The organism is Bellilinea sp., from assembly GCF_053501535.1.
Map to the genome: position 1 here is coordinate 1 of NZ_JBRCOK010000069.1, position 57,671 is coordinate 57,671.

General features: G+C 54.9%; 43 protein-coding genes and 1 riboswitch (1 of these 44 running past the window's edge). Of the genes, 22 read left to right on the forward strand and 21 right to left on the reverse strand.

Annotation, left to right across the window (positions count from 1 at the left end):
* From ACWIZX_RS07430 to ACWIZX_RS07445, 4 genes are all read left to right on the forward strand, one after another.
* Positions 1 to 1,014: hypothetical protein (locus ACWIZX_RS07430; protein WP_448335318.1), on the forward strand; the 1,014-nt coding region annotated here is incomplete at its 5' end.
* Between the two features lie 159 nt (positions 1,015 to 1,173).
* A complete protein-coding gene (locus ACWIZX_RS07435; RefSeq protein ID WP_448335319.1) occupies positions 1,174 to 1,926 on the forward strand; it encodes a PHP domain-containing protein in 753 nt (250 codons plus the stop codon).
* Between the two features lie 220 nt (positions 1,927 to 2,146).
* Positions 2,147 to 3,637 carry a diguanylate cyclase gene (locus ACWIZX_RS07440; RefSeq protein WP_448335320.1) on the forward strand — a complete coding sequence of 497 codons (1,491 nt, stop codon included), beginning with the start codon at positions 2,147 to 2,149 and terminating at the stop codon, positions 3,635 to 3,637.
* 60 nt (positions 3,638 to 3,697) lie between these two features.
* Positions 3,698 to 4,207: a phosphoribosyltransferase gene (locus ACWIZX_RS07445; RefSeq protein ID WP_061913974.1), complete on the forward strand. Its 510-nt coding sequence runs from the start codon at positions 3,698 to 3,700 to the stop codon at positions 4,205 to 4,207.
* On the opposite strand, the gene ACWIZX_RS07450 is transcribed toward ACWIZX_RS07445, so the two are convergent.
* Genes ACWIZX_RS07450 through wecC form a run of 3 tightly spaced genes read right to left on the reverse strand, consistent with a single transcriptional unit; the run spans position 4,202 to position 7,643 of the window.
* On the reverse strand, positions 4,202 to 5,224 hold the full coding sequence (locus ACWIZX_RS07450) for a glycosyltransferase family 4 protein (RefSeq protein ID WP_448335321.1): 1,023 nt from the start codon (positions 5,222 to 5,224) through the stop codon (positions 4,202 to 4,204). The genes ACWIZX_RS07445 and ACWIZX_RS07450 overlap by 6 nt on opposite strands.
* Positions 5,221 to 6,354 carry a non-hydrolyzing UDP-N-acetylglucosamine 2-epimerase gene (gene wecB, locus ACWIZX_RS07455; protein WP_448335351.1) on the reverse strand — a complete coding sequence of 378 codons (1,134 nt, stop codon included), beginning with the start codon at positions 6,352 to 6,354 and terminating at the stop codon, positions 5,221 to 5,223. Before wecB ends, ACWIZX_RS07450 begins: the two co-directional genes overlap by 4 nt.
* An 8-nt stretch (positions 6,355 to 6,362) precedes the next feature.
* Positions 6,363 to 7,643, reverse strand: coding sequence for a UDP-N-acetyl-D-mannosamine dehydrogenase (gene wecC, locus ACWIZX_RS07460; RefSeq protein ID WP_448335322.1), 1,281 nt, complete (start codon positions 7,641 to 7,643; stop codon positions 6,363 to 6,365).
* A gap of 104 nt (positions 7,644 to 7,747) precedes the next feature.
* On the opposite strand from wecC, the gene murJ reads away from it, so the two are divergent.
* Both murJ and ACWIZX_RS07470 read left to right on the forward strand, forming a co-directional pair.
* Entirely contained in the window at positions 7,748 to 9,364 is a 1,617-nt protein-coding gene (murJ, locus tag ACWIZX_RS07465; RefSeq protein ID WP_448335323.1) for a murein biosynthesis integral membrane protein MurJ, read from the forward strand.
* Positions 9,365 to 9,402: 38 nt separating this feature from the next.
* A complete protein-coding gene (locus tag ACWIZX_RS07470; RefSeq protein ID WP_322791674.1) occupies positions 9,403 to 10,146 on the forward strand; it encodes a SagB/ThcOx family dehydrogenase in 744 nt (247 codons plus the stop codon).
* A gap of 7 nt (positions 10,147 to 10,153) precedes the next feature.
* Here the strand turns inward: ACWIZX_RS07470 and ACWIZX_RS07475 are convergent, their stop codons facing one another.
* The 3 genes from ACWIZX_RS07475 to ACWIZX_RS07485 all read right to left on the reverse strand — a co-directional run bounded on the left by ACWIZX_RS07475 (position 10,154) and on the right by ACWIZX_RS07485 (position 16,926).
* Positions 10,154 to 12,484: a tetratricopeptide repeat protein gene (locus tag ACWIZX_RS07475; RefSeq protein WP_448335324.1), complete on the reverse strand. Its 2,331-nt coding sequence runs from the start codon at positions 12,482 to 12,484 to the stop codon at positions 10,154 to 10,156.
* A 116-nt stretch (positions 12,485 to 12,600) separates the two neighbouring features.
* Complete coding sequence (polA, locus tag ACWIZX_RS07480; protein ID WP_448335325.1) at positions 12,601 to 15,381, reverse strand: DNA polymerase I; 2,781 nt, start codon at positions 15,379 to 15,381, stop codon at positions 12,601 to 12,603.
* A 42-nt stretch (positions 15,382 to 15,423) separates the two neighbouring features.
* Positions 15,424 to 16,926, reverse strand: coding sequence for a transposase (locus ACWIZX_RS07485; RefSeq protein ID WP_448335326.1), 1,503 nt, complete (start codon positions 16,924 to 16,926; stop codon positions 15,424 to 15,426).
* A 162-nt stretch (positions 16,927 to 17,088) separates the two neighbouring features.
* Between ACWIZX_RS07485 and ACWIZX_RS07490 the strand changes: the two genes are divergently transcribed.
* Genes ACWIZX_RS07490 through ACWIZX_RS07510 form a run of 5 tightly spaced genes read left to right on the forward strand, consistent with a single transcriptional unit; the run spans position 17,089 to position 21,218 of the window.
* Entirely contained in the window at positions 17,089 to 17,790 is a 702-nt protein-coding gene (locus tag ACWIZX_RS07490; RefSeq protein WP_322791678.1) for a rhomboid family intramembrane serine protease, read from the forward strand.
* Positions 17,791 to 17,820: 30 nt separating this feature from the next.
* Positions 17,821 to 18,669, forward strand: a complete 849-nt coding sequence (locus ACWIZX_RS07495; RefSeq protein WP_322791679.1) for an SDH family Clp fold serine proteinase — start codon at positions 17,821 to 17,823, stop codon at positions 18,667 to 18,669.
* Positions 18,670 to 18,711: 42 nt separating this feature from the next.
* Positions 18,712 to 19,617: a helix-hairpin-helix domain-containing protein gene (locus ACWIZX_RS07500; RefSeq protein ID WP_448335327.1), complete on the forward strand. Its 906-nt coding sequence runs from the start codon at positions 18,712 to 18,714 to the stop codon at positions 19,615 to 19,617.
* Between the two features lie 13 nt (positions 19,618 to 19,630).
* Positions 19,631 to 20,527, forward strand: coding sequence for a hypothetical protein (locus ACWIZX_RS07505; protein WP_448335328.1), 897 nt, complete (start codon positions 19,631 to 19,633; stop codon positions 20,525 to 20,527).
* 19 nt (positions 20,528 to 20,546) lie between these two features.
* Positions 20,547 to 21,218, forward strand: a complete 672-nt coding sequence (locus ACWIZX_RS07510; protein WP_448335329.1) for a hypothetical protein — start codon at positions 20,547 to 20,549, stop codon at positions 21,216 to 21,218.
* 169 nt (positions 21,219 to 21,387) lie between these two features.
* Here ACWIZX_RS07510 and ACWIZX_RS07515 read toward each other — a convergent pair whose 3' ends face one another.
* The 3 genes from ACWIZX_RS07515 to ACWIZX_RS07525 form a co-directional block, all read right to left on the reverse strand.
* Positions 21,388 to 22,488 (reverse strand): baeRF10 domain-containing protein, encoded by a 1,101-nt coding sequence (locus tag ACWIZX_RS07515; protein ID WP_322791683.1) that lies wholly within the window; start codon positions 22,486 to 22,488, stop codon positions 21,388 to 21,390.
* Positions 22,489 to 22,546: 58 nt separating this feature from the next.
* Positions 22,547 to 23,755, reverse strand: coding sequence for a S1C family serine protease (locus ACWIZX_RS07520; protein WP_322791684.1), 1,209 nt, complete (start codon positions 23,753 to 23,755; stop codon positions 22,547 to 22,549).
* Positions 23,756 to 23,859: 104 nt separating this feature from the next.
* Entirely contained in the window at positions 23,860 to 24,813 is a 954-nt protein-coding gene (locus ACWIZX_RS07525; RefSeq protein ID WP_448335330.1) for a DnaJ C-terminal domain-containing protein, read from the reverse strand.
* A gap of 230 nt (positions 24,814 to 25,043) precedes the next feature.
* On the opposite strand from ACWIZX_RS07525, the gene ACWIZX_RS07530 reads away from it, so the two are divergent.
* On the forward strand, positions 25,044 to 27,449 hold the full coding sequence (locus ACWIZX_RS07530) for a DNA translocase FtsK 4TM domain-containing protein (RefSeq protein ID WP_448335331.1): 2,406 nt from the start codon (positions 25,044 to 25,046) through the stop codon (positions 27,447 to 27,449).
* 51 nt (positions 27,450 to 27,500) lie between these two features.
* Here ACWIZX_RS07530 and metK read toward each other — a convergent pair whose 3' ends face one another.
* From metK to ACWIZX_RS07545, 3 genes are all read right to left on the reverse strand, one after another.
* Entirely contained in the window at positions 27,501 to 28,733 is a 1,233-nt protein-coding gene (gene metK / locus ACWIZX_RS07535; protein ID WP_448335332.1) for a methionine adenosyltransferase, read from the reverse strand.
* A 78-nt stretch (positions 28,734 to 28,811) separates the two neighbouring features.
* Positions 28,812 to 28,931, reverse strand: a riboswitch (SAM riboswitch).
* A gap of 97 nt (positions 28,932 to 29,028) precedes the next feature.
* Positions 29,029 to 30,840 carry a threonine--tRNA ligase gene (gene thrS, locus ACWIZX_RS07540; protein ID WP_448335333.1) on the reverse strand — a complete coding sequence of 604 codons (1,812 nt, stop codon included), beginning with the start codon at positions 30,838 to 30,840 and terminating at the stop codon, positions 29,029 to 29,031.
* Positions 30,841 to 30,993: 153 nt separating this feature from the next.
* Complete coding sequence (locus ACWIZX_RS07545; RefSeq protein ID WP_322791500.1) at positions 30,994 to 31,701, reverse strand: cysteine hydrolase family protein; 708 nt, start codon at positions 31,699 to 31,701, stop codon at positions 30,994 to 30,996.
* Positions 31,702 to 31,895: 194 nt separating this feature from the next.
* Between ACWIZX_RS07545 and ACWIZX_RS07550 the strand changes: the two genes are divergently transcribed.
* From ACWIZX_RS07550 to ACWIZX_RS07565, 4 genes are all read left to right on the forward strand, one after another.
* Positions 31,896 to 33,857, forward strand: coding sequence for a histidine kinase N-terminal 7TM domain-containing diguanylate cyclase (locus ACWIZX_RS07550; protein WP_448335334.1), 1,962 nt, complete (start codon positions 31,896 to 31,898; stop codon positions 33,855 to 33,857).
* 186 nt (positions 33,858 to 34,043) lie between these two features.
* Positions 34,044 to 36,176, forward strand: coding sequence for a polyphosphate kinase 1 (gene ppk1 / locus ACWIZX_RS07555; RefSeq protein ID WP_322791498.1), 2,133 nt, complete (start codon positions 34,044 to 34,046; stop codon positions 36,174 to 36,176).
* A 12-nt stretch (positions 36,177 to 36,188) separates the two neighbouring features.
* Positions 36,189 to 36,608 carry a secondary thiamine-phosphate synthase enzyme YjbQ gene (locus ACWIZX_RS07560; protein WP_448335335.1) on the forward strand — a complete coding sequence of 140 codons (420 nt, stop codon included), beginning with the start codon at positions 36,189 to 36,191 and terminating at the stop codon, positions 36,606 to 36,608.
* Between the two features lie 30 nt (positions 36,609 to 36,638).
* Entirely contained in the window at positions 36,639 to 37,364 is a 726-nt protein-coding gene (locus ACWIZX_RS07565; protein ID WP_322791496.1) for a TPR end-of-group domain-containing protein, read from the forward strand.
* Here ACWIZX_RS07565 and ACWIZX_RS07570 read toward each other — a convergent pair.
* A complete protein-coding gene (locus tag ACWIZX_RS07570; RefSeq protein ID WP_448335336.1) occupies positions 37,361 to 38,446 on the reverse strand; it encodes a hypothetical protein in 1,086 nt (361 codons plus the stop codon). The two genes, ACWIZX_RS07565 and ACWIZX_RS07570, sit on opposite strands and share 4 nt — an antisense overlap.
* Before the next feature lie 157 nt (positions 38,447 to 38,603).
* Between ACWIZX_RS07570 and ACWIZX_RS07575 the strand changes: the two genes are divergently transcribed.
* Complete coding sequence (locus ACWIZX_RS07575; RefSeq protein WP_448335337.1) at positions 38,604 to 40,046, forward strand: NADP-dependent isocitrate dehydrogenase; 1,443 nt, start codon at positions 38,604 to 38,606, stop codon at positions 40,044 to 40,046.
* Positions 40,047 to 40,059: 13 nt separating this feature from the next.
* The gene (locus tag ACWIZX_RS07580) at positions 40,060 to 41,586 is read left to right on the forward strand and encodes a hypothetical protein (RefSeq protein ID WP_448335338.1); all 1,527 of its coding nucleotides are present in this window, start codon (positions 40,060 to 40,062) and stop codon (positions 41,584 to 41,586) included.
* Here ACWIZX_RS07580 and ACWIZX_RS07585 read toward each other — a convergent pair.
* On the reverse strand, positions 41,567 to 42,148 hold the full coding sequence (locus tag ACWIZX_RS07585) for a hypothetical protein (protein ID WP_322791492.1): 582 nt from the start codon (positions 42,146 to 42,148) through the stop codon (positions 41,567 to 41,569). The genes ACWIZX_RS07580 and ACWIZX_RS07585 overlap by 20 nt on opposite strands.
* 30 nt (positions 42,149 to 42,178) lie before the next feature.
* Between ACWIZX_RS07585 and ACWIZX_RS07590 the strand changes: the two genes are divergently transcribed.
* From ACWIZX_RS07590 to ACWIZX_RS07605, 4 genes are all read left to right on the forward strand, one after another.
* Complete coding sequence (locus ACWIZX_RS07590; RefSeq protein ID WP_322791491.1) at positions 42,179 to 42,631, forward strand: RpiB/LacA/LacB family sugar-phosphate isomerase; 453 nt, start codon at positions 42,179 to 42,181, stop codon at positions 42,629 to 42,631.
* A 146-nt stretch (positions 42,632 to 42,777) separates the two neighbouring features.
* On the forward strand, positions 42,778 to 43,719 hold the full coding sequence (locus tag ACWIZX_RS07595) for a hydroxyacid dehydrogenase (protein ID WP_448335339.1): 942 nt from the start codon (positions 42,778 to 42,780) through the stop codon (positions 43,717 to 43,719).
* A gap of 67 nt (positions 43,720 to 43,786) precedes the next feature.
* Positions 43,787 to 45,289 carry a carboxypeptidase M32 gene (locus ACWIZX_RS07600; RefSeq protein ID WP_448335340.1) on the forward strand — a complete coding sequence of 501 codons (1,503 nt, stop codon included), beginning with the start codon at positions 43,787 to 43,789 and terminating at the stop codon, positions 45,287 to 45,289.
* Between the two features lie 3 nt (positions 45,290 to 45,292).
* Complete coding sequence (locus ACWIZX_RS07605; protein WP_322794279.1) at positions 45,293 to 46,168, forward strand: TIGR03619 family F420-dependent LLM class oxidoreductase; 876 nt, start codon at positions 45,293 to 45,295, stop codon at positions 46,166 to 46,168.
* Between the two features lie 82 nt (positions 46,169 to 46,250).
* Here ACWIZX_RS07605 and ACWIZX_RS07610 read toward each other — a convergent pair whose 3' ends face one another.
* From ACWIZX_RS07610 to ACWIZX_RS07640, 7 genes are all read right to left on the reverse strand, one after another.
* Positions 46,251 to 47,036 (reverse strand): alpha/beta fold hydrolase, encoded by a 786-nt coding sequence (locus ACWIZX_RS07610; RefSeq protein ID WP_322794280.1) that lies wholly within the window; start codon positions 47,034 to 47,036, stop codon positions 46,251 to 46,253.
* Positions 47,037 to 47,038: 2 nt separating this feature from the next.
* Positions 47,039 to 47,419: a response regulator transcription factor gene (locus ACWIZX_RS07615; RefSeq protein ID WP_322794281.1), complete on the reverse strand. Its 381-nt coding sequence runs from the start codon at positions 47,417 to 47,419 to the stop codon at positions 47,039 to 47,041.
* 6 nt (positions 47,420 to 47,425) lie between these two features.
* Complete coding sequence (locus ACWIZX_RS07620; RefSeq protein ID WP_448335341.1) at positions 47,426 to 54,364, reverse strand: GAF domain-containing protein; 6,939 nt, start codon at positions 54,362 to 54,364, stop codon at positions 47,426 to 47,428.
* 20 nt (positions 54,365 to 54,384) lie between these two features.
* On the reverse strand, positions 54,385 to 55,275 hold the full coding sequence (locus ACWIZX_RS07625; protein ID WP_448335342.1) for a GGDEF domain-containing response regulator: 891 nt from the start codon (positions 55,273 to 55,275) through the stop codon (positions 54,385 to 54,387).
* A gap of 194 nt (positions 55,276 to 55,469) precedes the next feature.
* Positions 55,470 to 56,747: a multidrug transporter gene (locus ACWIZX_RS07630; protein WP_448335343.1), complete on the reverse strand. Its 1,278-nt coding sequence runs from the start codon at positions 56,745 to 56,747 to the stop codon at positions 55,470 to 55,472.
* 9 nt (positions 56,748 to 56,756) lie between these two features.
* Entirely contained in the window at positions 56,757 to 57,329 is a 573-nt protein-coding gene (locus ACWIZX_RS07635) for a hypothetical protein (RefSeq protein ID WP_448335344.1), read from the reverse strand.
* Positions 57,326 to 57,671: the end of an alpha/beta fold hydrolase gene (locus ACWIZX_RS07640; RefSeq protein ID WP_448335345.1), read on the reverse strand. 458 nt of this gene lie beyond the right edge of the window; 346 of the gene's 804 nt are visible here — the last part of the coding sequence; the start codon falls outside the window, past its right edge; its stop codon occupies positions 57,326 to 57,328. Before ACWIZX_RS07640 ends, ACWIZX_RS07635 begins: the two co-directional genes overlap by 4 nt.

The window sequence follows — 57,671 nt, forward strand, 5'->3', positions numbered from 1 at the left end:
AAAATTGGAAGAAATGTATATTACGGCGGTTACAGTCTGGAAAGCATGGCCGGTTCCAGCGTGAACACCGACACCTTTGTGGGTGTGTATCAGGCAATCTTAAACGGAGAAATAAAGCGCAATCTAAGGGCTTCGGCTGCAGCACTGGAAATTAATGGCAGCATCGGTGGGGATGCAGTGGTGGATGTTTCTTCACCCGAAAGTGGTGATACCGCCATGTGGTTTATGCCCATGCAGCCAGGTTTACCACCTGCGATTCGGCCAGGTTTGCGCATCTCTTCTCAGGCTGTCATCGGGGGAGACTTGAAGTACACCAGCCCCACCGATCAATCTTCAGCCATTCAGGGCCGGCCGGCGGGCCAGATTATCTACCAGACCCCTGTTCCGGCACAAACCGATCAAAAGCCCTCCCCTTCCCAACCACCGCGCGGCATTTTTGCCCTGCCAGTTGTTAAAGCGATTGTCAATCTCTTGCGTAATCTGATTACATTGTTAATTCTCGGTGGTCTGGTGTTGTGGTTGCTGCCCAATTTCTTCCAGCGCACGGTGGACGAAGCCAACCGTCAACCACTGGCTTCCACTGGGGTAGGTTTGCTGGGCTTATTGGGCGGCTACGCCGGGGCTCTCCTTGCCGGCGCAGTGATTTTCGGCGTGGGTATCCTGCTCAGCCTGATTACCCTGGGAGGGTTGAGTAACGCCATATTCGGGATTGGCTTTTCAAGCCTGGCAGTTTTTACAGCCGCCTTCACCCTGCTGGTAGCCTATGGCAGTAAACTGGTCGCATCATTTTGGGTCGGTCAGTTACTGGTACGCCAGATTGCACCGCAGGCACAAAATCCCCGCTTGTGGGCATTGCTGGCCGGTGTGCTGATCTATGTTATGCTGCGTGCCATCCCAATTTTGGGCTGGGTTATTGGCTTGCTCGCCACCCTGCTTGGTTTGGGAGCGCTGTGGTATGCATTCCAATCTTATCGAAAGCCGCTACCTGCTTTAGCAGAGCAAACACCTGCCTGAAAACACACCCTGTTTCATGGAATGGTGGGCGGATTGACCGGTATGTGAGTCAATCCGCTTTTTTACAGGATAACAACCAGTTCTTAAACCGCTTTTGAACCGTTCTTAATCTTCCTGTCTGATAATACGCTTGGGAATCAATCCAATCAGCGAGGATTTATGGGACAGGCAGATTTGCACATTCACACCATTTACAGTTATGACGGCACTGCTACTCTTGAAGCAGTGCTGAAACATGCCCACCGTGCCGGATTGGATGTCATCGCCATCACCGATCATGATGAGATACGCGGTGCACTGCGTGCAGAAGAACTCGGCTATCAATATGAGTTGGGGGTCATCCCTGGCATTGAGGTATCCACTGCCGAAGGGCATTTGCTGACCCTGTTTGTGCGCACCCTCATCCCCGCCGGCCAATCCTTAATCGAAACACTACAACGCGTTTATGAAGCAGGCGGATTGGCGATTGCCGCTCATCCGCTGGCGTTAGGCGCGCACAGCTTGAACGAAACCGCCATCCGCCGTGCCCTGGAAACACCCATCGGTCAGCAGACCCTGCTGGGAGTTGAAACCCTGAACGCAAGTTTGTTTTACCGGGGCAGCAATTTGCGGGCAGCACGATTAGCTCAGCGGGTAGGGCTTGCCACAGTTGGATGCAGTGATTCACATGTTGGTTGGAACATTGGCCATGCCCGCACACTCTTTCGGGGAAACACACCCCAGGATCTGCGCTATGCACTGCTGCAGAAACAAACCCGGGCAGTCTACGCCCACCCACGCCGCACTCCCCTGTTTTTTGCAGATCACCTGCTGCGTTCTGCGCTGCGCCGCATGGGTTGGGTCAGCACCTGGTCAGACACCGCCCGCTCACCGGCGTTGAGACGCATGGAACGCGTCCATGCTGAGATCTAACGAAAATTTTAATATTCAAACAGATGTATTGCTGGCTGGATTTGGGTATAATGAATATAGTTAATTCATTATCACCCTTTCTTCGCTGCGCGTCGGTATTGCATAGGGGAGGTAATCATCGAAACCGATGGCAGATTCCAGCACAACGAACGATTCACCCGCTCAAAACCCGAAACAAGCGAGAAAACCGCGTCTTAATCAACCGTCCTCTCGGTGGGGAATGGTTTACCAGAATTCACGACAAAGCCGACGCTCCCGATATCTGCTGCGCCTTAACCGGCAGTTACGCCGGCAACTGTCCCTGCTGCGTAATGGGAACGGTAATGCCACCGAAACAGATCTGATTTTCCGGCAAAACTTTCTTTCACTGCCCGATCCAATTCTCATCTGGCGCAAAGACGAGCAGGGGGTTGTCCGCCTGATGATGTTCAATCAGGCTGCCATGGAAATGTCCCTGGGGCGGATTAAGGACTTCACCGGCATATCGGTTGATGATTTCTTTTCTCATGAGCCACATGTAGCCGAAATCATTCATCAGGTTTTCCGCACCGGCAAGCCCAAGCGAATTGAAACGCCCAGCCGGCTGCGCACCACCGGTGAAGAGAAATGGATTCAGGCGGATTATGTCCCTGTTTCCCGGCGCTATTTGTTGAACATTATTCGCGATATCACCCATCAAAAATTAAAACAGCAAGCCGAGGAAGAACAACGCTCCAAAATTGAATTGCTGCGTCAGGCAATGACCGCCTTCACCTCGGTGCTGAACCTGCGTCAGGTCCTCTCTCAGGTGATGGAGTACCTGAAAATGCTCATCCCTTACGACCGTGCCTTTTTGTACCTGCTGGATAAGGACGAACTGGAAATTGCTGCTGCAGCCGGTTTCAGCAATAACGATGATTATCTCGGCAGGCGCATCCCTGCCCGCAACCCGCAATTTGAGGCGATTAACCGCAATCGTTATCCGCTCTATTTAGATGACGCCGAAACCTACCGCCCCTTTCAGGAATTGGAGGATTTGAACTGCGGCAAGGCCTGGCTTGGAATTCCAATGCTCGGTCATGGACAGGTAATCGGCTATTTGAGCATTTACAATTCCAACAGCGGTATCTATGGGGGTAACGAAGCCGAACTGGGGCAAACCTTTGCCAGTCAGGCCGCCATTGCCATTGAAAATGCGCGGCTCTTTCAGCAGGTTCAGCAATACGCCATCACCGACGGGCTGACCGGCTTTTACAACCGCCGCTATTTCTATGAACTGGCCGAGATCGAAATGCGCCGATCCCAGCGTTATGGCAGCGACCTGTCATTAATCCTGATTGATATTGACCTCTTCAAAAATGTCAACGATCGGCTAGGACACACGGCCGGCGATCAGGTCTTGATTCATCTCAGTCAATGTTTGCGATCCCAAATCCGCGCCAGTGACAGTATCGGTCGTTACGGCGGTGAAGAATTTGTGATTCTGCTGCCGGAAACCAATGCAAAAAATGCAGTGGAAGTTGCTGAACGACTGCGCAGGTCCGCCGAGGAGTGCGTCACTGATATTGGTCATACCAAAGTACACATTACCATCAGCCTGGGGGTGGCGCAGATGGACGAGGACTGCCAGAGCGTTGATGAGCTTTTCCATCGCGCCGACCGCGCCCTGTATTTGGCCAAGCAAAACGGACGCAATCGAGTTTGTATCTGGCAGGCCTATTTGCGGGAATAACCTGCTATAATATATTTTTAATCATAGAATATTGCCAACCTGCCAAAGGAATCTCTTTTCATGCGCCGTGAAGTGTTGACCTGGAACGACGTTGACAAACTGATTGACCATCTTATCCCCCAGTTTGAAGTGGAATTTGACGCCATGGTGATGATCACCCATGGCGGAATTATTCCCGGTGGAATGCTGGCGGAAGCGCTCAAGTTGAGCATCATCCTGACTGCTTCGGTGGACTTTCCGGCCGAAATGGAACAGGAACACGATAAAGAAAAAACGCGCTGGCTGGCCTGGCCGAAATTTTTACAGTTCCCGGAAAACAATTTGCTGCGCGGCAGACGTATCCTGGTCGTAGATGATGTTTGGGGTTCCGGGCGAACGATTACCGCGGTTAAAAACCGCATTACCGCTGCAGCTGGCGTCCCCTACACCTGTGTTTTGCACTTCAACCCGTACCGCAATCTTTTCGGCACTGCCCGTCCCGATTATTACGCCGCCATCACCGATGCCTACATTGTCTATCCGTGGGAAATTGCGCGCGGCACGCAGAATCTCTTACTGCGTGATTTATAGCAGCACCTGCCGATAAGCGGTACACATTTGATCAAGATCGAAATATTCTTCTGCTATCCGCCGGGCAATCGAACGAAACCGCATGGGTTCCCGGAGGATTTCTAAAACGGCATCCGCCAACGGCTCAAAACGCGGTAATTCAGCACGCCATGGGTTGTTTCCATATTCCACCACCCGGCCGCTATCCCCCACCACCAGTTCGGGAAGCGCGCCGGTTGCAAAGGCTGCCACGGGAGTGCCGCAGGCCAGCGCTTCAATCACCGAATTGGGACAGGCGGCATGAAGATCGGTGGAAAGAAAAAGATGCGCCTGCCGGTTCAAGCCCGGAATTTGTGCGGGTGGAACAACCCCCGTTAAGCGGATTCTTAAATTCGGGTAGGTTTGCACCAACCGGCTGGCATGGGTCTGGTTCACCTCCCCGGTAATGACCACCTCCACCGGTAAATTGACCTTTTGTTGAAGGGCAGCCCCAAAACCTGCCGCAATTTCCAATCCGATTTCGAATCCGCCTTTCAGATGGCCTTCCACCACCTGCACTCTGACCCGATCGATCGGTGGACTTTCCTCCCCGTGGGGAGAAAATTCCGCCAAATCCACCCCGTTCCAGATGACCGTATTTTTAACCGGCGTCTTTCCAAATGTCTGCTCCCACCAGCGGTGAGCAAAGTGGCTCTGATACACTACAAAATCCGCCAGAAAGCGGCGGGTAAAAGCCAGCAGCAAATTGCCGGCTTCCGCCCGTAAATAATGCCGCCAGCCGGTTTTCCGGTAGCGGTGTATCCAGTTGATGCCATTCAAGCGCTGCACGACCCGAACGCCGCGGCGGCGCGCCTGCAAAATGGGTAGAATGTGACGGGTGCCCGCAATGATCAAAATTGCCCGTGTATCGCTGCGCTGCGGGTCATGGTGAACCTCAACCCCCAGGCGAGCCATGCCGGCTTTGAAGCGGGCGGAAAAAGAAGCCGGGCCGGCCAGTGCCTGAATCTGGGGGAGCAGACAGATGCTGCCGCTGCTCATCTGCCTCCCGGCTCTTTAAAATTCTGCACGGCTGCCACAATTCGCTCGGCAGCATGTCCATCGCCGAAGGGGTTTTCGGCGCTGACCATCGCCCGGTAGGCGTTTTCATCCTCTAACAGCTGGCTGGCCTCACGGACAATTTTTTCCGGATTCCAGCCGACCAGTTTCAACACCCCCGCCTCCACTCCTTCGGGGCGTTCGGTTGTATTCCGCAGCACCAGCGTGGGTTTTCCTAAACCGGTGGCTTCTTCCTGAATGCCTCCGGAATCGGTCAGCACCAGACGGGCAGCCTGCAGCAGATGCACCATCGTCAGGTATTCCAGCGGCGGCAGCAGGGCAATGTTCGGAACACCGCTGAGCAGGCGGTAGACCGGTTCCTGCACATTTGGGTTCAAGTGAACGGGGTAAATGATCTGGATTTCCTTGCTGTAGCGCATTGCCAGTTGTTTGAGGGCGTGGCAAATTGCCTCCAACGGCTCGCCAAAGTTCTCACGCCGGTGAGCGGTCACCAGCAGCAATTGTTTCCCGTCCTCACCAATTTGATATTGTTCCAGCAGCTGGCGTGCCTTCGCCGGCATTGGACGCCGCACAATCTGGTTAAGGGCATCAATCACCGGATTCCCGGTAACCACAATCCGCCAATCCTCAACGCCCTCTCTGAGCAGGTTTTCACGGCTGTGGCGGGTTGGGGCAAGGTGCAGATCCGCAACCACGCTGGCAACCCGGCGATTGACTTCTTCGGGGAAGGGCTGCCAGCGGTCGCCGGAACGCAAACCGGCTTCGACATGCCCAACCTTAATCCGTTGATAATAACCCAGCAGCGCCGCAGCCATCACAGTGGTGGTATCACCCTGTACCAGCATCCAGTCCGGCTGGAGATCGCGTAACACCGGGTCCAGGTGCGTGAAAATGGCGGCGGTCAACTGGGCCAGCGTTTGATTTGGCTGCATCAGGTTCAGATCGTAATCGGGTTGAATATTGAACAATTCCAGCACCTGATCCAGCATCTGGCGGTGCTGAGCGGTGACAATCACCCGTGATTCAATTTCAGGCGCGTTTGCCAGCGCCTGAACCACCGGCGCCATTTTAACCGCCTCCGGACGGGTGCCAAAAATGGAAACAACCCGCAATTTTCGACTCATTGGGTCTTCCCCACCCCCAAGCGGAAGACCCGAAAACCGGCTTGCTGCCACTCCTGCGCCTTCCAGCCATTGACGGTATCCAGAACCATCTTTGCCGCGGTCATCCTCGCCACTTCCTGCGGATTCAGGTTTTTGAACTGGTCGTGAGCGACCAGCAAAATCAGCAATTCAGCTTCTTCTATGGCGGTCTGTAAAGAGTTCGTGCTGGCCACACCGTTGAAAGCATAATTGGTTTTGTACGGCTCAAAAGCCCGAACCTGTGCCCCGGCTGACTGCAGCAAATGCACCACCTCAACCGCCGGACTCTCGCGCAAATCGTCCACATTGGGCTTATAAGCCAGTCCCAGCGCAGCAATCCGCCGTCCGCTCAGGTCGCCCAGAATTTGCCGCGCCAGTTGCACCACAAAACGCGGCTGGTCGTCGTTGACTTTGCGGGCGGTTCGAATCAGCGGAGTTAAATCCGGGGCAGCCTCCACCAAAAACCATGGGTCCACACTGATGCAATGTCCGCCAACGCCAGGGCCGGGCGAAAGAATGTTGACGCGCGGATGGCGGTTGGCCAGCCGAATGGCATCCCATACGTCCACACCAAAGCGATCCGCCAGGCGGGAAAACTCATTGGCTATGGCGATGTTGACATCGCGGTAGGTATTCTCCATCAGTTTGACCATTTCGGCAGTGGTGGCATCGGTGAGAATAATTTCCCCGCGCACAAAGATGGAATACAAATCCCGCCCAGCCTGCGCAGATTCGGGGTTAACGCCGCCGATGATGCGCGCGTTTTCGATTAATTCGCGTAAGATTTGGCCGGGCAGCACACGTTCCGGGGAATAAGCAAGATAAAAATCCTCCCCGGCTTTCAATCCGCTTTTTTCCAGAATCGGCGCTACCAGATTAACCGTAGTCAAAGGCGGCGAGGTTGACTCAAGGATGACCAGATTGCCCTTGCGCAGGTGCGGGACAATTGCCTCACTGGCAGACTGGACAGCGCGCATGTCTGCCCGCTTGTCTTCATAAAATGGTGTCGGCACGGCGATAATAAACGCATCCGCCGGTTGTGGCTGCTGGGCAACGATCAAATTACCGGAACGCAGCGCCGCCTGCACCAGCGTTCGCAGGCCGGGTTCGTAAAGATGCAGATGACCGTTTTGCAGTCCGTTGACAATCTGGGGATTGACATCCACCCCCACCACTTTCAATCCATGCGTTGCGAATGTACTGGCTGTCGGCAAGCCGATATAGCCCAAACCTAAAACGCAGATCGTTTGAAATTTCACGCGGGCTCCTTGAGGATTGCAGATGTTGTTCGAAATTATATCCCAAACCCTCCCAAACCGGCTTAAATCCTTCCGAAACCCGGCTTGAAAGTATAATTGGAGAGATGTCCACCGTCCCCGATCCTGCACCGCCCCGTTCAGCTGTTCGACAAATTGCCCGGGCTGCCGGCACCGTCATGGCAGCCTTTGTATTGACCCAATTGCTGGGGCTGGCGCGCACCATTCTGGTTTACCGCGCCTTTGGCATCAGCGCTGACCTGGATTCATTTAACGCTGCCAACCGGGTGACTGAAATGTTGTTTAACCTGATGGCAAGCGGAGCTTTGGGTTCGGCTTTTATCCCCACTTTTACCGGCCTGCTGGCCCGCGATCAACGCCAAACCGCCTGGAAACTGGCTTCAGCAGTAGCCAACCTGCTGTTCATCTTATTGACACTGATTGCAGTACTGGTTTTCTTCTTTGCCCCGCAGGTGGTACGACAGGGTCTGTTCATCCTCGCGCCGGATCTGTCCATCGGGCAGGAACAAACCACCATTGTTTTACTGCGCTGGCTGCTGCCCACCGTCATCCTCTTCGGCTTGAGCGGGCTGGTGATGGGCATCCTCAATGCTCATCAAAAATTCTGGCTGCCTGCCATTGCCCCGGCCATGTACTCACTGGGTCAAATCGGAGGGGTGTTGCTTCTGCCTCAGGAATGGGGCATTTACCGGCTGGCTGTTGGCGCTTTGGTCGGCTCAGCCCTCCATCTGGGTGTGCAACTTCCTCAATTGTTGCGGTTGAACGGCCGCTACATCCCCACCCTCGGCATCCGCATGGCTGAAGTGCGGGAAGTGGCCCGCCTGATGGGGCCGCGGGTGTTAGGGGTTGCCGTGGTGCAAATCAATTTCATCGTCAACACCATCATCGGGCTCAGCCTGCCGGAGGGCAGCGTTTCATCCCTGACCCTGGCTTTCACACTCATGCTCATGCCCCAAGCTGCCATTGCCCAGTCGGTTGCAATTGCCGCCATGCCAACTTTTTCTGCGCAGGCTGCGCTGGGAAAACTGGATGAAATGCGCACCTCACTTTCTGAAAGCCTGCGGGGAGTGTTGTTGCTTGCCGTGCCAGCCGCATTGGGTTTAATTACCGTGCGCATCCCGTTGGTGCGCTGGTTGTATGAAGGGGGTGAATTTACCCCGCGTTCAACTGAAATGGTCGCCTGGGCGCTGCTTTGGTACGCATTGGGACTGGTATTCCATTCACTTCTGGAAATCATCGTGCGCGCTTTTTACGCCCTGCATGATACCCGCACCCCGGTCAGTGTAACTGCCGGGGCAATGACGCTCAATATCGTGTTCAGCCTGACCTTTCCAGCATGGTTTGAGCGCTTTGGATGGATGCCGCATGGTGGGCTGGCGTTGGCCAATTCACTGGCTACCTTTTTGGAATGTAGTTTGTTGTTGTTTTTGCTGCAACGCCGCCTTGGAGGGTTACAGGGCAGCAAATTGCTGGCTGGGACAAAGATTGCTGTGTTGGGCGGCCTGGCAATGATGCTGCTGGTAACACTCTGGTTAAAATTTCACCCGCCGCTGGGAGACAGCCTGATCGTCCTCAGCTCGGTTGGAATTGGCGGCGTGGTTTATGCTGCCATGCTGTGGATTCAGCGCACCCCCGAGTTGTTTTTTATGTGGGGCAGCTTAATCCGACGCGCCCGTCAGATTTTTGAAACCAGAACCGGTTAGAAATGACCCCCAAACCCCATTTGACAAGGAGGAAACCCATGACTGAATCGATCGGTAAAACTTTCTGGCAGAACACCAAACCGGCCTTTGTGCCTCAATCCCCACAAAGTCGGGGCGAACCGCAGCCGCCACTCGAACTGCCCTACGACCCCACTGCCAGGTTGATTCCATTGATAAACCCAGACCGGCTTTCTCTCCCTTCCGCTTCGCTTTGGGATGTAATGGCCAAAAGAACAACCCTGCGTCGTTACAGCAGCCAATCTCTGACACTGAACGAGCTTTCAGCTCTGTTGTGGTTCACCCAGGGTGTCAAAGAAGTCACCAACCGGCCGGTGACCTTGCGAACCGTGCCGTCTGCCGGCGCACGTCATGCTTTTGAAACCTACCTGCTGGTCAACCGCGTGGAAGATCTGCAGCCGGGAATTTACCGATACATCGCGCTGGAACACGCCCTGCTGGGCTTGAACTTTGAAGGGGATGTCAACGAACAGCTGACTCAGGCCTGCTTCAACCAGCGTCAGGTAGCAACCAGCGCGGTGACCTTCTTCTGGGCAGCGGTCGTGGAACGCATGCAGTGGCGCTATCCGGAACGCGGATACCGTTACCTGCTGCTGGACGCCGGTCACATCTGCCAGAATCTGTATCTGGCAGCCGAAGGTTTGGGCTGCGGCGTGTGTGCAATTGCGGCTTATGATGATGATGCGGTCAATGCGGCGCTGGGGCTGGATGGCGAAGCCATCTTTGTGGCTTATGCCGCCTCGCTCGGTAAACGGATGAGCTAGCCCGCCGTTATCCTCCTGCCCTGCGCAATCTTTCCAGCACAGCCTCATAAGCCTGCCGGTTTGGCGGATTCAGGTGGATGATTTCCTGAACGGTAAGAATGGAAGCTTCGTAATTGCCTGATTCAGCATAATGTTCCGCCAGCGTATCCAGTTCAGAAATGGCCTCAGCAATTTGCTGAGAGCGTTTGTATAAATCCGCCAGCCGGCGGTGTAATTCAAACTTCTCCGGCTGTTCAAACAAAATTCCTTTGACGAATTGAATGGCCGCTTCGTGCTGGTGCAGCCCTTCAAGAATACTGATGAAATTATCCACTTCGAGGTAAGCCGCCTTGTCCTGACCAACCTGAAAATTCAAAACCACAATACGGGTTCTCAGGGTTGGGTCATTGGGCTGGAGGGAACGCATTTGTTCATAAAAACGGAGTGCCTGACGCCATTCCAGACGCTGCATGTCAATCTCCGCCAGATAGCCAAGCAGCTGGTAAGCCCACTGCCGGCTGCGGCGGGATTGCTGTGCCAGCTTCAATGCATCCAGATAAGTCTGACGGGCGGTATCCAGATCAGCCAGCTGATTGTAAAAATCAGCGATCTCTAAATACTGCTTGAGCGCATCATCTATCCGTCCCTGTTCGGTGAGCATGCGCAGCAGCTTTTTTCGGGTGTTAATATCCGCCGGAGAAAGTTGAATGATTCTCTCCAAAATCTGAATGGCCTGACCGGCCTCCCCGCGCACGTTGTAGAGATCGGCTACCAGTTGATACTTGGCAATGGCTTCCTGAATCTGACCGCTGGCCACCAGCAATTCAGCAATCTGAACGTGCAGCGGCAGGTAGGTAGGCGCAAAATCTATGGCGTAATGCGCTTCTTCCAGGGCGGTACGATACTTGCCCTGCTGCATAAAATCCCGAATTCTTCCGATGGCTTCGATTACCTCTGAACTGCGCGATTCCAACAGCAGACTTGCCAGCGGAGAAGGGGGTGACTGAGGTGAAGGCGGAGGTAGCTGCTCGCGCACCTTTGCCAGAAATTCGCGCCAGTCGGCGCGCAAAAGTTGATCGGCAATCGTATCGCACAGGGTTTTTAAGCTCTGGATATCACTCATCTGAGCCTGTGCCTCAATGATCGGCTCGTAAATCTGGCGCAGTTCTTCCCGCTGCTCCAGCGCAACCGTTTCAGCATCCGCCAGACGCAACGCCTGAAGATACGCCGTGGCAGCCTCTTTGTAATTATCGGTACGGTAGTAAATTTTGGCTAACAGCAGGTAAGAAGCCAGCGAAAATTCGGGATGTTTGACCGCCTTGAGCAAAATGGGCAAGGCTTTTTGAGGCTGTTTTTCTGCCAGCAGCATCCCCAAATCAAAATACAGGGCTGGATGAGAAAAGCCCAAGTCATAGGCGCGTTCCAGTTCTTCGGCTGCCTGTTTTTCCTGTCCCATCGTTTGCGATTCAATTGCCTGTCCGATGTGCAGCAAAACACGGGTGCGGGTGGACGGATCCAGCACCAATTCCCCCGTTCCACGCATCAAGGCGTTGATTCCACGCCGTGAAGAGGAAGTCTCCGCGCCGGAAAACTCCTCCGGGGTATCAAACAGCAATTCTGCCAGTTGAATTAACGCCCGCTGGCGGGTTTCGGCAATTGGATCCATCGAAGGGGGTTGATTGGTTTGTTGAGGGGCTTCCAGTTGTTTGACCTCTGCCATCCGCATCGGTCCTGTCCCGCCGCGGGGGCGCAGCGGTTTGGGCATTGGCTGACCGGTTTTCAACATCTGGAATGCCTGTGTTGCTTCGGCACTGCCGGGTATCAATTTCAGGGCATACAACACAATTTGTTGGGCTTTTTGAATATCCCCCGCATGCTGCATCAGACTTGCACAGGCTATCAGTTCTGAAACAGCCTCAGCTTTCTTGCCTAAGCGCTCGTAAATCAACGCCAGCCGCGAATGGGCCGTAAAAATTTCGGGGTTGAGGCTGAGCACCCTTTGCCAGCCTTCTATGGATTTTTCCACATCCCTGGCTTTGAGGTGAAGTTCAGCAGCCTGCATGCCGGCACGGATAGCCTCATTCAATCTCCCCTGCCGTTCGAAAATCCGCGCCATCTTTTCAGCCGGAATTGGATCTTCGGGGTTAATCAGCGCAACCCGTTTATAGACTTGAAGGGCTTCGTCAAAATCCTGCAATTCAAACAACGCCAACCCTAAATTGCTCAGCGCGGCAGGATGATCCGGATACTCCTCCAGAGCCGCTCGATAATAGCGGGCTGCCTGCTCCCATTCCTGATCCCAGGCCGCCGAATGCCCCTTGTTCATGGCTTCATCAAATCGTTTCTGGTCGCCAGCCATGTTCCTCCGATTTATTCCCTCAATGGTTTATTTCTCAATTACTTTAACCGATTGACAGCCAAAACGCAAAGAAATTCGGATAACAATTCCGCAAGGTGACTTGCCGGGCGTCAACCTCACGGCAACACCTCCAGTGAACCCCAGTTATGCCCCCAGCGGGCTTCGGTCACCAGCGGGATGGAGAGAGGGTAGGCATTTTCCATTACTCCGCGTACCACCTGCACGGTCTCATCCCTTTCGTTTTCCGGCACTTCCAGCACCAGTTCATCGTGTACCTGCAGTAACATGCGCGCTCCCAGACCCGCTTCTTTCAAGGCCGGCGGCAGGCGTACCATTGCCAGCTTCATGATGTCGGCAGCCGTTCCCTGAACCGGCGCGTTGATCGCCTCCCGCTCCTCCCGCGCCCGCAGGGCCGGATTGGCATTGCTCTTCAGATTGGGAAAATAACGCCGCCTTCCCAACAGAGTTTCCACATATCCCTGACGAGCTGCCTGACGGCGCAGACCGTCCAAAAAGGCTTTTACGCCGGGGAATTGCTGAAAGTAAGCTTTGACAAAGTTTTCCGCTTCTGCCAGAGTGAGGCCGGTGGAACGATGCAGCCCAAAAGCACTCATGCCATAAATCAAACCAAAGTTAATTGCCTTGGCGTGACGGCGCTGCTCTTTGGTGACCTGTTCAAGTTCAACCCCATAAATAGCCGCCGCCGTAGCCGCGTGAATATCCAACCCGGCGCGAAAAGCCGCCAGCATGGCTTCATCCTGTGCCATGTGGGCCACAATTCTCAATTCAATCTGCGAATAGTCCACAGACAGCAAGCGGTAGCCCGGCGCTGCGATGAAAGCATTGCGTACCAGCCGCCCGGTTTCGGTACGGGTGGGAATATTTTGCAAATTCGGGTCAGAAGAGGCCAATCGCCCGGTAACCGAGCCGGTTTGATTGTAAGAAGTGTGCACCCGCCCGGTTCGGGGATTAATTTGCTGCGGCAGGGCATCCACATAAGTGGATTTAAGCTTGGACAGCTCGCGGTATTCCAGAATTTTTTCCACTACCGGATGCTGATCGCGCAGTTCTTCCAGCACACCGGCAGAAGTCGAAAAATGTCCGGAGGTGGTCTTCTTGCGCCGATCCGGCGGTTCCAGTTTGAGGGTTTCAAACAACACTTTGGATAGCTGCTGGGTGGAATTGAGGTTGAATGAATACCCCACCACCTGGAAAATATCCTTCTCAATTTGAAACAAACGGCTGGTCAACTCATGCGACATTTGTTGCAGGAATGGCACATCCAGCATGACCCCATTGCGCTCCATCATCCCCAGCACCGGCACAAGCGGCATTTCAATTTCCTCGAATAAACGGACGGCATTGACCTGTTCGAGCCGTTCGCGCAGTAAAGGCATCAACCGCAGGCAGATTTCCGCATCAGCGGCAGCGTAGGCTGCAACCGATGAAACCGGTACACGATCCATCGTCAACTGATTTTTTCCCTTGCCGATCAGTTCTTCGATGTGGGTCATTTGCACACCAAGATAGGTTTCAGCCAGTTCTTTCAGCCCCAAATTGTAACTATCCGGTTGCACCAGCCAGGCAGCAATCATCGTGTCAAAAGTCAGCGGCGCAACCGAAACCCCCTGATTCTCCAGCACCAGTGCATCGTATTTCAGGTTGTGACCGATTTTGGCAACCTGCGAAGAGGTCAACACCGGATGTAACGCCTTCAAAACCTCTTCGGCGGGCAGCTGCTCCTCGCCGGTACGATGCCCCACCGGCAGGTAGTAACCCTGTCCGGCTTCAAAGGCCAGTGAAAGGCCAACCAGTTCTGCCCGCATCGGGTCGGTGGAGGTAGTTTCGGTATCCAGCGAAAGGACAGGCACGTTTTCAAGTTTTCGGCAAAGTTCTGCCAGCGCTTCGCGGGTTTGAACGGTAATCCACGCACCATCCTGCGGCGGAGGTTCTCCAATCCTGACCAGCGGTTCACCAAACAGCAATAACTGCTGCCCGGCTGAGGGGGCAGGAACAACCCGGCTTTCCAGTTTTTTAAGGCGCGGCAGCAGAGAACGAAACTCCAACTGCTGGAAGAACCCTTCCACCCCAGCCACATTGATCTGGCCTGTGCGCGCCTTTTCCAGGGAGAGCATTACCGGCAGGTCGGTACGAATGGTTGCCAGTTGCCGGCTCAGGTAAGCTTTATCACGGTCTTTTTCCAGTAACGTTCGCACCCGGGTGGGAATCTGATCCAGATGGGCGTAAATGTCATCGAGATTGGCGTACTGCTGCAACAGGGTGATCGCGGTTTTTTCTCCAATTCCGCCAACCCCGGGGATGTTATCCGACTTATCCCCCACCAGCGCTTTGTAATCCACCACCTGTTCCGGGCGTATGCCCAGCGTTTCGATGACTTCTTTCACACCGAAATCGCGGGCCTCAGAAAGTTTGCTGCCGGCCAGATTGACGATGACCCGATCATTGACCAGTTGCAGCAAATCCCGATCACCGGTGATAATTTTGACCCCCAGACCGTTTTCCGCCGCCTGACGGGCAATACTGCCCAAAACATCATCCGCCTCATAACCCTCAGCCTCGAGGCGGGGAAAGCCAAACACATCCACCATTTCGCGAATCCGCTCAATTTGCGGGCGCAAATCGTCCGGCATTTTTGCGCGGGTGGCTTTGTATTCGGCATAGAGGTCGTTTCGGAAGGTGGCTCCGGTATCGAAGGCAACCGCCAGATATTCGGGATTTTCCTGTTCCAGCAAACGCAGCAAAACACTGGCAAAACCATAAATTCCGGCCGTCGGTTCGCCGCTGCTGGTGGTCAATTGTTGACCTGAAAGGGTAATTGCAAAGTAGGTGCGGTAGGCTAAAGCATGTCCATCAATCAAATAAAGAATGGGCGGCATCGGGTTTCACCTGAAAGATGATTTAAGCAAACAAGCAACCATTCATGCGGAGAGAAATCCCTGTCGGCGGCGGGTGCGGATGATAAAGTCCTCAATCAGCCAGGTTTCCGGGGCATTTCGGCTGCGCAGGATCAGATGAGCAGAAGCCCAAAAATTGCCTTTGCCCGCCAGATCGGGAATGCACTTTGCCAGATGAATGGCGCTTTGATCTCTCACAATTCGCACCACATGCCCGGGAGATACCGCCGGCGGCAGGTTAACCGTCCACATCCAATAACGCGGCTCAACATCCAGCGATTCCAGCGTGTACCCCAGTGTAGCACAAAAATCCGGCATCCAACGGCGCAGTTCCTCGCCGATTTCCCCTTCCAGAGTTGCCTGCGGAGAACGGGGCAGTAAAATGCAAGTGTAGGACTGGCGTACCTCGCCGGTAAATTCTTCTCCACGGGGAGGTAGTTGCGTCTTTCGACTGGGGCGGGTCTCTTCCAGGGCTGTCGGGCTTTCGGCAAACGACGGCTCTGCTTTTACGGACGCCTGAGGTGACAGCGCGTTCGCTTCTGCTTCAAACGAAGATAAGAAATCACTCTCCGGCTGCCAGTCTTGCGAAGAGGGCACTTTTTCATCTTCCAGCGGGTCAGGCGGAGGGAGAATACCCAACAAATCATCCAGTCGGACCTGCTCAAATTCGGTAAGAGGTTCACCCTCCTCAAGTGAACCATCCTCCGCTGCTTGAGCCAGTTCTTCCTCATCTAGAGCTGGTAAAACCAGTTCTCCAGAGGACGCCCGGTTATTCTTCAAGAATTCTGGCGGCAGGTCATTCCAGCGGTCAACAAACCACTGACTCACACGGCGCGCTTCCCGCAGGGAGGTGTGCGCATCAAACAGCAGCCCCAGGGGCGCACCTTCCGAAAGCAGGGTTGCGTAAAGCAGCACATCCCGATTGGCAATGTGCGGACGGAAGTAGCGTACCAGGTCTGTGCGCCGTTCATTTTGCCAGAACCGCCCTAAAACCAACCCGGCTTCCCGCAAGTCCTCGTTTTCGAGATTTCCCACCAGCAAAGGCGGTTGAGCCTGCCGCAAAATGATCACCCCCAGCGCATTCGATTCCTTCAACCAATCCGATAACAACTGCTGTGGCTGTGCAGGTAAGGGAGATTCGGGCAAGGTAGGCGAGAGGGATGCAGATGAGTCGCTCTGATTCCCTTGCAAGGCCGCCAGCAAATCCGGCAGGTAAAACGGCTTGATCAGCACAGTTTCCGGACGAAGCAGCCCCACAATTGGATGAAGGCGGTCGTTATCGGGCGGGAAGATGATCAAGCGGGAGGGCTGTACCTCCTGCACCAGTTGCAGCCACTCCTGTTGAATGTCCTCGCCCGCATCCAGATCTACCACCAGCGCCTCAAACCCCTTTTCCTCAAGCATCTGACGGACTTGCTCAACCTGGCCGGCGGCAGCAACCTGCCCGAAACCGCTGCCCTTCAGACTGTTCAACAGCAGGGTTCGGAAAGGCTCATGAATGCTGAATACCAGCACTTTTCCGTCCATACTTTAAAGTCTATCACGTGCAGGAATGGGATACAAGCCAATTTTTGCCCGGTCATGTCGAGTCATCATGCTTTGTCTGTTGCAATCCTCATGCCGGTTTGAGTATTCCGGTTTGCAATCCTGTTCTAATGAGGCTATACTAAAGATGACATCGGAGGAGATATGTTTCCACTCAAAGATACCATTCGCTCCAGGTCACTCCCCATCATGACCTGGCTCATCATTCTGGTGAATACTTTCGTTTTCGTATTTATCGAATTGAATCTGAATCCCTTTCAACTGGAACGTTTCATTCGCACCTTTGGGCTGCTGGGCAGCCGCATCCAAATAGAAAATCCGCTGACATGGTATCCTCTCCTGACCCATATGTTCCTGCACGGTGGATGGGTGCATTTTCTCAGCAATATGTGGACGCTGTTCATCTTCGGGGATAATGTCGAAGACCGGATGGGGTCTTTCCGCTTTCTTGTGTTTTATGTGTTCGGCGGCGTTGCTGCTGGAATGCTGCAGCTGCTGCTGGGCGCCCCAAACATTCCCTCGATTGGCGCATCCGGGGCAATTGCAGCAGTGTTGGGAGCCTACTTCCTGTTTTTCCCGCGTGCTCAGGTCATCACGTTCGTGCCGGTCTTTTTTCTGCCATGGTTTGTCAACATCCCGGCCGTCATCTATCTTGGATTCTGGTTCGTTTCCCAGTTATTCTCTGGCCTGGTATCCCTTGCACTGCCGGCCGGCATGAGCATGGGCGGAATTGCCTGGTGGGCGCACATTGGCGGATTTTTATTCGGCTTGCTGCTCGCCTTGCCATTCAGCGCTTCTAATCGTACCAGAGTCTATTGGTACCGCGACGAATATTACCCATGGTAACCCAACTTTGAAACTCAAAAGGGAGGCCTTATGGACCTGATCAATCTTCTCTGGCTCTTTCTCATCATTTCCAGTCTGGTGCCGCTTTTCCGGCAAAAAATCATTGAAGCCGACCGCCTGCGTTTGATGAGAACGATAGAAACCAAACGCGGCTCACGCGTCATCGCCCTCATTCACCGCCAGGAAAGCATGAGTTTTCTGGGTTTTCCGGTTGCCCGCTACATTGATATTCAGGATTCGGAACAGGTGCTGCGCGCCATCAAACTGACCGATCCAAAACTGCCGATTGACATTATCCTCCACACCCCCGGCGGCCTGGTACTGGCTGCCGAACAGATTGCCAATGCGCTTGCCCGTCATGAAGGCAAGGTAACGGTCATGGTGCCGCATTACGCCATGTCCGGTGGGACAATGATTGCGCTGGCGGCCGATGAAATCCTCATGGATGAAAACGCCGTCCTCGGCCCGGTGGATCCGCAAATTGGCAACTTTCCCGCGGCTTCCATTTTGCAAGTGGTGGCCGAAAAAGACCGCAATCGGATTGACGATGAAACCCTGATTCTGGCGGATATCTCGCGGAAAGCCATTGAGCAGGTCAAAGCTACCATTCGCAGAATCGCCTCGGCAAATTACCCGGTAGAGAAAGCCGAATTTCTGGCAGAGGAACTGGCAACCGGCAAGTGGACGCATGATTACCCGATTACGGTGGACGAAGCCCGCCAGTTAGGCCTGAACGTCAAAACCGAGCTGCCGGAAGAGATCTACCAGCTGATGAATCTGTACCCGCAAACCCAGCAGCGCCGTCCATCCGTTGAATACATCCCCTTACCTTATCCCGCCCGCCCGGCCCTGCCGGCGCGTAAAACCAAAAGCGAGTAAAACCGGTCTTGAAAGTTCTTGTTGTTTAGAAAAGGAGGAAATATGAACACGGAAAATGGCGCAGTCGAAGTTAACCGTGCCACGGTTGAGGAGTTGGCTTCCGTGCCGGGGATTGGCCCGGCGCTGGCCGAACGGATTGTGGCTGCCCGCCCCTTCACTTCATTGGATGACTTAACGCGGGTGAGCGGAATTGGGCCGGCCTCGCTGGAAAGGATCAGGCCCTTCTTGAAAATTGAACTGGCAGATTTCTCCCAGGCAGAAGAACCCGCTTCACCCCCTGACGAGTCAATACCGGCTGCGGCTACCGCCCAGGACCAGGAAGAATCTGAGTTAATCCTGCCGGAAGGTTCCCCAGCCGAACCCGAATCTGCCATGGCGGAAGACGACGGTAAGGCTCACACTCAAACCTTGCAGGCCGCCCCGCTTGCTGCTGAAACCTCTGCAGCCGTTGAATCTCAACCGGCCCCAACCCCGCCACCTGCCGGGCAGCCCCTCAAAAGCGGCGAAAAATGGGCGCGGCGTGAAGATTTGTTGTGGACAGGGGTAGGGGTGGCTGTGATCACCCTGATCCTCTCGCTCATCTTCACCCTGGGCACGCTGGCGCTGATTAATCAGACCCTGACGTATGCACCTGCCGCAGAAGCACAGGCGCTTTCCGCGCGGCTGGATGCGCTTAATAATCGCATCCGCCTGCTGGAAGGAGATGTGGACAACTTACGCAGCCGCGTACAAACCATTGAAGCGCTCGGCGGACGGGTGACCACACTCGAAAGAGGACAGCAATCCCTGAGTGAGGAATTGAAATCCGCCCAAAGTGAACTGGATGACCTTCAGCAGCAAACTGCGGTATTTCAGACCCAAATTGAAGAACTGCAGAAGCGCAGCAATGTGTTCCAGAACTTTTTAGATGGCTTGCGTCGTTTGTTGAACGTGGGCGAAACCCCTTAGACAGGAGAATGCCATGAGTAACTCACAACCCCCGCTTTCTGCCGGTGAACGATTTTCGATAGCTGTGGGTGCATTTTTTCGGGCTTTGCTGCGGTTGATTATCGTGATTTTGGCAGGCGTTATCCTGGCCGGACTTTTGTATATGGGTTTCGTCCTGATTTATCAGCAGGCAATCCTGCCGGCCCGGGAGAATGCCGCCCGGTTGAGCCTGCTGGAAACCCAGCAGGCCGCTCAAATGGATCAGCTCAGCCAGCGCATGGAAAAACTCCAACAGCAGGTTACGGAATTAGGCAACGAGATGATCGTGCTTCAGGATGAATTTGCCGCTTTGAAACGCGATCAGGAAATGGTGCAGTCCACCCAGCAGGCTTACCCCCTGCAGCTCAAACGGTTGGATGAACTGGAGAAAAAACTGGCTCAAGTCCAAAAAATTGGCCAGGATGCGCTTCAACTGGCAGAAGAAAATCAGAAAACCATTGCCAGCGGAGAACTGCTGGCCGGATTGGAATATCAGTTAACCGTCCTGAAATCCGCTCTGCTCATTCAGCGGGCGCGCGTGTATCTCGGTCAGGCCAATTTAGGGCTGGCGCGCGATGAAATTCGTGCAGCCCGGATTTTGCTGATCGAATTGCAACAAACCGCCAGCGAAGAACAGAAAGCAGAACTGGCTGCATGGCTTGGCAGACTGGATTCGGCACTGGTAAACCTGCCCGACCGTCCGGTCATGGCAGCCAGTGATTTACAGACAGCGGAAAACCTGATTCTGCTGCCGCCCATGCTAGAAGAGACACCGATTGCACCCCTGGCCGTTGAGGAAACCCAGCAAATCACTTCTACGGGTGTTTTGATCAGCACCCCAACCCCTGCCGGTACCCTGGCCTTGACCCCCACCCCTTCCCCAACACCCTAATTGAACGGAGCAACCTTTCATGGAAAACGAAAAAATACCCGTCCCTGAGGTAACACCGCCCAACCAAGCAGAAGAATCCACCCCAAGCGGTGAAACTCTGCGAGAAGAAACTCAACCCCAACCGGAAGCAGTCGAAGAAGAAGCAGCCCTTTCTACCGATAAAAAACCGACCCCGGCCTGGCTGCGCAAGAGCCTGATCTGGTTGGCAATTGTGCTGGTATCCCTGCTCGTCGGTTTTGGGCTGGCGTACTTCCTGCTCTATCTGCCTGCAGAACAGGCGCGGATAGAAGCCAGTCAACAGGTTTTGCTCCTGAATGAGCAAATCGCCACGTTAGAAGCCGACCTGGATCAGGCTCGTAAGCAATTGCAGACAACCCAAGACGAACTGGAGCAGACTGCCGGCGAATTAAAAGTCCTCCAGTATTCCGCTGCATTGACCGCGCTGCAACATAATGTGACCTACGCCCGCCTGGCGCTGGTAACCAAAGACCTGCTGACTGCCCGGCAGGAATTGAGCTCCGCCAATACCAACCTCAAAAAATTGATTCCCATGATTGGGGATAAAGACATCGAAACCGCCCTGACCGAACGACTGGCTGCGGTGCGTTCAAGCATGACCAGTGATCCCGAAAAAAGTCTGGAAGAATTGAGAATACTGGCGGAAAATCTTTCAAGACTGGAAAAACCATAAGACTGCCGCGCCCGCTGACGCTCGCACAAAAAGAAATGTTTTCGTCATTCTGAGCGAAGCAAGGCTTGCCAGCACTGATAAGGAGCCCCCTCCTGCGCCTCCCCCAATATTGCCTGCGCAATTTTTGGGGGAGGCATAAGTTTTTAGCCCGTATCAAGGCGCAAGCCGGTCAGTAACGCAGAAATGCCCCAATCTGTCCGGCCTTGATCAACTGGTCGCTGGCGTGAATGACCTCCACATCACCGCCGGCGCGCATCGTGCGGCTGATGGCAAAATCTACCGCATCCGGAATTTCGCGCACCTCACCGCCGCACACCGGGCAGGTAGTGACGATTTTCGCTGTCAGGTAGCCGCAATGGGTACAGCGGTAAGCCGGCTGCTGATAACCCTGGGCCACAACCAGCGTGCTGACTCGATCACCGCTGACGGCTTCCAGGGTTGCCTCTAAACCGGTTACCGCTCCGCTGTTCTTGGCAGCGCGGGTGATCAGATCCTCAATCAGCAGTTCCTCACGCCGTTGTTCTGCCTTTTGTCCAATTTCCATGGCCTTTGAAAGCACTTCGGCATGACCGGCGTTCATATTCATGGGAAAATGTCCCACAACCAGACTTTGCCAGGCTTTAGGAAGCAAACTGCGGAATTGGGCCACATTTTCATCCGAGCCGCCCAATAAAATGCGCCGAACGCGGTTAGCCTCAAAGAATTGCACCGCAAATTCCACCGAATCTTTCATATTACGTTCGACCACTTCTTCCATGTGGCGGGTTCGTCCGGCAATACCACCCAGCGCACCGGGCACGGTAGAAGCGCCGCCGCGTTTGACGCGCTTGACCGCCTCACCCACCACACCTTCCTGCTCACGCAATTCACCCAGATGGAAGAAAAACAGGCGGGCGCCTTGCTTGTCCACCAGAACGACGCCGTACCCGCCGTAGCTGTCCAGCAGGTCAGCCAGCACGCGCACACTGGGGCGGTCGCTGACGTGCACCACATCCGGCACAGGAATGGCCAACGGATAAACCCGGAAGAATTTTTGTGGAGCGCACGAGAATACCACCACCCCCTTGCCGCTCCAATCATATTCCCACTGAAAATAATTTTCAATGGCTGCAACATCATCCGGCAAGTTGACCCCCTTCAACAAATTGCGCAATCGCAGCCGGTAAGCATCTGAATTGCCAGCCGATGGATCGGTGTTGAGATAAACACTCAAAACGGGATCCGGCGATACGAATTGCAGCAACTCCCGCAGCTCACGTTCAGCCAACATGGCAACCTCCTTTTTAGTTGTGGGATTGAGTATTCCATTAACCTGCTTCCGGTTCACTTCATGGACGTTTTCCGAGCGTTAAATCCACCTCCTTTTCCTGCCCGTCGCGAACAATCGTCAGGGTGACTTTGTCGCCGGGTTGTTTGTTCTTAATCAGATAACTGAGCAAGTCGTCAAAGGTCATTACCGGTTGGCCATCAATAGCCACGATCAAATCGCCGCCTGCCGGCAAGCCGGTGAAACTGGTCGGCCGGCTGCCGCCGCGTAAGCCGGCCCGGTCTGCCGGGCTGCCCGGCGTAACCGCAGTAATATAAGCGCCGGTTTGACGCGGCAGACCCAATTCTTCAATCATCCGCAAGGTTAAGTTGCTGCGGCTGCTGATTCCCAGATAGGGGTAATCGTACTTGCCGGTGGCAATCAATTCCGGTACAACCCGCCGTACGATGTTGCTGGAAATCGAAAAACCGATGCCGCTGTTGACTGGATCACCGGTAATGGTGGTGCCAGTGGTGCGGATGGCACGGTTGACGCCAATTACTTCACCGTTCAAATTAAGCAGCGGTCCACCGGAATTACCGGGGTTAATGGCTGCATCCGTCTGAATAATATCGCCGGCGGTGAAGAAAGAGCCGCTCTCGGCCTGGCGTAACGATTCCAGCGTCCTTCCCTTTGCCGAAACAATCCCCAGCGTCATGGTGCCGTTGAGCTGGAAGGGATTGCCAATTGCAACCACGGTTTGCCCAACTTTGAGCTGGTCCGAATCTCCCAATGGGAGCGGGACAAGCACATCTTCCGGCACATCCACTTTGACCACAGCCAGATCTGAATCCAGATCCGTACCGATGACCTTGCCGCGCACTTTCAACCCAAAGAGGAAATCCACCTCCACATCGGTTGCGCCTTCAACGACATGGTAATTGGTCACAATGTGTCCCTGTCGGTCAATCACAAAACCGGAGCCGGTGCTGCCGCCCTGTCCATTTTCCACCAACAGAGAAACCACCCCCGGAGAAACCCGCTCATAGAGCGAGGTCAACACAGCATCCCGCTCCGCATAACTCAAAGCTGAAATATCCGGAGGCGCACTCAGGGTCGGAACCGCCGGCAGGGTAATTTGCGGGCTGACCGGCAAAGTTGCTCTTTGAACTTCTACTGTCGGTGCAGGGGATTCTTCACCGAAAAAGCGTGGAATCTGAAACGTAAACCCGCAAGCAGCCGTGGTGAGGAGAATGATCAGCGAAGCGAGTAAAATGGTTTTTTTGTTCATATTGTACCTCTCGATTACCTGTTAAGTCTTCGGTGATACTGGGCGGGCTGTGCTTGCACCGGCAGGACTTTGCCTGCGCGATTCACTTCCCGCCTGTTTGCTGTTCAGGCGCGGGCAGCCGACTTTTGTCTTTCCAAAGCGCGTAATTGCTCAAACAAGCGGCGCTGCTCCTCGGTCAACTGCCGCGGCAGCTGCACCTTGACCGTGACGTACAAATCCCCAAAAGTTTGCGGATTGCGTAAGACGGGCATGCCCCTGCCTGCCAGCCGGATTTTCTGTCCCGGTTGGGTACCGGGCGGAATGGTCAACATGACCTCTCCGCTCAAGGTTGTCACCCGCACCTGACCGCCCAGCACAGCCGTGTACAAATCTACCGCCACCTCGGTGTAAAGGTCATTGCCTTTGCGTTCAAAACGCGAGTCAGGCAGTACTTCAATCACCAGATACAGGTCGCTTTTCTGTCCATCTGCACCGATTGGACCGCCGCCCGGCAGGCGCACTTTGGTGCCGGTTTGAGCGCCCGGCGGAATTTTGCCCTCGATTCGGCGGTTGTCCACCTGAATTTGACGGGTGGTGCCGCGGTAAGCCTCTTCCAGACTGATTTGCACCGGATATTCAAAGGCCTGGGGCTGACGGGTGCGGCGACTGGTCGTGGTGCGGCGCACCGTTTCTCCGCCCATCCCGCCAAAAATTGCGCTGAAGAAATCGGAAAATCCTCCCATCCCGCCAAACAGGTCTTCCATGTCCACCTGCACCGTTCTCCCCCCGCCCGGAGCTCCGGTGAACCACTGCTCCCAGTTGAACGAACCCGGCTGCCCACCCATTTGCTGCCACTGTCGGTAGGATTCACCCAGCTGGTCATATCGAGCGCGTTTCTGCGGGTCGCCAAGAACTTCATAGGCCTCATTAATCTCTTTGAACTTTTCTTCCGCGCTCTTGTCACCGGGGTTGCGGTCCGGGTGAAACTTCATGGCCAGTTTGCGGTAGGCTTTTTTGATTTCTTCTTCGCTGGCTGTTTTTGAAACACCCAGAATTTTGTAATAGTCCTTATATTCCATGCTTTCATTTTATTCTTTCCGAATACCACAAGTCAAGTGATTTGTAAGACCTCTAATGGAACTCTTACAGACTTTGAATATTTTGCTAACAATTCAAGTGCTTTCAGGCATCTTCAATGCCCACAACGGGCGAGATGATTCGGGTCAATTGTCGCCCTCATCTGCCAGCATTTTGAGCGATTCCGGCTATAATGGATATAGAACACCTTTTCCGAATGGAGTGGCTTGAATTGGCAAGACATCCTTCCAAGAGCCGAAAAACCGCCCCCCAATCTCCTGCGCGCGGGCGCAGCAAAACGGCAGAGCGTCCAATCAAACGTAAGCCGGAGCGAAACTCACCGTCAGCCAGCCGCTCACGCTCCGTGAGGAGCAGCGGCAGCTCCGGCGGATTATCCCTTCCTTCTCTTTCGCTGGATCGAAAATTAGATTTGCTGGGGGTGTTTCTGGCTTTTGTTGGCTTGCTGACCCTGCTCAGTCTGCTCTCTTCGCAGCGCTCAACGATTACCGGCGCGTGGATCTCCTTCCTTTCACGCATCACCGGCTGGGGCGCCTATCTTCTGCCTCTCTTGTTCATTGCCGTTGGTCTATGGCTGGTTTTCCGCAGTTTTGAACGACTGCCGCGCCTTTCGGCTGAACGATTGACCGGTGGTTTGCTGCTTTACCTCAACCTCCTCTCATGGATGCACCTTTTTGCCGGCGGCGAGATGGAGCTGGCCGAATTGGGCAAAGGCGGAGGTATCCTTGGCGGTTTTTTATTGCGACTGCTCACTTCCAGCGTGGGGGTTGCAGGGGCGCTCATCGTTCTGCTGGCATGGCTGATGATTGCACTGGTTTTCACCTTTGATCTTTCCATCCCGGAATTGATGCGGCGCATTTCGCCGCTATTCAGCGGCATGCAACAACGAATCCGTCAGGCGGTTGCCAGCCGCCCGCGCGACTCCATGCAAGAAAGCGAATCCGAAGAACTCCCACCCGAATTTCAACCCCTGCCGCCGGCAGCGCCCCAGCGTTCAACCCCGCCGCGGCGGGAAAGAGCCGCCTCCTCGACAGCAACCTCGCAACCCGCCCCGCCTGCACCGCAACCCCAGCCGGCCGGGCATGCCGACAATGTTGTCACCTCTCCCTCCCACCAAACATCCGCCAGCGCTGCCGCATTTATTTGGGAATTGCCGGCGGTTGACTCGATTCTCGACCCGGCCACGCCTGCCGCCCAGCAGACCAATCTGGAACAGGAACGCGCCAAATTGATCGAAGAAACGCTGGCATCCTTTGGCGCACCCGCCCACGTGGTAGATATTTCGCGCGGGCCGACGGTGACCCGGTTTGGCGTTGAGCCGGATTTTATCGAAACCCGCTCCGGCAGAACTCGCGTGCGGGTATCCAAGATCGCCTCACTGGCCGACGACCTGGCGCTGGCGTTGGCGGCACCCCGCATCCGCATTCAGGCGCCCGTGCCCGGACGGGCTTACGTGGGCATTGAAGTGCCCAATACCGAAATCAGCCGGGTTTCGATGCGCGAAGTCCTTGAAAGCGAGGCGTTCAAACGCATTCGTTCGGTGCTGCGTTTTGCGCTCGGCAAGGATGTCGCCGGAAAGCCGGTAGCGGTGGATCTGGCCGCGATGCCGCACCTGCTGATTGCCGGAACAACCGGCTCCGGCAAATCGGTGTGTGTCAATTCCATTCTCACCTGCCTGCTGCTGAATAATACCCCTGCCGATATGCGCCTGATTCTGGTTGACCCCAAACGGGTGGAACTGACCGGCTACAACGGCATTCCCCACCTGCTTGCGCCCGTCGTGGTGGATACCGAACGGGTGATTGGCGCACTGCAGTGGCTGCAGCGAGAGATGGATGCCCGTTATCACAAATTCTCACAAAGCGGCGCCCGCAATATTCAGGACTTCAACGCCCGCCACCCCACCGAACGGCTGCCCTACCTGGTGGCGGTGATTGACGAACTGGCTGACCTGATGATGCTCGCTCCCGATGAAACCGAACGTGCCATCACCCGCCTGGCGCAGCTGGCGCGGGCTACCGGCATTCATCTGATTCTTGCCACTCAGCGTCCCTCGGTGGATGTGGTGACCGGTTTAATCAAAGCCAACTTCCCGGCGCGCATCGCCTTTGCGGTGGCATCCTCGGTGGACAGCCGGGTCATCCTCGACCAGCCCGGTGCCGAACGGCTGCTGGGGCGCGGTGATATGCTCTTTCAAGCCCCGGATGCCGCCGCTCCGGTTCGTTTACAGGGTGTGTTTGTTTCAGATGTGGAGATTCAACGGCTGGTGGATTACTGGCGCTCACAGGCAGCGCTGGTTCGGGAGAAAAGCGGCGGCGAAAGCACAACCCCCGCCACTGCAGATTTGTTGCCCGCCGGCATTCCGCTCAAACAAACTCCGCTGTGGGATGACGAGGACAGCGGCGGTGACCCATTGCTGAAAGAAGCCATAGAACTGGTACGCCGCGAAGGACGCGCTTCGATTACCATGCTGCAGCGCCGCCTGCGAGTCGGTTACACCCGCGCCGCCCGCCTGATTGATGCCCTCGAAGAGAAAGGCATCATCTCGCCCGCTTTGCCCAATTCGCAGGTGCGCGAGGTGCTGGATTACGGCCAAACTGCCCCGCCGGCCGAAAAATAAAAACACCCGCCATCTCTGACGGGTGTCCTCCAATTCAACCGGATCCGGTACCTAATCCGCCGCAGTTGCCAGTTTGGCGGCCACGGCCTGCTTTAATTCTTCCACCTTGTTGGTACGCTCCCAGGTCAGGTCTAGATCATCCCGTCCAAAGTGACCATAGGCAGCCAGCTGACGGTAAATCGGGCGGCGCAGGTCAAGATCACGCAAAATTGCGCCGGGGCGCAAATCAAAATGTTCGCTGATCAGTTGTGCAATTTCCTCATCCGGAATTGTTCCGGTGCCAAAGGTTTCCACATTAATGCTTAACGGACGGGCAACCCCAATTGCATAGGCAACCTGAATTTCAACCCGTTCGGCCAGCCCGGCAGCGACAATGTTCTTGGCAACCCAGCGGGCCGCATAGGCTGCCGAACGATCCACCTTGGTCGGATCTTTACCGGAAAAGGCACCGCCGCCGTGCCGCCCCATGCCGCCGTAGGTATCCACAATGATCTTACGGCCGGTCAAACCCGAATCGCCCATCGGGCCGCCGATCACAAAACGACCGGTGGGGTTGACGTAAATTTTCAATTGATCATCCACCATTTCCGGCGGCAGCACCGGGTAAATGACATGTTGGGTAATTGCCTGATAAATTTCTTCCTGCGAGATTTCTGGTGCGTGCTGGGTGCTGATCAGCACCGTATCCACGCGGTAAGGACGGCCAAAGCGGTATTCAATGGTAACCTGAGATTTGCCATCCGGGCGCAGCCATGGCAGTGTGCCATTTTTACGCACTTCTGCCAGCCGGCGGGTCAGTTTGTGTGCCAGATAAATCGGCATGGGCATCAGGGTGGGGGTTTCGTTGCAGGCATAACCAAACATCATGCCCTGATCGCCGGCTCCCACCGATTCGATTTCTTTTTCCGACATCGTGCCGGTTTTGGCTTCCAGGGCTTTATCCACCCCCATGGCAATATCACCGGACTGCTTTGAAATGGCAACCTGGACTGCACAGGTATTGCCGTCAAAGCCTTTGTCGCTGTGGTCGTAACCGATTTCTTTCACCACACGGCGCACCAATTCATCGAAATTAATCTGTGCGCGGGTGGTAATTTCACCAAACACCAGCACAAAGCCGGTTTTGGTCGCCGCTTCACAGGCCACACGCGAGTAAGGGTCCTGCTCCAGGCAGGCATCCAAAACCGCATCACTGACCTGATCGCACAATTTGTCCGGATGTCCCTCTGTTACGGATTCAGAGGTAAACAGGTAACGCGGCGAGTTCATAAAAGTGGTGTTCATTCTGATTGTTTCCTCCTGTAAAATAAAGTTGCCCCTTCTGGCCTCAAGGGGCAACTTTCTATTTCTAAAAGAAGTGCCCTCTCATCTTCCAGAATTCTTTCTGCCGGACTTGGCACCTTGAAAACCCATTTCCAAACAGCAGGTTTTCAGGTTGTCGAGGTTTCGCAGGGCCGGTCCCTCCACCTCTCTGGATAAGAGCGCCTTTTGGGGGCTTATTCAATTGTTCTGGGGCAGATATTAACACAGGTTGAAGTACATGTCAACCAATTTGACCTTTCAATTTCGCCAGAATGCGTCATAATTCTGCCGAGCGGGTGCGGATGCGCTCCTTGACCTGTTCAATGAAGGCTTCTACCGGCACATCATTCTGCCGACTGCCATCCCGGCGGCGCAGGGCAATCGTGCGCGTGCTGACTTCCTGATCACCAACCACGGCCATATAGGGGATTTTGAGCAGTTGCGCTGAGCGGATCTTGGCATTCATGCGATCCTGGCCTAAATCGGCTTCGGCGCGAATGCCGGCCGCGCGCATTTCCTGCTCCAGCTGACGGGCATATTCATTATGCGAGTCGGTAATCGGGATGATGCGCACCTGATCCGGCGAAAGCCAGACCGGGAAATTGCCGGCATAATGCTCCAGCAAAAAGCCGACCATGCGTTCATGCGTGCTGAGCGGCGCGCGGTGAATACACAGCGGGGTTTCCTCTTCCCCATGGCGGTTGATGAAAGTCAGGTTAAAGCGCTCCGGCACGGCAAAATCTACCTGGTTGGTTGCCAGCGTAAATTCGCGCCCGATGGCACTCCAGATTTGCACATCAATCTTTGGGCCGTAAAAGGCTGCTTCGTCAGCCGCCTCCACAAACGGCACTCCGCCATTGCGCATGGCGCTGCGCACCATTTCTTCGGTCTTCAACCACAGGCGTTCGTTATCCACATACTTTTTGCCCAGTCCGCGCTTATGATGGGTGCTCAGCCGCATCACATAGCGATCAATGCCAAACAGGGCAAAGTATTTCAAATACAACTCAACCACTGCCAGAAACTCCTGCTCAAATTGTTCTTCCGAGCAGTAAATATGGGCATCGTTCATCTGCATGGAACGCACCCGCATTAACCCAAACAATTCGCCGCTTTTCTCATAGCGGTAGCAGGTGCCATATTCAGCCAGGCGGATGGGCAAATCGCGGTAACTACGCGGTTTGGCAGCATAGATTTTGTGGTGGAAGGGGCAGTTCATCGGCTTGACATAATAACGCACCCCTTCCAGTTCCATAGGCGGGTACATGCTCTCGGCATAGTAGGGCAGGTGTCCGCTGCGCAGGAAGAGGTCCTCTTTGGTCAGGTGCGGGGTACGCACCCGCTGGTAACCGGCCTGTTCTTCCACTTCCTTAGCCAGTTTTTCCAGTTCTTCAATAATGATTCCTCCGCGCGGCAGCCAGAGCGGCAAACCGGGGCCGACCTCATCATCAAAGATGAAAATCTCCAAATCCTTGCCCAGTTTGCGGTGATCGCGCTTTTTGGCTTCTTCCAGCATTTGCAGGTAACGATCCAATTCTTCTTTCGTCTTCCAGGCGGTGCCGTAGATGCGCTGCAATTGCGGGTTTTTCTCATCACCCCGCCAGTATGCGCCTGCTACACTCATCAGTTTGAATGCTGAAGGGTTGATTTGCGAAGTGTTTTGCACATGCGGGCCGCGGCACAGGTCCACAAAATTGCCGTGCGTATAAATGGAGATTTCCGGTTTCTCGTCCAGGGGCTGACCGTGCTCATCGGTTTCTCCGCGCTCCAGATCATTGATCAGTTCCAGTTTATAGGGCTGATTGGCGAAAATTTTACGGGCTTCGTCAGCGCTGACCACCTTGCGGACAAAATCATATTTGCCAGCCACAATCTGACGCATACGTTTTTCGATCTTTTCCAGGTCTTCGGGAGTGAGCGTGCGCGGCAGGTCGAAATCGTAGTAAAAGCCGTTTTCTACCGGCGGACCGATGGTGTATTTGGCTTCCGGGAACATTTCCAGGACTGCCTGCGCCATGATGTGCGACAGCGAGTGACGGATGCGGTATAACTCACTGTCTTCATATCGTTCTTGATTGTTCTGATCCATACTTCACCTCCACGAAGTACCTTATTATATCAAAAAGCCAACCACCTTCGATGGACAAATTTTTGCTGGATTCCAGCCACTTAAACGTTTTGGGTTGAGCATTTTACTGCCCAACCCATAGAGGGTAAAACCGGAAACTTGCTGTTGTCAGGGTTACTGGAGGCAGGCAACCACCTCAATGCCATTGAGCGCCATGTGATAGAGGAAAATGGCATGCAGTAAATCCCCATCATGGGGCAGACCGCCCTGCTCTTTGGCAGTTTCGAGGCTGCGATGGTAAGTTTCAACCGCATTTGCCGGCACAATGATGCGCCGATGGCGCTGCCGGGCATTGGCATCCAGCCGCAGGTGCATGGCCAATTGATAGGTACACAGATCGGTACAATCACCCACGACGATAAAGGTATCCACCAGGGGATGTTCTTCCAACCAGCGATTGAGATCGGTATTCAATCCGCTGTGGATGGAATTCTTTTCCAGTATGACCATTTGATCAAAAAATGGCAGGGCTTTGAAGGCCGCTACGGTTTCCGCCTCTGGTGTCCCACGTACGCAATGCGGCGGCCAGGCACCAAATTCAATCGCATCCGGTTCGTGCGCATCCTGGCTGAGCAAAATATGGTGGATGCCGTGCTGCCAGCTTTTGGTGAACAGTTCGACAATCGGGTCAACGATGGCCGCAATGCGCGGGCTTGCCAGCGGGCCGATATGACAGAATCCTTCGATCATATCCACCGAAAGGATGGCAACTCGTTCAGGGTGCGGAGCAGCGTGTGCCAGCGGTAAAACTGGTCTTTCAGACAGCCATTTTTCAACAAAATCCACGAAAGCCCTGGATCGGGCCGAAAGCAGATCGCTCATCTCGCCTCCTTCGTGTAAAAATCACACAAATTGAATGAAAAAAATTATAAACGTGCGATTAGTGTATTTACAACACCATTATAATAATCTGGCACGGCTTGTCAAGTGGACTTTGCAATTTCATTAAATCAGAATCGCCAATTATGCGGTATCATTAGATTTAATCCACCAGAATATTACCTTACCGAAACTTGATGATTCTACGCTACATCGTAGGCCTGTTACCCTATCTGATTTCAGCGGGGATATGCATTTGGGTCGGGCGGTTAGCCACTACCCGTAAGCAGGATATCGCATCCCGCGCGCTGGTCGGTCTGGCGTACAGCGAAGCGGTGTGGATCATCTCCTACATTTTCCAAATCCTCAGCCGCCAGATCGAAATTAACCTGTTCTGGAATAATCTCCAGTTTCTGGCAGCCTCGCTGCTGCCGGTTTTTTACTTCGGCTTTGCGCTGGATTATAACTACCGGCAGATCCCTTTCAAACGCTTCAACTGGAATTATCTTTTCATCCCCGCCGGATTGCTGGTTTTATTCATCTGGCTGGATGGCATTCATGGGCTGTTCCGAGTCAACCCGCAAATCGTCCCAAGCGACTTGTTTTATCACCTCAAATTCCAGAACGGGGCGTTGTATGGGGTGTTCACGATTTACACATACACCCTGATCACACTTGCCACGCTGTTTTTTGTGGTTAAGTATATCGGCGCACCGCGCCTGTTTCGCCGGCAGGTGGGCACCTTACTGATCGGCACGATCATCCCCTGGCTGGTCAGCATCATTACCGCTCTTGGACTGATTCCGCTGGAATTGCATGACATTCTCCCGCTGACCTTTGGCGTCAGCAATCTGATCATCGCCTGGTCACTTTTCAGGCACCATCTGCTCGACCTGGTACCCATTGCCCGCGATACCCTGTTTGAAAACCTGTCCGATGCGGTCATTGTGGTGGATACCAGCAAACGGGTGCTGGATGCCAACCCGGCAGCGTACGCGCTACTTTCTGCGCCAGCTGAATCATTGATTGGCCGTGAAATCACCAGCCTGCTGCCGCTGGCCGATAATTGGGCCGACTTTGGCATCGGACGTTCTACGCAAATAACCCAGATTTCCCTGCCCGCGAAGGGCACCACCCAGTATTATCAGGTCAAAGTCAACCGTCTGCTGCAGGACAACGGCGAGCTGAGCGGTTACATCATCACCCTGCACAATATCACCGAGCAAAAACAGGTGGAAGTGGATTTGCGCCGTTCAATGGCGCTCTTACAGGCTACGGTTGAGTCATCCGCCTCCGGGCTGGTCGTGTTCGACCAGGACCTGAACGTTATTCTCCACAATCAACGGCTGGTGGAACTCTTTGATTTGCCCAATAACTGGCAAAATCAGATTGACCATCATCCGCTGGATATGCTGGCTCAAAAAATGACGGATGCCAGCCCCTTCCTCACCGCACTGGAAAACATTATCCAGCATTCTGTTGAGGAAACCTCCGTCGCGCTGGATTTGCATTCGGGTGTGACGGTGGATTGTTTAATGACCACCTATCGTCTGGAAGGTAAGCAGATCGGCTGGTTGTTCTCCTTCCGCGATATGACCGAGCGAAAACTGGCCGAACAGAAATTGCATGAACTGGCCATCACCGACTCGTTAACCGGCGTATTCAACCGGCGTCACTTTTATTATGTGGCTCAAACTGAACTGGAACGCTCGCACCGCTATGATCGCCATATGGCCATCATCCTTCTGGATATTGACCACTTCAAGTGGATTAATGATACCTTTGGCCATCTGGTGGGTGATCAGATGTTACAGGCTCTGGCGCAGCGTTGCCGCAGCAACCTGCGCGTATTTGATACAATCGGGCGGTTTGGGGGTGAAGAATTTATCATTTTGCTGCCTGAAACCTGCATCAAAGAAGCCATTGTCATCGCCGAGCGGTTACGTCATGCGGTCGAATCGATCCACATCCCAACCCCCAAAGGTAAGGCTTCCATCACCATCAGTCTGGGAGTAGCCTGCTTTGAACCCGGCAAACCCATCAGCCTTGATCAACTGGTAGATGCTGCCGACAAAGCCCTCTACCAGGCCAAGGAAAACGGACGCAACCGGGTTGCCGTTTATTCACAGCAGCAGGACAAGCTGCCGGGAATTGAGTAACTTGCCCCAAAAGGGGGTTTAATCTCGATGAGTCAATTGATGGGGGGATTCAGTATAATAGGAGATACACTGATCACAGCCTCTCCATTTTCTCTATCCACCTATCGAAAAAGGGAAATCCAAAATTTGATCAAACGAGTCAAACCCCCTATGGTCAAAGGTAAAAAGAAAGCGAGTTTGCCAAAAATGCCCGAAATTATTTCTCCTGGTGTTGAGGCAATTGACCTCAAAAATCCCGCCCTGTATATCAACCGCGAATTGAGCATGCTCGAATTCCAGCGGCGGGTTTTGGAAGAGGCGATGGATGAATCGAATCCCCTGCTGGAACGGGTCAAGTTTTTAGGCATCCTCGGCTCAAATCTGGATGAATTTTTTATGGTGCGGGTGGGTGGTTTGATCCTGCAGCGCGATGAAGGGGTGGTGGATCTCTCGATTGACGGCCTGACCGCTGCCCAGCAGCTGGTTGAGATCCGCAAAGTTTCCCAAAAGATCATGAGCGAAGCACGGGAATACTGGAACAAAAAGTTAATGCCTCAACTCGATGAGGCCGGTATTCATATTCGTTCGTACAGCGACTTGACTGCCCGCCAGAAACAAATCGCCGATGATTACTTTCACGAAACGGTCTTCCCCGTGCTGACCCCGCTGGCTTTCGACCCGGCCCATCCTTTTCCGCATATTTCCAACTTAAGCCTCAACCTTGCCATTACCCTGGAGGGGAAAGACGGACAGCAGCGTTTTGCGCGCGTCAAAGTGCCGGATACCCTCCCGCAACTGGTGCCAATAAAACGTTCCTCGGGCAGCGTGCGCAAGGATGGTACCGTTCCCCGCCATCATTACTTCCTCTGGCTGGCTGAATTAATCATCGCCAATCTGGATGACCTCTTTCCGGGTTTGAAGGTAACCGGCGCCCACCTCTTCCATGTCACCCGCAATGTGGACATGGAAATTCAGGAACTGGAAGCCGCCGATTTACTGGAAACCATCGAGGAAAGCGTGCGCAAACGACGTTTTGGAACGGTTGTCCGTTTGATGATTCGCAAAGACATTCCGGACACCCTCAAAGAAATGCTGATTGCCAACCTGCGGGTGGACCGCAATGATGTGTATGTGCTGGATTCCCCGCTCAACCTGCGCACCGTGATGGAATTGACCCGCATCGAGCGCCATGAGCTGAAAGACCGTCCATTTGTGCCGTACACCCCGCCCAATCTCCGCTTTGGGCCGGATGCAGAAGAAGATGCCATTTTCAACGCCATTCAACAGGAAAACATCCTGCTGCATCACCCCTACGATTCGTTTTCACCGGTGGTGGATTTTTTACGCACTTCTGCCCGCGACCCCGGTGTGCTGGCGATCAAGCAAACTCTCTACCGCACCGGTTCCAATTCACCGGTGGTCAAAGCCCTGCTGCAAGCCCGCCGGGATTACGGCAAACAGGTCGCCGTGCTGGTGGAACTGAAAGCCCGCTTTGACGAGGAGAGCAACATCAGCTGGGCGCGTCTGCTGGAGCAGGAAGGCGTCCATGTCACCTATGGTTTGCTGGGGCTGAAAACCCATTCCAAAGTTGCGCTGGTTGTTCGACGCGAGGGCGACCACATCCGCCGTTATGTTCATTTGGGCACCGGCAATTACAATCATATCACCGCACTGGTGTACGAAGACCTGTCACTGTTCACCTGCGATGATGACATCGCCGCCGATGCTACCGACCTTTTCAATTACCTGACCGGCTACTCGCTGAAAGAGGATTACCGCAAACTGCTGGTGGCGCCCATCAACCTGCGTAAGCAATTTGAAGCCATGATTGCCCGCGAAATTGAACATCAACAAAAATATGGCAACGGACACCTTATTTTCAAGATGAACGCGCTGGTGGATCAGCCGATCATTGAATGGCTTTACCGCGCCTCTCAGGCCGGCGTTAAGGTAGATTTGATTGTGCGCGGCATCTGCTGCCTGCGCCCCGGCATTAAAGGGCTGAGCGAAAATATCCGCGTCATCAGCATTGTCGGGCGCTTTCTGGAACATAGCCGCATTTATTATTTTCACAACAATGGCGACGAAGAAATTTATATGGGCAGCGCCGACCTGATGCCGCGCAATCTTAACCAGCGTGTGGAAGTGCTTTTCCCCATTGAAGATAAACGCATGGTTCGCTCCATTCACGAGGATATCCTCAACCTGTATCTGGCTGATAACGTCAAAGCCCGGCTGATGTATGCCGACGGCACCTACAAACGGCTCAAACCGGCGGAAGGTGAACCGCCTGTCAACGCTCAGGAAACATTTCTGCAGCGGCGCAAAAACATGCCCTAGAAAGGATCTTCAATGAAATCCTACCGCAAAGAATTGTGGTTCAACATCCCCTCCAGACGCGGTTTTGTCAACATCACCCCGCAGGTGGAAGAATGCCTGCGCGAAAGCGGTATCCGTGAAGGCTTGTGCCTGGTCAACGCCATGCACATCACCGCCTCGGTGTTCATCAATGATGATGAATCGGGTTTACACGCCGATTATGAACGATGGCTGGAACAACTGGCCCCGCACGAACCCATCAGCCAGTACCGGCATAACAATACCGGGGAGGACAACGCCGATGCGCACCTCAAACGCCAAATCATGGGGCGTGAGGTGGTGGTTGCCGTAACCAACGGCAAACTCGATTTTGGGCCGTGGGAACAAATCTTTTACGGTGAGTTCGACGGCCGGCGGCGCAAACGCGTGCTGGTAAAAATCATCGGTGAGTAAATCCACCGGCACCCGCAGAAAGGGTTTTTTATGAGCAAAACGCTAATTCAAAAGGTCGGCTCACTCCTGCGAAAGGCTTATCAGGCTGAAGTGAACCTGATTGAAAGCCTCAGTGATGGTGAACGAAGCGCCGAAGGAAATTTTGAAAACTGGTCGCCCAAAGATTCCCTCGCTCACACCACCTACTGGCGGCAGAGAATGGTCGAAACGCTGGCTTATACATTCCGAAATCAACCGCCGCCGTCTTATCCGCCTTACGATGAGGTCAACCGGCAGGTTTACTTTGAAAAGCAGCACACCCCCCTGCCGGCTTTGCTGCGCGAAGCCGAAGATACGATGCGCGCACTGCAGGATGCCCTGAATCGATTTGAGGATGAGGACATTACCGACCCCGCTCGTTATCAATGGCGGAATGGCATTCCGCTCCTCTCTTATATCTTGGGGAATGGTTATATTCACGTCATTCACCATCTCGTCCACACTTACCGCAAACTGAATAACCTTTCCAAAGCCACTTCGCTGCAAGATGAAGCCCTGCAGCAGCTCGCATCCCTTGCGGAATTGGGAAAAAGCCGCGCCGTACTGCTTTACGATATGGCCTGCCTGCTGACCGCCACCGGCAATCACACTCAGGCATTGGACTTGCTGGAAGAATCCTTACAGATTGACCCCTCGTTGATCGAATGGTCGCGGCAGGACCCCGATCTGGACGCGTTGCGGGACAACCCGCGTTTTCAACAAATGACCGGCGGCTAAGGCTGCAAGGTAAGCAACATACTGGAAAGCCACACGGTGCCGGGGATGCGGGTAGCCGATTCCTGCCGGATGATCAGGCGGACGGGTGTTTCTTTCTCCACCGAATAAGGGATAAATACCTCAAACGGTACATGGCTCAGGTCGCCGTAGGGCTGCGAATGCTCAATGACCGCATTACTGACCAGTTGACCGCTTTCATCCACCAGTTCGAAAATCAGCGGCCGATCATTGACCAGCCGCGCCAGCCCAATCACCCGCAGTACCCCGCCGCTGATGAGCGCCCCTTCGCGCGGAGAACGCACCACATACGGCTCCTGCACAATTTGCGGGGCGGTTATTTCACTCCTGCCCAGCCGCATCAGCACCACCTCGACCGAACAGAGATAGATGGGACGCTGAAAACGGTCTTGCACGCGCACCACCAGCCGCGCCGTTTCCGCCGCCGTGTTCAATTCAAACGGCACCTGCGGGTTGATATAGAAATAACGGTTCATGAATGAACGGTAATCCAGTGCCTGGCGGGTAATCACCCGCCCGTCTTCGCCGATGAGTTCCACATAGACATAACCATCCTCCCCCGGGCTGACCAGCGCTTCCACCTGCAGGGGAGAAGAAACCTTGGAATACGGCCCCGGCTTTTGAATGCGCATGAATGCCAGCGGCGGGGTCGGTGTTTGGGTAACGGTAGGCGTACGGCTGGGGGTGGGTGTGCGGGTTGGGAAACGCGTGCGGGTCGGCGTGCGCGTGCGGGTCGGACTGGGGCCAAACGTGGGCGTGCCTGCTTCGGTAGGCTGCAGGGTGGCGCTGGCGGTTGCTGAAAGGGTCGGGCTGGGTTCAGCCGGCAGGGTGATCTCCGCAACCAGTGTAACCGGCGGCGGGGCAAGGGTGGGAATCTCCTCCAGTGCGAGCGTTTCGGTCGGTGAGGGTTGGGGGGTGGCGCTGACCACCACCGGCTGATCCACCGGCGTCAGCAGCCACGAACCGGGCACCCCTCGCCCGGCACAGGCCGCCAGACTAAAGCCGCCAATGCACAAGACCGCTAAACCGAGAAGAAAATCAATTTTGTTTTTAGGGGAAAGCATACTCTAATTATACGAGAGGTACCCTTTGGACGGCTTACAAACACTCTGCAATTTCTCGCTTTTGATTTATCCAAATAATCACCATAAATTGGAGTGGAAAAATCATCTATAAACCGTTATCATAAGAGAAAACAATTCTTGTCAAAAAGGATAAAGGATGGGCGAAAACACACGCATCACCATTGCGCGCGGCGATGGAATCGGGCCGGAAATCATGGAAGCCGTGCTGGCTATAATACAAGCCGCTGGTGCGCCGCTGGAGTATGATGAAATCGAAATCGGTGAAAAAATCTACCGGCAGGGAGTCACATCCGGCATACCCGATTCGGCATGGGAAGTCATCCGGCGCAACCGCGTTCTGCTCAAAGCACCCCTCACCACCCCACAGGGCGGCGGTTTCAAAAGCATTAATGTTACCCTGCGAAAGTCGCTGGGGCTGTTTGCCAACATCCGTCCTTGCAAAGCCTACGCCCCTTTTGTGACCTCGGCTTTTCCGGGCATGGATGTAGTCATCATCCGAGAAAACGAGGAAGACCTGTACGGCGGCATCGAATACCAGCAGACCGCCGAGGTAACCCAGGTGCTCAAGCTGATCAGCCGGCCCGGCAGCGAGAGCATCATCCGCTACGCCTTTGAATACGCCCGTGCTTACGGCCGCCGCAAAGTCACCTGCATGACCAAAGACAACATCATGAAGATCACCGACGGGCTTTTTCATCGTTTGTTTAACGAAATTGCCGCCGAATATCCCGAAATACAAGCCGAACACCAGATCATTGACATTGGCACGGCGCGGGTGGCTGCCCAGCCGGAAGTGCTGGATGTCATCGTCACCCCCAACCTGTACGGCGACATCCTCTCGGATGTGGCGGCTCAGGTGGCCGGTTCGGTCGGGCTGGCCGGTTCTGCCAATGTCGGGCGCGGCTTTGCGATGTTCGAAGCCATTCACGGCTCCGCGCCGGATATTGCCGGCAAAGGGATCGCCAACCCCTCCGGTTTGTTGCAAGCCGCCGTTCAAATGCTGGTACATCTGGGGTTAGCCGAATCAGCCCAATTAATTCACAACGCCTGGCTGCGCACCCTCGAGGACGGCATCCACACCATTGATATTTACCGCATCGGCATCAGTCAAAAGCGGGTCGGTACGCAGGAATTTGCACAGGCGGTCATTGACCGGCTGGGGCAGCAGCCCCAAATCCTGCCGCCGGCTCATTTTCACAGCGGAGGCATTCAGATGCCCCCGCTGAAAAGCGCGCCGCCGTGCTGCAAGCAGCTGGTCGGTGTGGATGTCTTTCTGGACTGGGACGAGGACAACCGCAGCCCACAAGTATTGGGAGAACGTCTAGCCGCGCTGGCCCCTCAGGCATTGCCCCTGCGGCTGATCACCAACCGCGGTGTGAAAGTCTATCCCGGCGGCTTCCCGGAAACCTTCTGTACCGATCACTGGCGCTGCCGTTTCACCGCCGAACGAGAAGTGGATTACCGCCAGATTTTGGAATTGCTCGGCCAGTTGTATGAAGCCGGTTTTCAAATCATCAAAACGGAACACCTCTATACCTTTGAAGGCGAACGCGCCTACTCACTGGGACAAGGGGAGTAAGTGAGAATCTCCGATGAGTAAAACCTTTCACTGCCCAAACTGCGCGGCCCCGCTGCAAGAACCCGCTCAAGATCAAGGCGTCATTTCCTGTGCCTACTGCCATTCCTCCGTCATCGTTCCGCCCGAATTACGGCGGTCTCCATCCGCTGAACCGATCCTTACCCCGGCAGAAAGCCTGTTCAATCTGCCCGAACTGGCCACTTCGCTGCGGCAAGCCGCCAACCTGACCCGTGCGGGACGCAAAGAAGAAGCCGTCCAATTGCTGCTGAAAGAACTTGCCATGGATGACGCCGAGGCGCGCCGCATCATTGACCAGATGGAGCAGGGGCAGATTGTACAAATCGGCGAAGTTGAAAACCGTTTTTCCAGCCAGGCGGTCACCCTGAACGGTGAGGATGCCCAACAAATTCTGGAACTGATTGGCAATGGTGAAGAGGAAGAAGCTTTGCGCCGCTACCGTCAGTTGACCGGAGCAGGTTTAGAGGATGCCCGCCGCGCGATGGCCGCCTTGCAGACGGCTGCCAGCCTGCTGGAACAACCCGTCCGTTTGAGCAATCAACAAACTGCCAGAATCGCCAAAGGGGCTGCATCTGTTTTCGCTATCAGTGGCTGCCTGACTTTCCTGATTATCACTCTCGTTTCTTTGTTAACCCTTGGAATTTTGTTTTGGGCGCTGGTCTCGGACGGCGGTCCGCTGGAAAGCTGGTGGCAGCCGCTGAATCCCTTTGCCCGCGACCGGGTGATATTGGTATTCGGCAAACAGGGCATTGGTGAGGGCACCTTTGATGACCCCCGCCGCATCGCTGTGGACAGCCAGGGGAATATTTATGTCAGCGATTACCGTTCGGGCCGAGTACAACAGTTCGACGGACAGGGTAATTTTCTCAACCTTTGGATCGAAGAAAGTTCCAAACAATTTAGCGCTTCCAGTAAACCAACCATTCACTCCCTGGCTGTCAGCCGCGATGGCATTTTATATGTTGTTTATGACGGCATGATTCACCGCCGCAACATGGCGAATGGCGAGGAATTGTCCCCCCTACAAGTGGATAGACTTTCGATCAGTGATGTTTACCTCACCAGCAACAATCAATTAGCGGTGGTTGCCAACGGTGACGATTTGGCCGTGCTGAACCCGGACGGCACGATTGAATGGATGGTTAAGGACGCCATTGAAAGTGTAGCCGGCGAAAGTGAATTGAGTGCTTATCTTGGCGGGGACGGGTTGGGTAATTTTTATCTGGCGGGCAGCTTTGTTTCCAGTGTTTTCAAGTACTCGCCGGATGGCAAGTACCTCAACCGCTTCGGCAGCGGCGGGGAGGACGCCAGTCAGTTCAGAGCAATCAATGCCATAGCGGTCGATTCGCAGGGACGGATTTACGTCAGCGACATCAAAGGAATCATGGTATTCAACCCGGATGGGCAGTATCTGCGCACCATCAATGTGCCGGGTGTTGTGTTTGGCATGGATTTTGGGCAGGATGACCGGCTCTACACGGTATCGAATCAGCCGCAGGTGGTTATCTATCAGGTTCGTTGATTTCTTGAAGCAACACCTGCCAGCCATCCATGCCCAGCAGATAGCGTAATTCCGGCTCAAACACTTTCACCAACGGCTGAACATTCTCGCTGGGACGCAGGCAGCTGCCCGGTTCGTCCAGCAGCGCTTCCCGTTCGTCCAGCGTAATCTGGCCATCCTCGCTTAAATCCAGCGGGTGCAGAATACAATAAAACGGCTTGAAGCGCCACGGATGCAGCCCGGCCTGTTCACCGGCTACCTGAAGCGCACATCTCGAATCATCCCGCAAGAAGACACAGGCTGAACCGCCGTAATGGCCGGCATCCGGCAGCACCCGGCTGTGAATCACCCGCCGGCTGGGAGTAAAAGGGTCGTCCTCCACCCTGCCGTCCACCCACCCGCGCGGATCATTCAAATCAGGCGGCATATGCGGTATGATTAATGGCGCGTAAAGCTGAATCTCTTCCCATTCCGCCCAATCCAGCCAGACACCATAAACACAACAAGCCGCCCGGCATTCTGTCAACCGGCAGCGGCGCATCGGTTCGGATTGAAGCAAACGGGAATGCAGGCAAAATTTCATCCGGCGCAATTTTAACACAGGAGGTGAGTTATGAAATTATCGGTTGCAGCCGACGAATATCATCATGTCGTTGGGGTAGTGCTGGCGGAGCTGGAGAAAATGGGTCACACCGTTACCTACCACGGTCCTCGATCGGAAGACCCGCCCGGTCAGCCGCAGCACTCCTGGCCGGTGGTCGCCCGGCGCGTTGCCGAAGAAGTGGCGCATGGCAAAGCCGACGAGGGCATTTTGTTTTGCTGGACCGGCACAGGCGTCAGCCTGGCAGCCAATAAAGTGCGCGGCATCCGTGCTGCCCTGTGTGTGGATGCTGAAACGGCCCGCGGCGCGCGATTGTGGAACAATGCCAATATTTTGTGTCTTTCCCTGCGCTTGACCAGCGAAGCAGTGGCACGCGAAATCCTGCAAACCTGGTTCAACACCTCCTACCAGCCCAATCCCACCGACGATGCCTGTTTGAAACTGATCGAGGAACTGGACAAATGAAGCTCTTTCGGCGGGATATTCGTCAGGATTGGGGGATGATTTTCATCTAGAATCCCTGTCTTGCAGATTACTTAAGGTACAATGTCAGAGGGGGTTCTCCCCGCATTTCCATAATCCCATCTACAACGGAAGAAGGAGTACCTGTCATGAGTGAATGGAAAGTCTTGCTGACCGATGGATTGGAAGAAAACGGGCAGGCAATTTTGAGGCAATTTGCCACAGTGGATAACCACTCCGGAATTTCGGCAGAGGAACTGCTGGAGGTCGTTGGTAATTATGATGCGATGATCGTGCGTGGACGCACCAAAGTGACCCCTGCCGTCTTCGAAGCGGGGAAGAATCTCAAAGTCGTCGGCCGCGCTGGCGTTGGAGTGGATAACATTGACCTGAATGCCGCCAAAGCCAAAGGGGTGACTGTGGTCAATTCCCCCACCGCAACCACCATTGCCGTGGCCGAACTGACCATGGGGCTGATGTTGGCGGTCCTGCGTGAAATCCCACGCGCCGATGCCGGGATGAAAGCCGGAAAATGGCTGAAAAAAGAAATGGAAGGCGGTGAATTGTGGCGCAAAACCTTGGGCATCATTGGTTTTGGGCGTATTGGCTCGGCAGTGGCGCAGCGCGCCAGTGCCTTTGAAATGAACGTCATCGCCTACGACCCGCTTCGCACCCGTGAAGAAATTGAACAACGCTGCGGCTGCTCCTCCACCCTCGATGATCTCCTGGAGCAGTCCGACATCATTTCCATTCACACCCCCCTCAACGACACCACCCGTAATTTGATCAACGAAGATGCCTTTGCCAAAATGAAAGACGGCGTGTACCTCATCTGCGCAGCCCGCGGCGGCGTGGTTAATGAAGAAGCTTTACTGGCTGCCCTGGAATCCGGCAAAGTAGCCGGCGCCGGTCTGGATGTGTTTGCCGTGGAACCGCCCGGCGTTACACCCCTTGTTTCACACCCGCGTGTGGTCTGCACGCCGCATATTGGCGCTCAAACGGTGGAGGCGCAGGTGCGCGCCGCCGAGGACATTGCCACCGAAGTTCTGGCCGCCCTAAAAGGCGAACCGTTACGCTGGAAAGTTGCCTGATTTTTAGGTAGAATGGAGCGGGGCAGTTCAACTCCCCGCTCAAATTTTTTTGAAGAAAGGATCACCCATGCAGGAAAAATTGAACCTCCTCAAAGAAAAAATGGCGACCATCTGGGATCTTTCGATGATCGGCGCACTGATGGGATGGGATCAGCAAACCTACATGCCCCCCAAAGGTGCAGAAGAACGCGGTGAGCAGATGGCTACCCTTTCCCGGCTGGTGCATGAGATGGCCACCTCGGACGAAGTGGGTAAATTGCTGGATGAACTGGTTCCTTATGCTCAAACCCTTGACCCCGATTCCGATGATGCCCGTCTGATTAAACTGGCTAAACGCGAGTACGACAAACAGACCCGCGTGCCGGCTGAAAAAGTTGCAGAATATGCCCGTGTAACGACCATGGCGCAGGGTGCGTGGGTGCAGGCACGCAGCGAATCGAACTTTGCTTTGTTTCAGCCGCATCTGGAAAAGATTGTCGAACTGCGCCGGGAATACGCCAGTTACTTCGCTCCTTACGATCATGTATACGACCCCCTGCTGGACGATTTTGAACCCGGGCTGAAAACTGCGGAAGTGCAGGAAATTTTTGCCCGCCTGCGCCCCCAACAGGTTGAACTGATTCAGGCAATTGCAACCCGTCCACAGGTGGATGATTCATTCCTGCATCTAAAGTATGACGATCAAAAACAGTGGAATTTTGGTGTAGAGGTGGCCACCCGCTTCGGTTACGACTGGCAGGCCGGCCGGCAGGATCGCTCTGCCCACCCCTTCACCACCAGTTTTGGCATCCGCGATGTACGCATTACCACCCGCGTCATCGAAGATCAACTCCCCTCGGCCCTGTTCGGCACCATGCACGAGACCGGCCACGCCCTCTACCAGCAGGGCATTGACTGGAAATACCGCCGCAGCGCCCTGGGTGGAGCGGCATCCCTGGCTGTCCACGAATCCCAGTCCCGCATGTGGGAAAATCTGGTCGGGCGTTCGCGCGCTTTCTGGCGCTTCTTCTACCCGCGCCTGCAGGAGTACTTCCCCCAACAATTGGGCAATGTCAGCATGGAAGCGTTCTACAAGGCGATCAACAAAGTTGAACCGTCTTTCATCCGGGTTGAGGCCGACGAAGCCACCTACAATCTGCACATCATGCTGCGCCTTGAACTGGAAATCGCTCTCATGGAAGGCAGCCTGGAGGTCAAACACCTGCCGGAAGCCTGGAACACCCGCATGAAAGAATACCTGGGTATCACCCCTCCAAATGACCGCCTGGGTGTATTGCAGGATATTCACTGGTCGGGCGGGATGATTGGCTACTTCCCCACCTATGCATTGGGCAATCTGATTTCGGTGCAATTGTGGGAGAAAATCCTGCAGGATATCCCCAATCTGGAAGAACAGATTGAACGCGGAGAGTTTTCAGCGCTGCTGGGCTGGCTGAGGGAAAAAATCCACCGACACGGCTCGAAGTTCGAGCCGCAGGAACTGGTGGAAAAAGTCACCGGCTCAAAAATTGACCCGCAGCCGTATATCCGTTACCTGAACACCAAATACCGCGATATTTACGGTTTTTAAGCCATGAAATTTGGCGTCGTCCTGCCAACCTACGGTCAAGGCGCAACCCGTTTGAGCATCGTAGATACCGCCCTGGCAGCCGAAGAACTGGGCTTTGACTCGATTTGGGTGACCGATCATCTGGCACTGCCGCAGGCGGATGCCGAGCGTTTCGGTCATATTTTCGAAGCCATTACCACCCTCAGTTATCTGGCGGCCAGCACGCGCCAGATTCGCCTGGGAATTTCTGCGCTGGTGCTGCCCCAACGCAACCCGCTGGAAGTCGGTAAAGAACTTGCCACGCTGGATGCCTTGAGCGGCGGGAGGGTGATTCTGGCAGCAGGAATCGGCTGGTCGGCGGGCGAATATGCCAATCTGGGTTACGAATTTCACAACCGCGGCAAACGCATGGACGAAGCCCTGAAAGTGCTGCGCACCCTTTGGCGGGGCGGCAAGGTGATCTCCTTTTCCGGAACTTACTACCGGTTTGAAAAGGTTGTCCTTTCACCGCCACCCGTTCAACCCGGGGGGCCGCCCCTCTGGGTAGCCGGCGATTCGCCCATCGCGCTCAAACGCGCAGTCTATTTCGCCGACGGCTGGCATCCCAACACCCAGCCGGTCGAACAGATCCGCTCCGCACTCCAATCGGTGCGCCCGCTGATCCTCAATCGTCCTTTTACGGTGTGTATGCGCGCTCGCCTGCAATTTTCCCCCGCAATCAGCACCGATCAGCCTTTCAGCGGCACACCGGAGCAGATCTCTCAGCAGATACACCAATACCAGCAGGCTGGTGTGGATTATTTGATTTTCTCTTGCAATGCCGAAACGCAGGGTGAACGCGAACGCTGCCTGAAAACCTTTCAGGAACAGGTCAAACCGCGCCTGACTCAAACTTCCTGAGCCTTTCTAGGATCCAGAAATAAGAATGGGATCGAAAACCCCCTGTCTGCCGTAAGAGACAGACAGGGGGTTTCTCTGCCGATTAGCGTACCCGGCGCTTCCACTCTTCCTTTAACTGTAGTTGCTGCGGGCTTTCCCCCGAAGGCAGGCTGAGAAAGTCGTTCATCAGCCGGTTGAATTTGCTGCTGTCGTCCAGCATCACAAAATGCCCGCCCTCCTCAAATTGAATGAGATGGGCATGTTCGGGCAATTTTTCAATCTGATCCAGACGCGGCGGCTGAACCAGTGAATCGCGGCTGCCGTGTACCAGCAGACAGGCGGTATTCAGTTTTGCCCACAAGCCGCCTGCGTATTGCAGCACCACATCACTCAGCGAACCCAGAATCGCAGCCGGATCGGTTTTGGCGGCATCTGTCGTAACCGGTTCGCTGAGCGGTGTCTTGCCCAACATACCCTCCGCAAGATCAACCGGTGAGGTATTGCGCAGCCGCCCGCTGATCATGTTTTCATCCAGCGGAAAACCAACCGCCATGACCCGATCCACCACACCCGGATGGCGCAAGGCAAACAGCAGCCCCACCAATGCCCCCAAACCGTGCCCGACAATTGCCACCCGGCCAATACCCAGTTTTTCCAGAAACGCCTCAATCAGTCCGGCCTGAGCTGCAAGAGAGTACTGCCGATTCTTGGCGCTGTCGCCAAAACCGTACAGATCCAGGGCGTAAGCGCGGTAGCCAACCGAAGCGGCCTGCATCATCGGAATCCAGTAGCGCCATGAACCGACCCATGAATGCAGAAAGAGAATGGGGCGACCGCGTCCCAGCACTTCGTAATGGATAATATCTTGCTCAATCAGGATTGCGCTCATGGTTACTTCTTTTGGGCAAAGCGTTCCAGCAACTCCGCCACCCGGCGGGTCAACTCATCCGGCGCAAAGGGCTTCAATAAATACTCGCTGGCGCCGGCTTGCAGTCCTTGCTGAATCTCCGCTTCCTGTCCTTTGGCAGAAAGAAAGACCACCGGAATGTGCGCAGTCTGCGGGTCAGCCTTGATGCGTTCACAGGCCTCGTAACCGGTCATACGCGGCATGCGCACATCCATCAAAATCAAATCCGGCAGCACGCTGGGAGCTGCCTGCCAGGCCTCCTCCCCATTGGTCACGGTGATGACCGTATGACCGGCAAACTGCAAAGTGAATGTCAGCAAATCGCGGATATCCTTTTCATCCTCAGCCACTAAAATCTTTGCCATCTTCACTCAACCTTCCAATGGATAGATTGGCAGTGTGAAGGAAAACACACTGCCCTCACCGGGTACACCGGTGGACGAAAACCAGATGCGGCCTTCCTGCATTTCCACCAGAATTTTGGAAAGCGCCAGTCCCAGGCCAGTGCCGGGAGTTGCCATTACCAGGGGATTTTCACCACGGTAAAAACGGTCAAAAATACGGCCATGATCTTTGGGTGGAATACCGATGCCATTGTCAATGACATCTACTTGCACCTCATGTTCGAGCGTTGAAATGCGCACTGCAACCCGTCCGTTTTCGGGGGTGTAATTGAAACCATTGCTGACCAGGCTGCGCAAAATTTGCAGGGTGCGTTCGCGATCCCCGCGCGCATACGGCAAGGACGGCGGCGCTTCCAGCAAAAAGTGCATCGGCTTGCCGGTTTCAGCCGAACGCTGGCGCATCTCGCCGAGAATTTCCTCCGCCAGGGCGCGCAAATCGAGAGGTTGGGCTTCAAGCATGACTTTACCGGATTGAATGCGCGAGACATCCAGCAAATCATTGACCAGAACGTTCAGGCGCTCCGCATTTTCCCGCAGGATTTCAATGAAGTGAACCTGTTTATCGGTCAACTCGCCGCCAGCGCCCATCAGAAGGATATCGGTGTACCCTTTAATGGAAGTCAACGGCGTGCGCAACTCGTGAGAAACGTTGGCAATAAACTCAGATTTCAAGCGTTCCACCTGCACCTGATGGGTCATATCGCGCAGGATGGAAACCGTACCGAGAAATTCATTGCGCCAGATGACCGGCGCCAGATGAAGGGCGACCACCCGCCCATTGGTGAGGGTGATCTGTTCAGCGTAAGCCTCCCCCGCCGCAGGATAACTTCCCTCCGACCAGCGCTGGATGACCGCCATCCACTGGCTGCCGGTTCCTTCAAAGGAGGGTGCAATCTGTTGGAGCGGCTTACCGATCACCTTGCTGCTATTCACTTCCAATATCGCTTCGGCCGAGTCATTGAACAGGGTAATGGTCTGATTGACATCCGTAACAATCACGCCATCCGCCACGGCTTCCAGAATGCCGCGCGAGCGGGAAGCTTCAATTTGCTGGTCGCGCAACATGGCTCCCAGGTTTTCAGCCTGATCGCGGATCAGACCAAACAGTTCAGCATTGTTGAGGGTAATGGCAATCTGCCGGGCAATCCCTTCCAGCAGGCCGGCCTGTTCCGGCTGGAAGTGCCCCTTTTCCCGATGCAGGAGCATGAGGGTACCCAGCGACTCCTCTCCCAGAATCAAAGGAATGGCCGCCAAACTGTGGTAAGCCGGCGGATGATGCGGCTCCATTTGCCAGCGTGAATCCTGATGGACATCCTCAATCCAGAGGGGTTTTCTCACCCGCATCAGGTACTGGTGAATCTGGTGCTCGATGGCATGTCCTTCCGAGAATGCCAAACTTTCCAGATGTTGACCGGCCTGAACAACGACCCGCCCGGCATCGCGGATGATCAGGCTTTCCTCGATATCCAGCGCTTCATTCAAAACACTCAACGAACGGCTGAGCACCTGTTGAATATCCAGACTGGCGGATAGTTCAGTGGTCACTTTCAGCATCGTCCGGGATTTGTGATGTTCCAGACTCAGAGCGGCGGTGCGTTCCTCCACCCGGCGCTCCAGGTCTTCTTTGAGCGAGCGGATTTCCTCAAAACGGCGGGCATTCTGCAGGGCAATTGCCGCCTGATTGCTGATGGTGCGCACCAGTTCAATTTCCTGGGCCGAAAAGCGGCGCTTTTCTTCTGATTGCAGCAGCAGCCAACCGGAAATTTCCTGTCCACTGACCAGCGGGATAATGACCAAAGCGCGCACCTTGCGGCTGTCAAGAAAAGCCGCCCGCCATTCGGTCAATTCCTGTTCCTCTTCAACATCTTCGGTATTAAAGACGCCCTGCGAATCGCGCAGCTGCTCGATGAGCGGAATCATTGGCACAGTAAGCGGCAGGGCATCCTCCGCAGGCGGGTTTTCAGCCGCCAGAATCAACTGATCCTCTTCACCGATCAATAAAGCAGCTGCACGGCTAATATCCAGCGCATCCGCCAGCCGCTCACAGGTCAGCTGGAGAATGGGCAGCACTTCCAGCGAAGCGCCTAAATCCGCTGAAAAGCGATTCAGCAAAGCCAGACGGCTGGAGCGTTGATCCAGTTCAGCGGCCCGGCGCTGGCTTTCTTCGAACAGACGCGCATTTTCTAATGCCACCGCCGCCTGACCGGCAAAGGTCATGGCCGCCTGTATATAATCCTCCGTGTAAAAACTGGCATCCCGTTTTTCCAGCGCAATTACGCCAATTAATTCCGACTTGGCAATCAGGGGTATGCCCAGCCAGGAAAGATACTCCGGCACCAGCAAGCGGGTAAAGCGGGCATCGGTACGCACGTCCGGCACCGAAATCGCCACCCCTGAACGGCTCATTTCCTGGAACAGTACACTATCCTCAACGCGGGCAGTCAGTCCAAGGCGCGCCTGATCGTCATCAAATCCCCGCGCGGCAGCCACCTCAATGAAATCTCCTTTGCGCAGCCAGAGCGTTGCCGTATCGAACGGAACTACTCTTTGCAACTGCTCCAGCAGGCCAGCAATCAGAGCATCACTTTGCAGGCTGGAGGTAATCGTTGAAGATGCCTGCGTCAGCGCCTGTAACTGCGCCGTGCGCTGTTGGATGGAGCGGAACAGGCGCGCATTTTCCAGTGCAAGCGCGGTCTGCTGCGCCAGCGAGAGCGCCAGACTTTCATGTTCGGCGCTAAACGCCTCAGCCTGGTCGAAATTTTCCAGTACCAGCACTCCCATACAACGTTCTGCAAGGCGAATTGGCAGCGCCAAAACCGAGATGGGCAGCCTTGCCCGGCTGGCTTTTTGATACCGGATTAAATCTTCAGCCGAGAGGTTGTAATCCTCAGCAAAATGAATTTCATTTACCCGCAGGGGATTGCCGGTTTGAACGACGCGCAGCGGCAGCGGCGGCGGTGTCCGCTCAGGATTGTAGCGGATTTGCAGTAAAGCTTCGACATCACTGTATCCGCGTGCATGCACGGGTAAAATCCAACCGCCGTTTTCCTCGATCAATCCCACCCATCCAGCGTCTGCGGAAGGCAACACCTGCATGGCGCTTTCCAGCAGGCTTTGCAGGATACTGCCGGTATCCAAACTACCCAATTTTCGGCTGAATTCGAGCAGCAAATTGACATCCCCCAGGCGGCGACGGGTTTCGGCAAGCAATTCAAGATTCTGCAGACTGATACTGACCTGGCGGCAGAGTTGTTCGTAAACCTGAACATCCCCGGCTTCAAACGGTTCCATGGGTTCGCTGCCACAAACCATCACAGCGGCGCGGCGGTCAGAGGATACTTCAAAAGGAAACACGACAAAACTGCGGCTGCCAAGACCGTTGAGCAGGGGTGTCCCGCGCCAGACACCATCCTCCTCTACCTGCGGGGTTAGAATTAAGCGCCCATCCGCCAAAGCCTGACGCAGCGGGTTACGTTGACCGAATAACGCTTCGGGGTTGCTGCCGGGTGGAATTTCGCCCAGCACTTCAATCAAGCGTGCGCCCGAGGCATCGCCTTCTGCAACCAGCGCGGTTTGCAGCCCAAAATGTTCCAGCAATGCCCGTCCCATGCTGACCAGCGCAGCGCGGGTATCCTGCTGTAAACTGGCCTGCGCGGCGATCTCCAAACCCGCCCGCACGCGCTCCACCTGCCGAAACAGGCGGCGAATTTCCACCATATTTTCAACCTGCCGGTGCAGCAACTCCGGAATTTGCTGACGGGCTGCCTGAGCCGATTGGCTCAGCTGATCATTTTCCTGCCTCAGGTGTTGCAGCTCCGTTTGAGTCTTTTCAAAATGCCGGTGATTTTCGATCAGCAAAGCCGCCTGCACCGCAAAAATTTCCACCGCGTCCAGCGTTGGGCGGTCAGGGCGGCGGGCATCGCGCGGGTCGTCCACACTGATCAATCCCAGCGGCTCGCCGTTTGAGTCAAACAACGGCGCAAGCAAAAAGTCATCGGCATTCCACAGGTATTCCGCTTGTCGCTCGCTGGTCGGCAGCACCGTGATAGTGTGAACCTCCTCCGGCACCAGCGGCTGCTTATCAGCGGGGATGAAATACAAATCCCCCACGCGGTACTCCGGCTGACATAACTGCAGGATGCCGCGCCAGGGCTGCACCCGCGAGCGCAGTTCCTCCCACATTTCAGCAGAAATGCCTTTCTGCGCCACGCGGTGCAAACAATTACCGGCCGGGTCATAGACGCTGATCAACACGGCACGGAAGGGTGTGGCGTCCACAATGGCTTCGGCAATGGCTTCCAGCCCCTTTTCCAGCGGCTGATTGGGGCGCAGGAAGCGCGCAACCTGATACAGCTCACTGAGCGTATCCAGCTGGCGTTTGAGCAATGTACCGCGCCGGGCCTGTTCCTCGTAATGCACCGCATTGGAAAGCGCAATGGTCGCTTGCGCCGCCAGCGATTGGGCAATATCCATCGCCGACTCGTCAAAATGATCGGCCTCAAAACTGTGCAGAGCGATCAGCCCGCCTGCCCGGTCTTGATAGTAGATGGGCACCAACAAAACCGACTGGATGCCCTCATGCGGGAGGCGAAAATCGGGGTTATTCATGTCGCGCAGTACATACCCCATGCCGCTGGCAATCACCTGCAATTCCAACGAGGAAAGTTCAACAGGCGGCGGGTCACCCACCGAAAAACGGATTTGCGGCGCTGCCTCCGGTGATTGATCCAGTTCAAAAAACAGGATGGTGCCGCAGTCAGCGCGGGTAGTGCGCAGAGCTTCGTCATAGACCAGCTGCAGCAGGTATTTCAAATCCAGCGAGGTACTTAACTCACGGGTGATGCGGGTCAGCGAGGTCATCTGCTCTACCCGCCGCCGCAGGGTTTCATCGGTTTGCATCAACAGGTAACTACGCTCAACCACCCCTGCCAGCTGTCCGGCAGCCGTTGCCATCAACTGCACATCGCCGGGGTCAAAAAAGTTGGGTTGGCGGCTCGCAATCCAGATCTCCCCAATGCCCTCATCCCGCACCACCAACGGCACCACAATCAGCGATTCAATTTTCCACGATTGAATCAACTGCTGGTAGAACGGAACAATCGGCTTTTCCTCCACCGACTGGTTTAGTTGAATGATGTGCTGACTGCCGGCAGACGTAAACGGGAACTGAACATCCTCCGCCAAAAGGCGGGTGAAACGTTCCGGTACATCCCCCACCCCGCCATAGTGCGAAGGACGGTGCAATTGCAGGACAACCCGGTTTTGATCCAGCAAAAATACCGCAGCCACATCTGCCTGCAAAAGGCGCACCAGTTCCTGCAGGGAAAATTTGAGAATCTCATCGAGGGTCGCCGCTGAGCTGGACAAACTGGCAATACGCCGTAAACCCTCAGCCCGTTGCGCCCGCAAACGCGATTGCTGCAGCAGAGCGGCATTGTCAATGATCGGCGCCACCTGATTGGCAACAATCATCAAAAGGTGCAGCTCATCCTGATTAAACCCACTGACTTCCTGTACATGATTGGCCACCTGCAGGTAGCCCAACACCCGCCCGCTGACCGTCAAAGGCATCATCACCGTATCGCGCAAGCCGGCGGCAATGGCTGTGGGCTGCAGGCCCAGCTCGATCCAGCGCTCATCCTCGGCGGCGTTGTCGCTGATCAGCACATCCTGAGCCAGCAGGGCAGTTTCCAACGGGCTGCCGGCCGGTACCGCAATGCGGTACATATCTAAAAACTGTTCGGGAATACCGGCGAAAGGTACTTGAGCCTGCAGCGTGCGGGTGGCTTCATTGTACAGTAAAAACCCCAGCACCTGCACCCGCACCAACGGCTGAATGGCGCTCACCAGACGTTCGAACAACCCGCGCGTGTCGCGAACCGAACTGAAAGCCTGCGCCAGCTGCGCCAGACCGTTCAGTTCTGCCGTGCGGCGCTGCTCCTGGCGATAAAGCAGCGCATTATGAATGGCAACCGCAACCTGCCCGGAGATGAGGGTCAGCAGGTCGCGATCTTGCGGCTGAAAGGCATCCGCAGTAAAAGAAGCCAGTTCCAGTGTGCCGATTAACTGCTGGCCCACCACCAGCGGCACACCCAAAAATGACTGCACCGGATACTTGCGCCGGTCAATCACCGTGCTTAATTCGGATGCCTGATCCAGATCCGCCACCATCAAAGGCTGGCGCGAAGCAGCAATCACTCCTGAAAGACCCTCTTCCCGGCTGTAGCGTTCGCCGGCAAGCAGCAAGCTGCGTTCACCATCCGCCATTGCCAGCATACGATAGGGAGTGAACGTCTGGCTGTCCTCATCGTACAAATTGATTTCGCGCAGGTCGGCTGGCACCAGGCGGTCTAAATTATCCAGAATCGAAAAAAGGGTTTCTTCCACATCCAGGCTGGCAGCCATTGCCTGAGTCAGATCGAGAAAGACCTGCAAGGTTTGGGCTGGCAGCAAGCCGGGTTGGGCTGCACCGATCACCGCGCCGCTTTCTGCGGAACGGAAAGTGATTAACCTCAAACCCTGCTGACCAAACGGCAAAGACTGAGAACTGGCCTCCAGTACCTTTCCTTCGACAATCAGGCGGGCCTGACCATCCGCAGCACAGAGATTCAACAGGCCATTTGCCGGGCGAGTTTTGCGAGCCAGACGTTCCAGCCCGGCGGATTCGCCTTCCTTCAAGCCAAACAACTGCCGTCCAGCAGCGTTGATCCAGGCCAGCCTCCCGCCGGTTTCAACGATCAACAGCGGCTCAGCGGTGGGGTTGTCGGTTTCAGGCGGCAGAGGATCAACAGACAGGCGATGATGAGGACGGGATACCCAGCGAATCAGTCCGGCAGCGGCAAGCCAAAAAAGCAAGCCGCTCCCTGCCAACACAATCCCCAGAATAAGCGGGTTTTCAAAAGACATGCGGGTATCCCAAGCAAAAATTAAATTGAATCGCGGCGGCGCTCTTCGGCGGCAATCTCGGTGATTTCACGAATATCAGCAAACTGGTGTGTAAGGGGAGAAACCAGCCCAATTGCCAGCGTCATAAACGGCGTTGGGGTCATCTCGCCGTCCTTGCCGGGCGCAAGGACAAACCCCTGCTGACGGTCTAGAAAGTTATAATGAGAAAGTACTTCTTCCTTAAAACGTTCTTTGAGGCGGGATTTTATGGCTGCCCCGGCCTGAGCGGTGGTGGAAACCACAAAATTATCACCGCCCACATGGCCGATAAAGTCATTTTGTGTGCCCAGTTCATCCACCACTTCGCCCAGCAGCATGGCGGTAAAACGCAGCACATCATTTCCGGCAATGAAGCCGTACACATCCTTGAAAGGCTCAAAGTGGTTGATGCGAATATCCAGAAAAGCCCAGTCATTCTGGCGAATCAGTTTACGCAGTTGATCTTCAATCAGCCGCCCGGAAGGCAGACCGGTTTGCGGGTCGGTCAGGCTTTCCCGTTCCGAACGCGCCAGCGCATTCTGAACGCGCAGTTTCAATTCCTCAATATCAAACGGTTTGGTAATATAATCATCCGCTCCCAGTTCCAGACCCTTAAGTTTATCGCTGCGCTCATCTTTTTGGGTCAGGAACAGCACCGGAATATGACTGGTGCGCGTGTTGGTGCGCAAAACCCGGCAGACTTCGTAGCCGTCAATATCCGGCAGCATAATGTCCAGAATCAGCAGATGCGGCATCACCTGACGGGTCTTTTCCAGCGCATCCGACCCGCGCGGGGCAATGTCCACATCGTATCCCTGCGATGAAAAATAAATGCGCAGCATATTGGAAATATCTACATCATCTTCCACAATCAACAGGCGGGCTTTACTCATGGGTGCCTCCCTCAGAAAAATCAGGCATGGGCTTTCCCCCGGCGTATCCTGTACGACCCATTCCGCCCAGCCGGGGAACCAGACGGTGGAAAACGGATACAACACTTAATCTTACGCAAAACCGCCATTTCTGGCAACAAAAAACCCCACCCAAAGGCGGGCCGGTTAGGAAGTTGTAAGGATGGAAAGACGGCTTACCAGCTTTCGCTGCCCGCCTCACCCGGACGCGGGTAAAGGCGCGGGTGCAGATGAGCGTCTTTCAAACGGTGATGATCGCTGTCTTCATAGCGGATGTCCCGGTCAATCACCCGCCGCTCTTTCGAGGCGAACAGAATCACATCCGATTCGATCATGCGCGCCGGATAGACGATCATGCCGGCCCCAATGCGGCAGTTGTGTCCCACACATCCACCCAGCACCGGGCGGTTGGATGGCTGCAGTTGACCAAACGCATCCCGCGCCCGAATGGGAGATGGAATCAGGTTATAGTCCGTGAAGGTTGAACCCGCCCCAATGAAGGTGTTGCGACCAATCACGCACATTTGCAGACAGGTATTTTGTGCCACCATGCTGTTGTCCATGATGGTGGTCATAAACAACGAAGCGCGGAAGGGCAAAAATGTACCGTCCCCCACCACCGAAAGCATGAGCTGACAACCCTGCGAAACGTTGACATTATCGCCGATGATGCAGTTTTCGATCACTGCCCCTGCGCCGATGGTCACATTATCCCCAATCGTGGTCGGCCCATGAATGACCGCAGTCGGATCAATGGAGCAATTGCGTCCTACCCGCACCAGTTTGGAACATTCCAGCACTTGCTTGCCTTCGTACAGGGCTGCCGCCAGAATACCCAGTTTGAAGAAGGGATCGCGATTCAAACGGTCTTCAAAGCGCGCCCCGCGTCCAAACAAGCCAAACACGGTATCGGCAATAAAAATATGCACCCACGAGTCAATGGCTATCAGGCTGCGCAGCGGCACCTGATAGACCAGATCACCCGATTCACTCGCCATGTAGGTGGGAACATGGTAATAGCCAATTTCACGCGCCTGCAAGTCCACCACCAACGGCTCGGCGCTCGGCTCGGGGCCGTGCGGGTAATACCACAAATCCACCAGATAAATATCCCCTGCCGGCGTGTAGGAAGTGGAAAGCGGCAAACAATGTTCACGGAAAGCAGGATCATGAATGGATAAGGCTGCCCGCGAGGGGTAAGGGCGGCGCAGGGCTTCCTGCATGAAGGCCTGCATAAACCCTTCGTCGAAAAACAAATTATCCCGGTAAACGATGCAGGCTTCGCGGGTTTGCGGCAGGCGGGCTTCGGGGGGCAGCTCCAGTTCGCGGGTGGTGTAGGACGCCAGCACATCGCGCTGCTGCAGCCAGAGTGGTTTATTCACAATTCTCAAATCCCTTGCGCGCTCGTTGAAAGGCTCCAAATAACGGGGACACTGTAAAATGATCTTCAGCATCCGTCCCTCTCAATCCAGCGGTTTCTGCTCGATTTCCAAAAGACAGCCGTTTGGGTTGGGTTTTTCGCGAATCAGGTGAACGCGCCCGCTGCTCACCCAGTAGGTCAACTCCTGCAGCATCCCCAGCAGGAATGCACAAACCAATTCCACGTTTGATTCCCCCTGCACTTCAAAGCCAGTGCGGTGGCGCCACTGCCAGCAGCCCTGTTCGACTCGCACCTCAAACTCACCCGCCCCGTTGCGGCTGAGCCAGTCTGCCAGCTTTGTCAAAGCCGTGTACATTTTACGGCGCGGCGCAAGCAGGCGGAAATCCAGATCTTCAAATCCCAATTCGGCAGAGAATTGGGTGAGGATGCGCGAAAATGCCGCCCTGCCAGCCCGCACCAGAATTCCCGCCGCAGATTGGCTGCCGTATGCAGCCCCCAGCGCATCCCCCAAATTTTCCAACCCCAAAGGTGACTGCTCAACCGGCAGAGAAGCCATCAAATTTTCAAAGCGGGTTTCACCGAGAATTTCGGTCAAACCTTCCAGTATTTGCTGGTTCAAAGCGGGGGAGTACTTGAAAGTCGGAGTTGATTTCATGGTGAGGAATCGGGTAAAGGACTGTCCAGAAATTCCTTTAAAGTCAGCATGAAGGTGCGCGGTTCATCCAGCATGATGAAATGACCGGCATTGGGATAACGTTCAATGCGAGAATTGGGCAAACCATTTTGCAGCGCTTTCCACTGGTTGGGGTTGACGATGTTATCCCGGTCGCCAAACATCCCCATCACCGGCACTTGAATGCGGTGAATCTCATTACTCAGGTTGGTGCGGCGCAGGGAGGCAATGCTGGTCAGGAAGGATTCGAGCGTCGTGCGCGAGAGGTCGCGATCCATCATATCCGGAAAGCGCGGGTCGCGGCAAATGGTGGGCGAAGCAACC

Excerpts from the sequence above, each read along its gene's own strand:
- ACWIZX_RS07545 (WP_322791500.1), bottom strand. The coding sequence starts at position 31,701 with ATGAGCGATCTGCTTTCGGCCCGATCCAGGGCTTTCGTGGATTTTGTT.
- murJ (WP_448335323.1), top strand. The coding sequence starts at position 7,748 with ATGTCCACCGTCCCCGATCCTGCACCGCCCCGTTCAGCTGTTCGACAA.
- ACWIZX_RS07520 (WP_322791684.1), bottom strand. The coding sequence starts at position 23,755 with ATGAACAAAAAAACCATTTTACTCGCTTCGCTGATCATTCTCCTCACC.
- ACWIZX_RS07605 (WP_322794279.1), top strand. The coding sequence starts at position 45,293 with ATGAAATTTGGCGTCGTCCTGCCAACCTACGGTCAAGGCGCAACCCGT.
- ACWIZX_RS07550 (WP_448335334.1), top strand. The coding sequence starts at position 31,896 with ATGATTCTACGCTACATCGTAGGCCTGTTACCCTATCTGATTTCAGCG.
- ACWIZX_RS07635 (WP_448335344.1), bottom strand. The coding sequence starts at position 57,329 with ATGAAATCAACTCCGACTTTCAAGTACTCCCCCGCTTTGAACCAGCAA.
- ACWIZX_RS07525 (WP_448335330.1), bottom strand. The coding sequence starts at position 24,813 with ATGGAATATAAGGACTATTACAAAATTCTGGGTGTTTCAAAAACAGCC.
- ACWIZX_RS07585 (WP_322791492.1), bottom strand. The coding sequence starts at position 42,148 with ATGAAATTTTGCCTGCATTCCCGTTTGCTTCAATCCGAACCGATGCGC.
- ACWIZX_RS07580 (WP_448335338.1), top strand. The coding sequence starts at position 40,060 with ATGAGTAAAACCTTTCACTGCCCAAACTGCGCGGCCCCGCTGCAAGAA.
- thrS (WP_448335333.1), bottom strand. The coding sequence starts at position 30,840 with ATGGATCAGAACAATCAAGAACGATATGAAGACAGTGAGTTATACCGC.
- ACWIZX_RS07600 (WP_448335340.1), top strand. The coding sequence starts at position 43,787 with ATGCAGGAAAAATTGAACCTCCTCAAAGAAAAAATGGCGACCATCTGG.
- ACWIZX_RS07595 (WP_448335339.1), top strand. The coding sequence starts at position 42,778 with ATGAGTGAATGGAAAGTCTTGCTGACCGATGGATTGGAAGAAAACGGG.
- metK (WP_448335332.1), bottom strand. The coding sequence starts at position 28,733 with ATGAACACCACTTTTATGAACTCGCCGCGTTACCTGTTTACCTCTGAA.
- ACWIZX_RS07560 (WP_448335335.1), top strand. The coding sequence starts at position 36,189 with ATGAAATCCTACCGCAAAGAATTGTGGTTCAACATCCCCTCCAGACGC.
- ACWIZX_RS07445 (WP_061913974.1), top strand. The coding sequence starts at position 3,698 with ATGCGCCGTGAAGTGTTGACCTGGAACGACGTTGACAAACTGATTGAC.
- ACWIZX_RS07440 (WP_448335320.1), top strand. The coding sequence starts at position 2,147 with ATGGTTTACCAGAATTCACGACAAAGCCGACGCTCCCGATATCTGCTG.
- ACWIZX_RS07590 (WP_322791491.1), top strand. The coding sequence starts at position 42,179 with ATGAAATTATCGGTTGCAGCCGACGAATATCATCATGTCGTTGGGGTA.
- ACWIZX_RS07625 (WP_448335342.1), bottom strand. The coding sequence starts at position 55,275 with ATGAGTAAAGCCCGCCTGTTGATTGTGGAAGATGATGTAGATATTTCC.
- ACWIZX_RS07510 (WP_448335329.1), top strand. The coding sequence starts at position 20,547 with ATGGAAAACGAAAAAATACCCGTCCCTGAGGTAACACCGCCCAACCAA.
- ACWIZX_RS07490 (WP_322791678.1), top strand. The coding sequence starts at position 17,089 with ATGTTTCCACTCAAAGATACCATTCGCTCCAGGTCACTCCCCATCATG.
- ACWIZX_RS07565 (WP_322791496.1), top strand. The coding sequence starts at position 36,639 with ATGAGCAAAACGCTAATTCAAAAGGTCGGCTCACTCCTGCGAAAGGCT.
- ACWIZX_RS07470 (WP_322791674.1), top strand. The coding sequence starts at position 9,403 with ATGACTGAATCGATCGGTAAAACTTTCTGGCAGAACACCAAACCGGCC.
- ACWIZX_RS07515 (WP_322791683.1), bottom strand. The coding sequence starts at position 22,488 with ATGTTGGCTGAACGTGAGCTGCGGGAGTTGCTGCAATTCGTATCGCCG.
- ACWIZX_RS07615 (WP_322794281.1), bottom strand. The coding sequence starts at position 47,419 with ATGGCAAAGATTTTAGTGGCTGAGGATGAAAAGGATATCCGCGATTTG.
- ACWIZX_RS07610 (WP_322794280.1), bottom strand. The coding sequence starts at position 47,036 with ATGAGCGCAATCCTGATTGAGCAAGATATTATCCATTACGAAGTGCTG.
- ACWIZX_RS07620 (WP_448335341.1), bottom strand. The coding sequence starts at position 54,364 with ATGTCTTTTGAAAACCCGCTTATTCTGGGGATTGTGTTGGCAGGGAGC.
- ACWIZX_RS07435 (WP_448335319.1), top strand. The coding sequence starts at position 1,174 with ATGGGACAGGCAGATTTGCACATTCACACCATTTACAGTTATGACGGC.
- ACWIZX_RS07630 (WP_448335343.1), bottom strand. The coding sequence starts at position 56,747 with ATGCTGAAGATCATTTTACAGTGTCCCCGTTATTTGGAGCCTTTCAAC.
- ACWIZX_RS07495 (WP_322791679.1), top strand. The coding sequence starts at position 17,821 with ATGGACCTGATCAATCTTCTCTGGCTCTTTCTCATCATTTCCAGTCTG.
- ACWIZX_RS07450 (WP_448335321.1), bottom strand. The coding sequence starts at position 5,224 with ATGAGCAGCGGCAGCATCTGTCTGCTCCCCCAGATTCAGGCACTGGCC.
- ACWIZX_RS07500 (WP_448335327.1), top strand. The coding sequence starts at position 18,712 with ATGAACACGGAAAATGGCGCAGTCGAAGTTAACCGTGCCACGGTTGAG.
- ACWIZX_RS07505 (WP_448335328.1), top strand. The coding sequence starts at position 19,631 with ATGAGTAACTCACAACCCCCGCTTTCTGCCGGTGAACGATTTTCGATA.
- polA (WP_448335325.1), bottom strand. The coding sequence starts at position 15,381 with ATGCCGCCCATTCTTTATTTGATTGATGGACATGCTTTAGCCTACCGC.
- ACWIZX_RS07475 (WP_448335324.1), bottom strand. The coding sequence starts at position 12,484 with ATGGCTGGCGACCAGAAACGATTTGATGAAGCCATGAACAAGGGGCAT.
- ACWIZX_RS07485 (WP_448335326.1), bottom strand. The coding sequence starts at position 16,926 with ATGGACGGAAAAGTGCTGGTATTCAGCATTCATGAGCCTTTCCGAACC.
- ACWIZX_RS07575 (WP_448335337.1), top strand. The coding sequence starts at position 38,604 with ATGGGCGAAAACACACGCATCACCATTGCGCGCGGCGATGGAATCGGG.
- ppk1 (WP_322791498.1), top strand. The coding sequence starts at position 34,044 with ATGCCCGAAATTATTTCTCCTGGTGTTGAGGCAATTGACCTCAAAAAT.
- ACWIZX_RS07570 (WP_448335336.1), bottom strand. The coding sequence starts at position 38,446 with ATGCTTTCCCCTAAAAACAAAATTGATTTTCTTCTCGGTTTAGCGGTC.